Annotated in this window: 48 protein-coding genes (1 of these 48 running past the window's edge); 30 read left to right on the top strand and 18 right to left on the bottom strand. The window is 36.5% G+C overall.

Annotated elements, in window-relative coordinates:
- Positions 1–877 carry the 3' portion of a serine hydrolase domain-containing protein gene (locus IEV57_RS07965; RefSeq protein WP_188441437.1) on the top strand. The gene continues 221 nt to the left of window position 1, outside the view, so only the last 877 of its 1,098 coding nucleotides appear in the window; its start codon lies beyond the left edge, outside the window; its stop codon occupies positions 875–877.
- Positions 878–995: 118 nt separating this feature from the next.
- Positions 996–2,414 (top strand): Glu/Leu/Phe/Val family dehydrogenase, encoded by a 1,419-nt coding sequence (locus IEV57_RS07960; protein ID WP_188441435.1) that lies wholly within the window; start codon positions 996–998, stop codon positions 2,412–2,414.
- Positions 2,415–3,095: 681 nt separating this feature from the next.
- Here the strand turns inward: IEV57_RS07960 and IEV57_RS07955 are convergent.
- From IEV57_RS07955 to rsmA, 4 genes are all read right to left on the bottom strand, one after another.
- On the bottom strand, positions 3,096–5,231 hold the full coding sequence (locus IEV57_RS07955) for a S9 family peptidase (protein WP_188441434.1): 2,136 nt from the start codon (positions 5,229–5,231) through the stop codon (positions 3,096–3,098).
- 307 nt (positions 5,232–5,538) lie between these two features.
- Positions 5,539–6,114: a flavodoxin family protein gene (locus tag IEV57_RS07950; protein ID WP_188441432.1), complete on the bottom strand. Its 576-nt coding sequence runs from the start codon at positions 6,112–6,114 to the stop codon at positions 5,539–5,541.
- 120 nt (positions 6,115–6,234) lie between these two features.
- Positions 6,235–7,602: a magnesium transporter gene (gene mgtE / locus IEV57_RS07945; RefSeq protein WP_188441430.1), complete on the bottom strand. Its 1,368-nt coding sequence runs from the start codon at positions 7,600–7,602 to the stop codon at positions 6,235–6,237.
- Positions 7,590–8,372 carry a 16S rRNA (adenine(1518)-N(6)/adenine(1519)-N(6))-dimethyltransferase RsmA gene (gene rsmA, locus IEV57_RS07940; protein ID WP_188441428.1) on the bottom strand — a complete coding sequence of 261 codons (783 nt, stop codon included), beginning with the start codon at positions 8,370–8,372 and terminating at the stop codon, positions 7,590–7,592. The genes mgtE and rsmA overlap by 13 nt, the downstream gene beginning before the upstream one ends.
- A gap of 139 nt (positions 8,373–8,511) precedes the next feature.
- Between rsmA and pdxA the strand changes: the two genes are divergently transcribed.
- From pdxA to IEV57_RS07850, 18 genes are all read left to right on the top strand, one after another.
- Positions 8,512–9,537: a 4-hydroxythreonine-4-phosphate dehydrogenase PdxA gene (pdxA, locus tag IEV57_RS07935; protein WP_188441427.1), complete on the top strand. Its 1,026-nt coding sequence runs from the start codon at positions 8,512–8,514 to the stop codon at positions 9,535–9,537.
- Between the two features lie 156 nt (positions 9,538–9,693).
- Complete coding sequence (locus IEV57_RS07930; protein WP_188441425.1) at positions 9,694–10,269, top strand: YceD family protein; 576 nt, start codon at positions 9,694–9,696, stop codon at positions 10,267–10,269.
- Between the two features lie 17 nt (positions 10,270–10,286).
- Positions 10,287–10,478, top strand: a complete 192-nt coding sequence (gene rpmF / locus IEV57_RS07925; protein ID WP_188441423.1) for a 50S ribosomal protein L32 — start codon at positions 10,287–10,289, stop codon at positions 10,476–10,478.
- A gap of 286 nt (positions 10,479–10,764) precedes the next feature.
- Positions 10,765–11,763 carry a beta-ketoacyl-ACP synthase III gene (locus tag IEV57_RS07920; RefSeq protein WP_188441421.1) on the top strand — a complete coding sequence of 333 codons (999 nt, stop codon included), beginning with the start codon at positions 10,765–10,767 and terminating at the stop codon, positions 11,761–11,763.
- A gap of 27 nt (positions 11,764–11,790) precedes the next feature.
- A complete protein-coding gene (efp, locus tag IEV57_RS07915; RefSeq protein WP_188441419.1) occupies positions 11,791–12,354 on the top strand; it encodes an elongation factor P in 564 nt (187 codons plus the stop codon).
- Positions 12,355–12,457: 103 nt separating this feature from the next.
- Positions 12,458–12,931, top strand: a complete 474-nt coding sequence (accB, locus tag IEV57_RS07910; RefSeq protein ID WP_188441417.1) for an acetyl-CoA carboxylase biotin carboxyl carrier protein — start codon at positions 12,458–12,460, stop codon at positions 12,929–12,931.
- A 29-nt stretch (positions 12,932–12,960) separates the two neighbouring features.
- Entirely contained in the window at positions 12,961–14,310 is a 1,350-nt protein-coding gene (gene accC, locus IEV57_RS07905; protein ID WP_188441414.1) for an acetyl-CoA carboxylase biotin carboxylase subunit, read from the top strand.
- A 76-nt stretch (positions 14,311–14,386) separates the two neighbouring features.
- Complete coding sequence (locus IEV57_RS07900; RefSeq protein WP_188441412.1) at positions 14,387–14,758, top strand: globin domain-containing protein; 372 nt, start codon at positions 14,387–14,389, stop codon at positions 14,756–14,758.
- Between the two features lies 1 nt (position 14,759).
- Positions 14,760–15,497 carry a lysophospholipid acyltransferase family protein gene (locus tag IEV57_RS07895; protein WP_188441410.1) on the top strand — a complete coding sequence of 246 codons (738 nt, stop codon included), beginning with the start codon at positions 14,760–14,762 and terminating at the stop codon, positions 15,495–15,497.
- Positions 15,498–15,509: 12 nt separating this feature from the next.
- Complete coding sequence (gene gatC / locus IEV57_RS07890; protein WP_188441408.1) at positions 15,510–15,797, top strand: Asp-tRNA(Asn)/Glu-tRNA(Gln) amidotransferase subunit GatC; 288 nt, start codon at positions 15,510–15,512, stop codon at positions 15,795–15,797.
- Positions 15,797–18,607, top strand: coding sequence for a tetratricopeptide repeat protein (locus IEV57_RS07885; RefSeq protein WP_188441406.1), 2,811 nt, complete (start codon positions 15,797–15,799; stop codon positions 18,605–18,607). The genes gatC and IEV57_RS07885 overlap by 1 nt, the downstream gene beginning before the upstream one ends.
- Positions 18,608–18,684: 77 nt before the next feature.
- Entirely contained in the window at positions 18,685–19,407 is a 723-nt protein-coding gene (locus tag IEV57_RS07880; RefSeq protein ID WP_262916537.1) for an ABC transporter ATP-binding protein, read from the top strand.
- 82 nt (positions 19,408–19,489) lie between these two features.
- The gene (locus tag IEV57_RS07875; RefSeq protein ID WP_188441404.1) at positions 19,490–20,038 is read left to right on the top strand and encodes a cob(I)yrinic acid a,c-diamide adenosyltransferase; all 549 of its coding nucleotides are present in this window, start codon (positions 19,490–19,492) and stop codon (positions 20,036–20,038) included.
- 5 nt (positions 20,039–20,043) lie between these two features.
- Complete coding sequence (locus IEV57_RS07870; RefSeq protein WP_188441402.1) at positions 20,044–21,111, top strand: branched-chain amino acid aminotransferase; 1,068 nt, start codon at positions 20,044–20,046, stop codon at positions 21,109–21,111.
- Between the two features lie 171 nt (positions 21,112–21,282).
- Entirely contained in the window at positions 21,283–21,801 is a 519-nt protein-coding gene (locus tag IEV57_RS07865; RefSeq protein WP_188441400.1) for a hypothetical protein, read from the top strand.
- Between the two features lie 62 nt (positions 21,802–21,863).
- A protein-coding gene (gene prfB, locus IEV57_RS07860) for a peptide chain release factor 2 (protein ID WP_188441398.1) occupies positions 21,864–22,965 on the top strand; the annotation gives its coding sequence in 2 pieces (ribosomal slippage) (positions 21,864–21,923 and positions 21,925–22,965; 1,101 coding nt in all).
- 119 nt (positions 22,966–23,084) lie between these two features.
- Positions 23,085–24,278: an MFS transporter gene (locus tag IEV57_RS07855; RefSeq protein ID WP_188441396.1), complete on the top strand. Its 1,194-nt coding sequence runs from the start codon at positions 23,085–23,087 to the stop codon at positions 24,276–24,278.
- A 176-nt stretch (positions 24,279–24,454) separates the two neighbouring features.
- Positions 24,455–25,138, top strand: a complete 684-nt coding sequence (locus tag IEV57_RS07850) for a lysoplasmalogenase (RefSeq protein ID WP_188441394.1) — start codon at positions 24,455–24,457, stop codon at positions 25,136–25,138.
- A gap of 32 nt (positions 25,139–25,170) precedes the next feature.
- Here IEV57_RS07850 and IEV57_RS07845 read toward each other — a convergent pair whose 3' ends face one another.
- The 6 genes from IEV57_RS07845 to IEV57_RS07820 all read right to left on the bottom strand — a co-directional run bounded on the left by IEV57_RS07845 (position 25,171) and on the right by IEV57_RS07820 (position 31,032).
- Positions 25,171–26,523 (bottom strand): M24 family metallopeptidase, encoded by a 1,353-nt coding sequence (locus tag IEV57_RS07845; protein WP_188441392.1) that lies wholly within the window; start codon positions 26,521–26,523, stop codon positions 25,171–25,173.
- 4 nt (positions 26,524–26,527) lie between these two features.
- On the bottom strand, positions 26,528–27,079 hold the full coding sequence (locus tag IEV57_RS07840; protein ID WP_229744268.1) for an acyl-CoA thioesterase: 552 nt from the start codon (positions 27,077–27,079) through the stop codon (positions 26,528–26,530).
- A gap of 52 nt (positions 27,080–27,131) precedes the next feature.
- The gene (locus IEV57_RS07835) at positions 27,132–28,496 is read right to left on the bottom strand and encodes an MATE family efflux transporter (RefSeq protein WP_188441390.1); all 1,365 of its coding nucleotides are present in this window, start codon (positions 28,494–28,496) and stop codon (positions 27,132–27,134) included.
- Positions 28,497–28,521: 25 nt separating this feature from the next.
- Positions 28,522–29,061: an NUDIX domain-containing protein gene (locus IEV57_RS07830; protein WP_188441388.1), complete on the bottom strand. Its 540-nt coding sequence runs from the start codon at positions 29,059–29,061 to the stop codon at positions 28,522–28,524.
- A 71-nt stretch (positions 29,062–29,132) separates the two neighbouring features.
- Positions 29,133–29,615, bottom strand: coding sequence for an Lrp/AsnC family transcriptional regulator (locus IEV57_RS07825; protein ID WP_188441385.1), 483 nt, complete (start codon positions 29,613–29,615; stop codon positions 29,133–29,135).
- A 211-nt stretch (positions 29,616–29,826) separates the two neighbouring features.
- The gene (locus IEV57_RS07820; RefSeq protein WP_188441383.1) at positions 29,827–31,032 is read right to left on the bottom strand and encodes a tetratricopeptide repeat protein; all 1,206 of its coding nucleotides are present in this window, start codon (positions 31,030–31,032) and stop codon (positions 29,827–29,829) included.
- A 78-nt stretch (positions 31,033–31,110) separates the two neighbouring features.
- On the opposite strand from IEV57_RS07820, the gene IEV57_RS07815 reads away from it, so the two are divergent.
- Positions 31,111–31,758 (top strand): sulfate ABC transporter permease, encoded by a 648-nt coding sequence (locus tag IEV57_RS07815; protein ID WP_188441381.1) that lies wholly within the window; start codon positions 31,111–31,113, stop codon positions 31,756–31,758.
- 260 nt (positions 31,759–32,018) lie between these two features.
- Complete coding sequence (locus IEV57_RS07810; RefSeq protein WP_188441615.1) at positions 32,019–34,046, top strand: M3 family metallopeptidase; 2,028 nt, start codon at positions 32,019–32,021, stop codon at positions 34,044–34,046.
- Positions 34,047–34,838: 792 nt separating this feature from the next.
- Here the strand turns inward: IEV57_RS07810 and IEV57_RS07805 are convergent.
- A complete protein-coding gene (locus IEV57_RS07805; protein ID WP_188441379.1) occupies positions 34,839–35,840 on the bottom strand; it encodes a cation diffusion facilitator family transporter in 1,002 nt (333 codons plus the stop codon).
- A 111-nt stretch (positions 35,841–35,951) separates the two neighbouring features.
- Here IEV57_RS07805 and IEV57_RS07800 point away from each other — a divergent pair, with 111 nt between their 5' ends.
- A complete protein-coding gene (locus tag IEV57_RS07800) occupies positions 35,952–37,037 on the top strand; it encodes an AI-2E family transporter (RefSeq protein WP_188441377.1) in 1,086 nt (361 codons plus the stop codon).
- A gap of 25 nt (positions 37,038–37,062) precedes the next feature.
- Entirely contained in the window at positions 37,063–37,962 is a 900-nt protein-coding gene (locus IEV57_RS07795) for a tetratricopeptide repeat protein (RefSeq protein ID WP_229744267.1), read from the top strand.
- Here the strand turns inward: IEV57_RS07795 and IEV57_RS07790 are convergent.
- From IEV57_RS07790 to IEV57_RS07775, 4 genes are all read right to left on the bottom strand, one after another.
- The gene (locus tag IEV57_RS07790) at positions 37,944–40,916 is read right to left on the bottom strand and encodes a PAS domain-containing hybrid sensor histidine kinase/response regulator (RefSeq protein ID WP_188441373.1); all 2,973 of its coding nucleotides are present in this window, start codon (positions 40,914–40,916) and stop codon (positions 37,944–37,946) included. The two genes, IEV57_RS07795 and IEV57_RS07790, sit on opposite strands and share 19 nt — an antisense overlap.
- A gap of 145 nt (positions 40,917–41,061) precedes the next feature.
- Positions 41,062–42,297 (bottom strand): porin, encoded by a 1,236-nt coding sequence (locus tag IEV57_RS07785; RefSeq protein WP_229744266.1) that lies wholly within the window; start codon positions 42,295–42,297, stop codon positions 41,062–41,064.
- A gap of 87 nt (positions 42,298–42,384) precedes the next feature.
- On the bottom strand, positions 42,385–44,646 hold the full coding sequence (locus tag IEV57_RS07780) for an aconitate hydratase (protein ID WP_188441371.1): 2,262 nt from the start codon (positions 44,644–44,646) through the stop codon (positions 42,385–42,387).
- A 586-nt stretch (positions 44,647–45,232) separates the two neighbouring features.
- Positions 45,233–46,531 carry a short-chain fatty acid transporter gene (locus IEV57_RS07775; protein ID WP_188441369.1) on the bottom strand — a complete coding sequence of 433 codons (1,299 nt, stop codon included), beginning with the start codon at positions 46,529–46,531 and terminating at the stop codon, positions 45,233–45,235.
- A 134-nt stretch (positions 46,532–46,665) separates the two neighbouring features.
- Between IEV57_RS07775 and IEV57_RS07770 the strand changes: the two genes are divergently transcribed.
- Entirely contained in the window at positions 46,666–48,438 is a 1,773-nt protein-coding gene (locus IEV57_RS07770; RefSeq protein WP_188441367.1) for a sensor histidine kinase, read from the top strand.
- On the opposite strand, the gene IEV57_RS07765 is transcribed toward IEV57_RS07770, so the two are convergent.
- Positions 48,428–49,441 carry an aldehyde dehydrogenase family protein gene (locus IEV57_RS07765; RefSeq protein ID WP_188441365.1) on the bottom strand — a complete coding sequence of 338 codons (1,014 nt, stop codon included), beginning with the start codon at positions 49,439–49,441 and terminating at the stop codon, positions 48,428–48,430. The two genes, IEV57_RS07770 and IEV57_RS07765, sit on opposite strands and share 11 nt — an antisense overlap.
- A gap of 148 nt (positions 49,442–49,589) precedes the next feature.
- Here IEV57_RS07765 and IEV57_RS07760 point away from each other — a divergent pair, with 148 nt between their 5' ends.
- The gene (locus tag IEV57_RS07760; protein ID WP_188441363.1) at positions 49,590–49,937 is read left to right on the top strand and encodes a 4Fe-4S binding protein; all 348 of its coding nucleotides are present in this window, start codon (positions 49,590–49,592) and stop codon (positions 49,935–49,937) included.
- Between the two features lie 340 nt (positions 49,938–50,277).
- Here IEV57_RS07760 and tnpA read toward each other — a convergent pair whose 3' ends face one another.
- Positions 50,278–50,724 carry an IS200/IS605 family transposase gene (tnpA, locus tag IEV57_RS07755; RefSeq protein ID WP_188441361.1) on the bottom strand — a complete coding sequence of 149 codons (447 nt, stop codon included), beginning with the start codon at positions 50,722–50,724 and terminating at the stop codon, positions 50,278–50,280.
- 952 nt (positions 50,725–51,676) lie between these two features.
- Between tnpA and IEV57_RS07750 the strand changes: the two genes are divergently transcribed.
- The 4 genes from IEV57_RS07750 to cas6 all read left to right on the top strand — a co-directional run bounded on the left by IEV57_RS07750 (position 51,677) and on the right by cas6 (position 55,310).
- Positions 51,677–52,006 (top strand): DUF3276 family protein, encoded by a 330-nt coding sequence (locus IEV57_RS07750; protein WP_188441359.1) that lies wholly within the window; start codon positions 51,677–51,679, stop codon positions 52,004–52,006.
- Positions 52,007–52,129: 123 nt separating this feature from the next.
- Entirely contained in the window at positions 52,130–53,212 is a 1,083-nt protein-coding gene (locus tag IEV57_RS07745) for an AI-2E family transporter (protein WP_188441357.1), read from the top strand.
- A gap of 10 nt (positions 53,213–53,222) precedes the next feature.
- Positions 53,223–54,320, top strand: a complete 1,098-nt coding sequence (ychF, locus tag IEV57_RS07740; RefSeq protein WP_188441355.1) for a redox-regulated ATPase YchF — start codon at positions 53,223–53,225, stop codon at positions 54,318–54,320.
- A gap of 105 nt (positions 54,321–54,425) precedes the next feature.
- A complete protein-coding gene (gene cas6, locus IEV57_RS07735; RefSeq protein WP_188441353.1) occupies positions 54,426–55,310 on the top strand; it encodes a CRISPR-associated endoribonuclease Cas6 in 885 nt (294 codons plus the stop codon).
- 674 nt (positions 55,311–55,984) lie between these two features.
- Here cas6 and IEV57_RS07730 read toward each other — a convergent pair.
- A complete protein-coding gene (locus IEV57_RS07730) occupies positions 55,985–57,247 on the bottom strand; it encodes a type IX secretion system plug protein (RefSeq protein WP_188441351.1) in 1,263 nt (420 codons plus the stop codon).
- Positions 57,248–57,671: the final 424 nt, after the last annotated feature.

The following is a 57,671-nucleotide window of genomic DNA, read 5'->3' as shown; positions in this document are numbered from 1 at the left end:
GAAAGACGGAAAGATTGTTTTAGAACAGTATTTTGGAACACAGTTGATCGGGTCTCAGCCCTTTGGAGTGAGTTCCAACTGGTATTGGGCCTCTGCTGGAAAAACACTGACCGCCACCCTCACTGGAATTGCTCAGGAAGAAGGTTTACTCAATTTAGAAGAGTCTAGCTCTAAATATTTGGGAGAAGGTTGGACTTCCTTGTCTTTGGAGCAAGAACAAAAAATCACTATTTGGCATCAATTGACTATGACAACTGGCTTGGACGATATGGTAGAAAATAAGGATGATTTCACACCATCAAGCTTAATTTACAAAGCTGAGCCAGGAACAAGATGGGCTTATCATAATGCACCTTATACCATTTTGGACGAGGTAATCGCTGAAGCAAGCGGACAAACTTTTACCAGCTACTTTGATGCAAAGGTAGCTTCAAAAATAGGAATGAAAGGATCTTGGCAACGCTTAGGATTCAACAATGTATATTTCAGTACTTCAAGATCGATGGCAAGATTTGGTTTGATGATTTTGGCTAAGGGCAAATGGGGAGAAGATTCCATATTAAGTAGTCAAGAATTTTTTGATCAAATGACTCAAACTTCCCAAAGCTTAAATGAAAGCTATGGTTACTTGTGGTGGTTGAATGGCAAATCAAGTTTTATGGTACCAGGTCCTCAAGCAAAAATACCGGGACCCATTTTTACACATGCTCCGTCAGACATGGTTTGCGGTTTAGGTCGTGATGGACAATTCGTGTGTGTCGTTCCTTCCCAAAACCTTGTTTTAGTAAGAATGGGCTTAGACGCTGATAATTCCTTGGTTTCTTTCACTTTTTTGGATAGAATTTGGGAAAAATTAGCACCGATTATCAAAAATTAGAAAAATTAGAAATCTGATAATGAGACTGAAGAGGTTTAAATCAAATGATTTGAGCTGAATACTTTCAACTTCATATAAATGATTCGTAACTTAGGATAATAACCAAAAATCGATTTTTATGAGTAAGCAAAAAGATTACAGTTTATTCACTGATGTTTGTGGTTTCGTTGACGATGCTGCTAAACATATGAATCTAAACCCAGGCTTAATTGAGCAAATTAAGCAATGTAACAGTATATATAAGTTCAATTTCCCTTTGAGAAATGATGACGGAACCTACGAAACTTTAACAGGATATCGTGTTCAGCATTCTCACCATAAACTTCCTGTAAAAGGTGGTATTCGTTATAGTGAACATGTCAATGAAGACGAAGTCAAAGGACTTGCTGCCTTGATGACCTACAAGTGTGCCTTAGTCAATGTTCCATTTGGTGGTGCTAAGGGAGGAGTCAGAATTGATCCATTGAAATATAATGTCAATCAATTAGAGAAAATCACACGTCGTTACACATCAGAATTGATCAAGAAGAAGTTTATTGGTCCCGCAATCGATGTTCCTGCGCCAGATTATGGTACAAGTGCAAGAGAGATGGCGTGGATTGTAGATACTTTTGAAGCGTTTAATCCTGAATTGATCAATGCCAAAGGTTGTGTTACAGGTAAGCCTTTGTCGCAACATGGTATTGATGGAAGAACAGAAGCTACGGGTCAGGGTGTATTTTTTGGAATAAGAGAGGCTGTAAATGTCGAGGAAGATATGGAAGCTATTGGACTTAAACCAGGTATGAAAGGTAAAACTGTAATCATCCAAGGTTTAGGAAATGTGGGCTATTATTCTGCCAAATACATCCAAGAATCAGGGGCTAAAATTGTTGCTGTAGCAGAATGGAATGGTGGTATTGTAGATCCTGATGGAATTGATATCGAAGCTTTGAAATCCTATCAATTGAAAAATAAAGGTTTTAAAGGTTATCCAAAAGGAGAATTTGTAAAAAACGGTGCAGAACTTTTAACTTATGAATGTGATATTCTTGTCCCTGCAGCATTAGAAAATCAAATTACTTTAGAGAACGCGGCCAAAATCAAAGCCAAAATTATTGGAGAAGCTGCCAATGGTCCTGTAACCCAAGAAGCTGAGAAAATATTGATGGAAAAAGGTATAATGGTCATCCCTGACATGTATTTGAATGCAGGAGGTGTGACTGTTTCTTACTTTGAATGGTTGAAAAACCTTTCTCGTGTTTCATTTGGGAAACTAGAAAAACGTTATGATATGGAAAAATACAGAAAACTTCTAGGGACCATTGAAAATGCTACTGGAGAGCAGTTTACAGATCAAGAGAGAGACGGATTGATCAAAGGTGCTTCTGAAAGAGACTTGGTTTTATCAGGTTTGGAAGAAACAATGGTGGAAGCCTATCATGCTATGAACAAGACCCGAAAAGAAAAAAATATTCAAAGCTTGAGGACAGCTGCATTTATCCTAGCAATCGAGCGAATAGCCATTAGCTACACTGATTTGGGAATTTTCCCATAAAATAAAATTGAAAGATTTGGCTGAACCGTTGAAAGGTTGGTTTAAGAGTAATTGAAAAGCTGGGAAAGTTCTAAGGTTGAAAGGTTAGAGGCGTTAAACGTCAAAGGATCAATTCCACCCTAGGCGGACTTGCTGTTTATGGTTAGTGATTTACTTGGTACTTTGTATATCGTACTTAGTACACAATAGAGGGTTAATTGGATTAAGATACTTGTTTATCGAGGTATAACTTTGACTCTTTTAAATTATTAAATAATAATAGCCTCTTCGGTAGATATCGAAGGGGCTTTTTTATGGACAAAAATAAAGGGCTAAAAAATATAGCCCTTTGAAGTTTTGTTGTTTGGCTAATGCCAAAGAAAAATTGCTTAATCACCCTTGACAAAGGTAGAGATAACTTTTATTTAAAAAAATACCCTGTTATGGGTATTTTCAAGTATAAATCATTGAATTATTTTAATTTTTGTTGTAATAAATCAAGAATATAATTGTTTGAGATCATTCAGTTAAAAATTTTAGACATTTCAGTTTTCACAAATAATCGCCAACAATCATTAAAAGATAATTAGCCTTGGGTATTAGTATATATTAGATTGATCATAGTGAAGCGGGTTAATTAGAAATAAAAAAGGCCGATCAAATTTCTCGATCGGCCTTTTATAAATCACTTCTAAATAGTATCTATTCTTTAATCCCTAAGATATCGAAGACAAAGGCATATTCAAGAGCGACTTCTTTGAGCCTTTCGAATCGGCCACTGGCACCACCGTGGCCTGCATCCATATTGGTATAAAGGAATAAATTATTTTTATCTGTTTTCAACGTCCTCAATTTAGCAACCCATTTAGCTGGCTCCCAGTATTGAACTTGTGAGTCATGGAGACCTGTGGTGGCTAAGATATGTGGGTAGTCTTTGGCCTCCACATTGTCATAAGGAGAATATGAAAGCATGTATTCATATTGCTCTTGGATATTTGGGTTACCCCATTCTAACCATTCGAATGTAGTCAGAGGGATCGTTTCATCCATCATGGTGGTCACTACGTCTACAAAAGCAACTGCGGCAATCACACCTTTGTAAACTTCTGGAGCCATATTCAAAATACCACCCATAAGGAGTCCACCTGCACTTCCGCCTGAAGCAAAGAGTTTATCTTTAGCCACGTAACCATTATCCTGAAGCCATTTGGAACAATCAATGAAATCATAGAAAGAGTTTTTCTTATTCATCATCTTCCCATCTTCGTACCAATCCCCTCCCATTTCCTGTCCTCCACGAATATGAGCGATGGCATATACCATTCCCCTATCTAACAAACTCAATCTAGAAGAACTGAATGTAGCTTCCATGGAATAGCCATAAGAACCATATGCATAAATCCAACCTGGCATCGTTTCATCCTTCTTGAATTTATCTTTGCGATATACGATGGACATAGGTACTTTTTTACCATCTCTCGCAGTCACCATGACACGCTCTGTTTGGTAGTTTTCTTTATTGAAATCTCCTAAAACAGGTTGTTCTTTCATCAAGATCTTATCTCGATTTTCCATGTTATAATCATATACCGAGTTAGGCGTAGTCATGGACGTATAAGAATAACGAACTACATCAGTGTCAAAAGCAGGGTTATACGCTAAGCTAGCAGTATAAGCAGGCTCTCCAAATTCCAATTCATGAGAGGATTGATCTTCATACTTAATAATTCTGATTTTGGCTAGTCCTTCTTTGGTTTCCTGTACAGCCATATATTCTTTGAAGTAATCTACTCCTTCCAAGAATATATCAGAACGGTTTGGGATGACATCTTTCCAGTTGGCAATGGCTGTATTAGAAATTGGTGCTTCCACTAATCTGTAATTGACAGCATTCTGATTGGTATAAATCATAAAATTCTCGCCACCAGCATGATCAACATCATATTGTACATTGTCTTGAAGTGGAGCGATTAGTATAGGTTTCACTGGCTTATCAATAGGGAAATACATGGCATAAGAAGCATCTGTTCTTCCCGATCCAATGATGATATATTCCTTAGATTTAGTTTTGCCCACACCACAGCTTAATGTTTGATCTTTTTCCTCAAAAATCACTTCATCTTGACTTGCATCTTGACCGAGAATGTGTCTTTTCACCTGGAAATTTCTCAAAGTAACCGGATCAGGAATGGAGTAATAGAAAGACTTATTGTCATTTGCCCATACGGCAGAACTTCTAATATTTTCAATCCTATCCGGCAACATCTCCCCAGTTGTTAGGTCTTTAATCATTACTGTATAGAAATTCCTTCCTTGCGTATCCATGATGATTGCAGCAAGATTATGGTCTTCGCTTACAGAAGTGAAAAAATTGAGGAAAGATTTTCCTTTGCCCAATTCATTTCCATCCATCACAATTTCTTCTTCGGCATCAAGCGATCCCTTTTTCCGAGCATAGATCGGATATTCCCCACCTTCTACGTAGCGTGAATAGTAATAATAATCATCTAATTTGTAGGGTACAGAAGAATCGTCTTCTTTGATTCTACTTCTCATTTCCTTGAAAAGTTGATTTTGAAAATCCTTAGTATGTGACAGCATCGTGTCCATGTAGGTGTTTTCAGCATTGAGGTAGTCGATTACCTCTTGGTTTTCACGATCATTGAGCCAGTAGTAATTGTCAACCCTGACATGACCATGTTTGGCCGTGAGTTCAAAGGGCTTGACAGTTGCCACAGGAGGCTGAACGTCGGGATACTGAAATTCTGATTTTTCTTGCGAACATGCGATACTCATTCCTAAACTTAAGATTAAAAGGTTTTGACTTATTTTTTTCATAGCGCTAGTGGTTAAGGGAGTAAATATAGGAAAAAGTACTTCGATTTAAATTTTACTAGTATTCTAGTTTTTATGTTTTTGTGATTTACTTTTAGAGCTAGAAAAAAAGAGATTTGGATTGTATTTAGCTGGAAATTTCTCAACCTAAATACTGATTGTAGTTTGTCTCAAACTTGAAAATTTGTATTGGTTAGCTAAGCAAATAATTTTATCCAATTCAAAACTCATTTTTTTTTGATAACAAAAAGATGCATTGAAAGAAGAGAAAATAGTTTTGATAAAAATAAAATTGAAGCCTTGGTAAAGCTTATTTAACAAGTAATTCCCCTACCCTTTTACCCAAACCTTCGGCTTTTTTTAGAAAGATGTCTTGCACATCCTTATCAGCAAATTCAACTTCCCCTGTAATCGCCGAAGCGCCAAAAGCAGCTTCCAATTCATCTCCACCAACGATAATCATCCCATGGATCATCATGGCCCTGATCATACCGAACATCACTGCTTCTTCTCCAATCGAAAATCCACCTCCCGTTACGAATACTGCTCCTATTTTGTCTTTCAAGGGTCTTCCTTCAAAGGGCCAGGAATTGATAAAGGATTGTAATTCGGGCGTCATATTAGCATTGTAGACAGGAGAACCTAGAATGATGGCAGAAGCATTTAGTATTTCTACTTCAGTCACCTCAGTTATAGGCTTGAGAATATATTCAACGCCTTGGATTTCTCCTACTCCCTTTGCGACCGCTTCAGCCATTGCTTGCGTTTTACCTGTTACTGAATGGTAGGCTATAAGGATGTTTGGGGGTGATTGGCCGAACAATGCTTGTGATAAGCCCATCAGTAGAATCAAGTACAAATACACTAAAATTTTCACTAAAGACATTCGTTAAGTCGTAGTAATTTTTTGAAGTTAATTTCTTACTTAAAATCTCTTCTGTTTAAGAGATCATATTTTTAATAATCATCATAAGTAATCTTTCCTAAACCAAAGGCTAGTTTTGGATCACAAATTCAAGAGCCACATCGCTATACCAAAATAAATAGCAAGACCAAAAAGGTCATTGGCGGTAGTGATAAACGGACCAGAAGCTATAGCTGGATTAATTCCAAATTTATCAAGAATCAATGGAGTCACCGTCCCCATAAATGAGGCCATCAAAACCACGCAAAACATAGAAAAACCTATCGTAAGTCCGAATATTTTTTCATTTCCCATGATAAAAACTACGACTAAGAACACGAACAAGCCTAAGACAAGTCCGTTGAGTAAGGCGATTAGAAATCCTTTTATGAATCTTTGCCAAGGTGTATCATCAAAAACCGACTTTGAGGCCAATGTTTGTACGACCAAAGAAGAAGATTGAATCCCAACATTTCCGCCTGTTGCTGCTACTAAAGGAATAAATGCCGCTAAGGTTACATATTTCTGCAATCCTTCTTCAAAAATATCAATAATCTGAGAACCCATCAATCCTCCAATTACGCCGATCAACAACCATGGTAATCTTGCTTTTGAAATTTTAAAAATGCTATCCGATTCTTCTACATCAGATGAAATACCCGTCATCGCTTGCATATCTTCTTCTGATTGCTCACGAATCACATCCAAAATGTCATCAACAGTAATTCTGCCGACTAGTTTGTTTTTAGCATTCACCACAGGGATAGATTCCAAATCATATTTTCGCATGATTTCAGCTACTTCCTCTTCGTCCATGTGTGTCGGAACTGATATCAATTCAGGATCATAAATATCAGCAATCTTGGTGTCAGAGGAAGCTAAAATGATTTTCTTCAAAGAAACCCTACCAAGCAAATGCTGTTTATTGTCAACGACGTAAATGGAATAGATTTTCTCAACTTTCTCAGCTTGTCTTCTGATCTCCTCTATGGTTTGAATGACATTCCAGTTTTGGTTGGCTTTGATAAATTCCTTGGCCATCAATCCACCTGCACTGTCTTCATCATAGCGAAGAAGATCGAGTATATGGGCAGATTTTTCTTTCTCCTGCAAATAACTGATAATATCTTCTCTTTCCCTTACCGAAAAGAGATTCAATATATCAACGCCATCATCAGAATCCATCTGATCAATGTATAAGGCTAGTTCTGAAGGTTCCATCTCCTTCACCACCTTAATCAAAGAATCTTCGTCAAGTTCGATTAAAATATCTGCTGCGACTTCATTGTCAAGCAAACGCAAGACATAAAGGGCTTCTTCCATATTGAACTCATCTAGAAGAGCCGCAATATCTGCTTCATTTGCTCCATCAAGAGATTCCTTGATGAAGTTATTGTCTTCTATTTCGATGGCATCTCGGAGACTTTCTAGGTACTCTTTCGATAATTCAAATATTTTTATTGATTCCAAGATTTCTGAATTTTATTGGTTAACGCGACAAAAACTTCCACTCCAAGTTGTTCCGCTCTAAGATCCAACACTGGGTCTGCCTTGAGCTCTTCAGAAATACCCATGCTCTTGATGGCATTTCTTAATGTCTTTCTTCTTGTACTAAAACCCTGCTTCACTACTCTAAAAAAGAGTTTTTCATCGCATTCTAATTTATTTGTGTTGTTTCTAGTCAGCCTAATTACACCTGAATTTACCTTAGGTGGAGGATTGAAAACTCCCGGAGGTACCGTAAAAAGATATTCAATATCATAATATGCCTGAAGCAGCACAGACAATATTCCATAGCTTTTATTTCCTTTAGGTGAAGCAATCCGCTCGGCAACTTCCTTTTGCAACATACATACCACTTCTGTCACTTGATTTCTTACTTCCAATATTTTGAAAAATATTTGTGAAGAAATATTGTATGGAAAATTACCCGCTACAGCGTAAGGACCGTTCATGATTGGCTCGAAATTTTCTTTCAAATAATCTCCATCAATAATCTTATCTGATAGTTTTGGATATTTATGATTCAGATAGATAATCGATTCCTTATCAATATCTACAAGGTATAAGTCCCATTCTTGAGCAATAAGAAAATCAGTCAAAACCCCCATTCCAGGACCTATCTCTAGCACTTTTTTTACTCCTCCATGTCCTTTCACTGCCTTGGCAATATTCTCTGCTATACTCAGATCAGTGAGAAAATGCTGTCCAAGGTGTTTTTTAGGTTTGACTTTTTCCATGTGCTAACTCTAATAATTTTATATAAATTGCAGGTCAAAAATAAGACAATAATCACAAAGGTCTAAACTTATTTGAAAGCAAAACCTTTGGAGTACAAGTCGAATGTAGGAATTAATAAATAAGGTTAGCCTCGAATTGATGAATCAAAGAAAAAATAAACCAGTCATAGGAATCAGTATTGGAGATATCAACGGAATCGGTGCGGAAGTGACCATGAAAGCACTTCTTGATAATAGAATTCAGAAATTGATCACTCCTGTAATATATGCCCATGGCAAGGCTATTACTTTTTACAGAAAGCAGTTGGAGATGGAAGATTTCAATTTCATGCAGATCAAATCTATCGATGAAGTGCACCACAAAAAGATCAATTTAATCAACGTGGTGGATGAAAGTCCTGAAGTTCTTCCCGGTGTAGAAACCCAAGAAGCAGGTAAACTTGCTTTAGCTGCTTTGAATCATGCTATTCAAGATCTAAAAAACAATAAAATCGAGGCATTGGTGACAGCACCATTGAACAAAAACAACATCAACTCCGAAGAACTGAAATTTGTAGGCCATACTGAATATCTCACTGAAGCTTTTGGAGCAACAGATAGTTTAATGTTTTTGGTTGCTGAAGATATCCGAGTTGGAATAGTGACAGGACATATCCCTTTAAAAGATGTTGCCAAAAAGGTAAATGCAGAAAGCATCAAAACAAAATTGAATCTGATGATCAAATCTTTAACAGATGATTTTGGCATCACCAAACCTCGAATTGCCGTGTTGGGTCTCAATCCACACGCAGGTGAAGATGGTTTGCTAGGTGATGAAGAGATTAATGTCATTCAGCCTGTAATCAAAGATTTCAAAGATAAAGGTCATTTAGTATTTGGCCCTTACCCTGCTGATGGATTCTTTGGTATGTTGCATCAAAAGAAATTTGATGGCGTATTGGCTATGTACCATGACCAAGGTTTGATTCCGTTCAAAAGCTTGGCTTTTGAAACAGGTGTGAATTTTACAGCAGGTCTTCCCATAATTAGAACTTCTCCTGACCATGGTACTGCTTATAATATTGCTGGAAAAAACATGGCAGACGAGGGTTCTATGCGTGCAGCTATCCTTCAAGCCTACGATATTATCAAGAATAAAGGGCATTGGGAGGAAGAAGAAGATTAGGATTTTATTTAATTATCTGCCTTTTGAAAGAATAAACAACTTGATTTCGAGTAGAAAAGAACACAAATCAAAATTGCTTTAAAATAATTCATCGCCAAATTTTATTTTTCTAATAGGAATGTCTAAATTTGCGGTCTTGAAATAAGGGGAGGTCAAATGAAATTCTTGAAGAACTATAATATCGACGTCATCAAACTCAAGGAAGGTAAACATGATTTTACTTTCCCAGTTGACAGAGAGTTTTTCGAAAATTTCGAAGCTGAGGCATTTTTGCATGGAGGAAAGCTCCAAGCGATAATCCACATTAACAAGCTTACTTCCTTAATTGAAGCTACATTTGAGATCGAAGGAGATGTTACTTTGACTTGCGACAGAAGCTTGGAAACGTTTAACTTTCCGCTCTACACAAGTGAAAAGGTAATCTATAAATATGGATTAGAGGAGATGGAAGTCACCGAAGATGTATTTATGATTACTAGAGATACCCCTAATATCAATGTAGCACAATTGATATATGAATTTATTTTACTTGCTATTCCAGCAAAAAAAATTCACCCAGATTTCTTAGAAGAAATGGATGAAGAGGATTTTGAAGGTGAAGGTGAGTTGGTATATATTTCAGATGAAGAATTTGATGACAATCTTTCAGAAGATAGAGAGGATTCAAATGATTCAGAAGAAAAAACAGATCCCAGATGGGAAATATTAAAAAAATTAAAGAAAAAAGATTAATCTAAAATTACATAGAGATGGCGCATCCTAAACGGAAAATTTCGAAAACCAGAAGAGACAAGAGAAGAACTCATTACAAGTTAACTGCTCCTGCATTAGCACAGTGTCCTACCACTGGTGAGTTTCATTTACCACACAGAGCTTTTTGGCTAGATGGTAAATTATACTACAAAGGACAAGTAATCATGGAGAAGGAAGTTCTCGCATAATTAAAAATTAATAATAAAAGGCCTTTTATATTAAATCCATTTCGAGCAATCGGAATGGATTTTTTCATTTTTTAGAGGTAGTCCACATCTGATTTCAAGATAAATATTACCTTCTTGCCAAATTCTAAAATCAAAAAACTTTGGTGGTACAGCACATTTTAAATATTTTTGATGCCTTAATCTAAATGGGAAAGTTTTGAATAAACTCATATTTCAATTCAAATCCCTAAAAGTCAGCAGCTTGATTTCAATACCTAATCGATCTCCTGTCTAAACAAAACACTTAATGAAAAAAACAAGAGCAGTAATCTCAGGAGTTCATGGTTGGGTACCAGAATATATCCTAACCAATCAAGAGTTGGAAACCATGGTGGATACCAATGACGAATGGATAATTAGCCGTACAGGAATCAAAGAAAGACGTATTCTGAAGGGCGAAAATCAAGGGACTTCAGTAATCGGAACCGAAGCTGTCAAAGGGTTACTAAAAAAGACCAATACAAATCCTGAAGATATAGATTTGATTATATGTGCCACAGTCACGCCTGACATGCCTTTTCCTGCCACTGCAAATATCATTGCAGATAATGTGGGTGCTAAGAAAAGTTTCAGTTTTGATATTTCAGCTGCCTGTTCTGGCTTCTTGTATGCCTTGACAATGGGAAGTCAATTTATCGAAACAGGCATGCACAAAAAAGTAATCATCGTTGGCGCAGATAAAATGTCCTCAATCGTCGATTACACTGATAGATCCACCTGTATCATTTTTGGAGATGGCGGTGGAGCTGTTTTGTTAGAACCTACTACAGAGGACGTGGGCGTGATGGATAGTTTGCTGCATGCAGACGGTTCTGGGGCTCCATATCTTCACATGAAAGCTGGAGGAAGCAGAAAACCTGCAACTGTAGATACTGTAAATGCTAGAGAACATTTTGCTTTTCAAGAAGGAGCAACTGTTTTTAAGTTTGCTGTAACCAACATGGCAGAAGTCAGTGCGCAAATTATGGAAAGAAATGGCTTAACTTCGGAAGATGTTGCCTGGCTAGTACCTCATCAAGCGAATAAGAGAATCATCGATGCCACGGCAAACAGAATGGGTGTAGGTCCTGATAAAGTGATGATGAACATAGAAAGATTTGGAAACACCACGGCTGGTACACTTCCATTATGTCTTTGGGATTATGAATCCCAACTCAAAAAGGGTGATAATATCATCTTGGCCGCTTTTGGCGGAGGATTCACATGGGGTTCCATCTACCTCAAGTGGGGATATGACCCAAAATAACAATAGAAACCAATAAGTTAATCAATAATGGCAAGTACCGCAGATTTTAAAAATGGATTATGTCTTGAATTCAATCATGACATCTTTACCATTACAGATTTTCAGCACGTGAAACCAGGAAAAGGTGCTGCATTTGTCAGAACCAAAATGAAAAGTTTGACGAATGGAAAAGTATTGGACAAAACTTTCAACGCTGGTGAGAAAGTAACTACTGCTAGAGTAGAAAAAAGACCTCATCAATACCTTTATTCAGACGATATGGGACTCCATTTCATGGACAATGATACCTTTGAACAAATCCGTATCGATGAAAAACTGATCGAAAGAGCAAATTTGATGAAAGAAGGTCAAATAGTTGATGTTTTAATTCATGCAGAAACAGAAACTCCGCTTACTGTTGAGCTCCCTCCTTTCGTAGAATTAATGATCACCTACACAGAACCTGGAATCAAAGGTGACACAGCTACCAATGCATTGAAACCTGCCACAGTAGAAACTGGAGCAACAGTGATGGTACCTCTTTTTGTAGAACAAGACATCATGATCAAAGTAGACACTAGAGACGGTTCATATTCAGAAAGAGTAAAATAATTTCATAAAGCTTTGTGATTTCGCTAAATTACATGGCTGTATTGTTTTTAACCCAATAAATAAATGAACCAATAATATTGGTTCAGCACAAACTAAATAACTTATGAAAGCAAAAGAAATTCAAGATTTAATAGATTTTATTTCCAACTCAGGCCTAGCTGAAGTCAAAATCAAGACGGGAGAGTTCGAACTTTCTATCAAGAAAAACAGCGAGGTACAGGTAGTTTCTTCGACTCCTTCAGCTCCTGCTCCAGCAGCAGCAGCTCCTGCTCCCGTAGCAGCTCCTGCGGTAGTACCAGCATCAGCTCCAGCTGCGAAAGACGATACTTCTAAGTATTTAGAAATCAAATCTCCAATGATTGGAACATTTTATAGATCTCCAAACCCTGAATCTGATAACTTTGTCAACGTTGGCGATGATGTAAAAGCAGGACAAACAGTTTGCATCATTGAAGCGATGAAACTTTTCAATGAAATTGAATCTGAAATTTCTGGGAAAATCGTCAAAGTGTTGGTGGACAATGCTACACCAGTAGAATATGACCAACCATTATTTTTGGTAGATCCAGCAGGATAATCTCATTTGTTTCACAAAACTGATTTAATGTGTTTAAAAAAATATTAATAGCAAACAGAGGAGAAATTGCACTTCGTATCATCCGTACCTGTAAAGAAATGGGGATCAAAACAGTAGCAGTTTATTCTACAGCAGACAAAGACAGCTTGCACGTCAGATTTGCTGACGAGGCAGTTTGTATTGGCCCTGCACCAAGTAGAGATTCTTACCTCAATATACCTAGAATCATCGCCGCTGCAGAGATTACCAATGCAGATGCTATACACCCGGGATATGGTTTTCTTTCTGAAAATGCCGAGTTCTCTAGAATTTGCGAGGAATACAATATAAAATTTATTGGTGCCAGCCCTGATATGATCAATAGAATGGGAGATAAAGCTACGGCTAAGGCAACCATGAAAGAGGCTGGCGTTCCTACTATTCCAGGTTCTGAGGGTTTATTGGAATCCATAGAAGAAGGAATTAAAATCGCTCAAGAAATGGGTTATCCAGTTATCCTGAAAGCAACAGCAGGTGGCGGTGGTCGTGGAATGCGAATTGTCAAACAAGAAAGCGAATTCAAAAAGGCATGGGATGATGCAAGACAAGAATCAGGTGCTGCTTTCGGGAATGACGGTCTTTATTTAGAGAAATTTGTAGAAGAACCTCGACATATCGAAATCCAAGTGATTGGTGATAGCAGCGGAAGAGCATGTCATTTATCTGAAAGAGATTGTTCTATCCAAAGAAGACATCAGAAATTGGTTGAGGAGACTCCTTCGCCATTCATTACCGATGAATTGCGAGATGCTATGGGTAAAGCTGCGATCAAAGGAGCTGAGGCCATTGGATACGAGGGTGCTGGTACGATTGAGTTTTTGGTTGACAAAAACAGAAATTTCTATTTTATGGAAATGAATACTCGTATTCAGGTAGAGCATCCAATCACTGAAGAAGTTACCGATTTTGACTTGATCAAAGAACAAATTAAGGTTGCTGCTGGTGAAAAAATCTCTGGCAAAAACTACTACCCTAAGCTTTATGCTATGGAATGTAGAATCAATGCCGAAGATCCTGCCAATGGATTCAGACCAAGTCCAGGTAAAATCGTAAATCTTCATCTCCCAGGTGGTAGAGGCGTGAGAATTGATAGTCATGTTTATGCAGGCTATGTGATCCCTCCTAACTATGACTCTATGATTGCTAAACTTATTGTAAGCGGACAATCAAGAGAGGAAGTCATCGTGAGAATGAAAAGGGCCCTAGAGGAATTTGTGATTGATGGAATTAAAACAACTATTCCTTTCCACATTGCGCTTCTAAATGATCCTAAATTCAAAGCAGGTGAATTTACCACCAAGTTTTTGGAAGATTTTGATTTCTCAGTAATCAAGAAGTAAACACAACAATATATCCATATAAAAGACTGTCTTTCAGGCAGTCTTTTTTTATAAAAACCAATTTGTAGATTGAGTTATGCATGAGTTTCAAACAATCTATCAAGCTCTAGGCGAAGAGAAAATTAAAACCTTGGTGCATTATTTTTATCAAGGTGTAGCTGCAAATCCAGCCTTGCTTGCCCTCTATCCTGAGGAACTTCAACCTGCTGAAGAAAGACTGTTTTTGTTCTTACAGCAAGTATTTGGAGGGCCTCAAATATATTCTGAGCAGCGTGGCCATCCCATGCTTCGCAAAAGGCACTTTCAATGGGAAATTGACGGTGATTTAAGAAATTCATGGCTTAATTGTATGTTTGCGGCTATGGGAAAAATAGAAATAGATCAAAATACCAAGGAAGCTATGATGCGATATTTTGTACAAGTTGCAAATCATATGGTCAATAAATAAGATGCGATTGTTGAGAAGAATTTATACGATCTATGCATTTTTGGCATTTTGCTTCAGCTTCTTGCTACTTTTCCCTTTGCTACTCGTCTGTATTTGGATTCCTGGATTTGAAAAATACGGCAGAAAAATCAACCGATTTTGGGCTAAATTTTATTTTATCTTAATTTTCAAACCTATTCATATTAAGGGTTCTCAACTAGTCGAAAAAGGAAATTCATATATATTCGTTGCCAACCATTTTTCCTATATAGATATTGCTATGATGGGGTTTATGCCTGGAGATGTGGTTTTTGTTGGCAAAGCATCGCTTGGAAAAATTCCGCTATTTGGATACTATTTTAAGAAACTTCACATCGCTGTGAATAGGGAAAGCCCAAGAAGTCGTGGGGAAGTATTACTTAGAGCAAAACATGCAATTGATAAAGGAAGTAGTATTGTGATTTTCCCAGAAGGTGGAATTACATCATCTAACCCTCCCTTTCTTAACAGATTCAAAGATGGAGCGTTTAGTTTAGCAATTGATAAACAAATCCCTGTAATTCCTGTAACTTTATCTTATAATCATTTAATTTTACCCGATGAAAAAAATCTTCTCTTGAACTTCCAGTCAGGAAAGATCGTGTTTCATCAACCAATTTTGACTGATGGATTAGCAGCAAAAGACATCTTAGATGTCAAAGAGCAAGCATATCAAACCATCCAAAATCAATTATTTAAAGACAACGAAATAGAAGCTTAAGCTTAAAAAAATATGAAAATTGATATCAACTCTCTAAAAAAAATCGCTCATCTCGCAAGACTTGAGTTTGACGAAAAAAGTGCTGAGAAAATGACTCAGGACATGACACAAATTCTCGATTGGGTGGAGCAGCTCAATGAATTGGAAACAGATGGAGTAGAGCCGATTACCACTATGTCTTCAGAAGTGAATGTCCTGAGGGAAGACAAAGTTGGAGAGCACCTTTCACACGAAAGTGGTCTTAAAAATGCTCCGCAGCGTGATTCTGACTATTTTAGAGTTCCAAAGGTGATGGAATAATGTCGGTAAACTCATTGAGAAAACTAGAACAAATTTTATTCAAAGGCCTTCCCATCTTCTTAGCATCATTGGGAGGGCTTTTCCTCTTGCTTAGCTTACTTTTTTGGCAAGACGCCACTATGCCTCTGTTGCCAGGTGTATTTGCAGAAGAAATTCCTGTTCCCTTGCATTATTTCAAATTAGGAACCGAATTGATCAATATAGAAATAGGTAATTTTCTACTTTTTCAAAATTTCGAATCCCTCCCTCCTGTTTTAGATTCTAATTTTAGCGTTTTGTATGGCGCACTGATTGTCATTTTGCTCAGTTTTGGATTGACCTTATTGAGCACATTGAAAAAGATGTATTTCATTGGCGGTACTGCTGCAGCTATTTTCTTTTTCACTTTCACAGGCATCAACGGACTGAATATTGGAGGTCTATCAACAAATTACCCCTTGATTATTTTACTCATTGGAACTTTGTTCCCAATTGTAATCATTCATTTTTTCCAATCAAATTGGAGTTTAGGGAAAAGGTTTTTAGTAATTGCATCTTGCTTTATTTTTACTTTAATCTTGCTTATTTTCATCTCTAAAGTCGATAGTGCCAAATTACTTTTATCAGAAAACATCACACTTCCTGTTGCATTTTTGGCTGTTTTTTTCATGTTTCATACTGGACATGCTGTTGTGTCAAGCAGCAGTATTTTTCTAATCAAACTCAATCAAGGTGTCAAACTAAAAATCAGCTGGCACATTACTATCATTTCGATTTTGTACTTCTTTTTGGTGCTTTTCACGCTATTGTCCATCATGGGAGAGGTGAATCTTCCATTTCCTACTCTACCACCATCCATTTTATTTTTGGTAGCAGGAATTTTAGGTTATTATGTAATAGACTATAAAATCAAGCAAACGGAGCAAGTTTTTGATATCCCACTTATTGGTAAATCATTCTATTTGATTGGCTTTGCTTTCGCAGCTTGGACTTGGGGAAAAGCAATCTACACATTCAATGAGCCATTAATTGAGTTTTTTAATCACACCTTTCTTTATGGTCAAATTGCATTGACTTTGTTATTCTTTGCCTATCTCTTGACTAATTTTTCTAGTATCCTGAATACGGGAGGAGCTTTAGAAAAAGTAATATTTAAGCCTCAGCATTTCGCTTATTTTCACATGCGAATTGGCGCCACGATGCTTGTGGTCATTTTGATCATCTTCGCTAATGGCGTAATAGCAACTCAGCTTACTGCTGCATCAGCTAACCTCTACGCAGATTATAATTACCAAATAGGAAACTATAGAAATGCACGCATTCTATATGAAAACTCTTGGATGGAGTATTTCAAAAATGACCGAGCTAAAAATACAGTTGCCCATCTTTACCTTGAAGAAAATCAGGCAAATGCGGCATTGAGACATTTGGAAGAGAGTTTTGATTATGCTCCAAATGTCCCGAACATTATCCTGATAAGCTCAAGACTTCATCGATCTGATAAAATTCTTGAAGCAATATTCTACTTAGAAAAAGGACTAGATTACTATCCAAACAACTCTAAATTGCTGAACAATTTAGCTTTACTCTATTCTAAAATCAATAGGCCTGAGGAAGCGCTTGATGCTTTGAGCAAAGCAACAGCATCAGATAAAGTCAATATTTCAAACACTATTGCTCTTTCGATTAAACATAATCTTGCAGTTCCTTCAGGGATGAGTTTTGGAGATGACACAATTACAAAAATCAATCAACTTGCATTAGCCAACAAACTTGGAAATTTTGCTGATTTTACACTTAGCACGATAGATCTTCCTGAACAGTTTGTTATTAAATCTTCGCTTCTGAGAAATCAATGGACCAATCAGGCCTCCTTCGATTTTGAAACCGATTTGGTAATAATCGATAGCCTAGTCAGGCAGAATCAAACTCCTTATGAAGAGCGAAATTATTGGGAAACCAAGGTAGTTCGTAGCCATCAAGGGAATGAAATTGATGAGACATTAAAATATTTATCAGGATCAACCTTTTCTTTCCCCAATCATGCTGCGGCTTATCATGTGATGTCAGCAGAGATTTTGGCTAGTCAGCTAGATTTCGAAAAAGCAGGTATAGATCTGAAAATAGCAGCCGCAGATGGTTACAACAAATTCAAGCCCCATCATTTAGCCATCTTATATTTCAGTGGAAAAATAGAAGAGGCTTTGGCGCTGAAAGAAAAGCAGGGAATTAATTTTCCAAATTGGATGCAGTGGGATGAAAACGAACTATTGATTCAAAATCAACAAGTAAAGTTTTATCAAATTCTGAGCACTTTTCATCAAAGCATGACAAACAAAATCATGGATCGCCTTTCGGAGCTAAATGAACCAGAATTCAAAGCTGAATTGGCTTATTTCATTATGATTCACAAAGCACATAGCCTCAAGCAAGGTGAATATAAAATATTAGAAGATATTTTAACATCAGGCGAAAATGCTGTTTGGACGAAAGAAGAATTTGAAGAATTAAAACTCGCTTTGCTTGAAGGCAAAGTAGAAATAAAATCAGACAAAGTAAGACGTATCATCAAGCCAGAACTTTCGATGATCAGAAATTCCTATTTGACTCCGCTAATCATGCAGACACTCAATAAGGAAGATAATAACTTGAGACGCTACGAAATCTTGCAGGAAGCCATCCAATTTAACAAAGACCCTATTTTATGGATGGAATTCGTGAAAGAAAGCAGAATCAATGGCTTGGCAAACTATGGAACTAGAGCCATGGAAGAGATGGCAGGCTGGTTGACTTATGAAGAAATGGAAAAACTAATGTTAGAAAACCTCTGATTTATTTCACCGTTAATCAAATTAATTTTTCCTTTCTAAGCATTTAACTTAAATTCAAGCATTAAAATAAATTGACGATGAAAAAAATAATTGAAACTTCCGATATTCAAAGAACATATAAAATGGGAAACGAGGAGGTAAGAGCCTTGAAGTCGGTTTCTATCTCGGTGAATAAGGGCGAGTATGTCGCATTTATGGGGCCATCAGGTTCTGGTAAATCTACTCTAATGAATATTATCGGATGTTTAGACACACCTTCTGCAGGAACTTATATCTTGAATAATAAAGATGTGAGTGATATGTCAGAAAATGAATTAGCTGAGATAAGAAATAAAGAGATAGGTTTTGTTTTCCAGACTTTCAACCTACTCCCTAGGGCATCTTGCCTTGAAAATGTGGCTTTACCATTGATATATGCAGGTTTTAACAAATCAGACCGTGAGGATAAAGCTTTTTTAGCATTGAAAAATGTAGGCTTAGCAGATCGGGTTCACCACAAACCAAATGAACTATCTGGTGGTCAGAGGCAAAGAGTAGCTATAGCAAGAGCTTTGGTAAATGATCCAAGTATTATTTTAGCTGATGAACCTACAGGGAATTTGGACACCAAAACTTCCTATAGCATCATGGAGCTTTTCCATGAATTGCATCAAAAAGGGAATACCATCATCATGGTGACACACGAAGATGATATTGCTCACTATGCCCACAGAGTGATCAGACTCCGCGACGGACTAGTAGAATCCGACGAAATTAATCCAAATCCTACAAGAGCTGTTACAGTAGAATTAGAAGAGTAAAAAAGCCTCTTTTAACAAATAGATTGTTACTTTTGTGAATCGGTTTATATTGATCGAAATCAAGCTTATTTAAGGGTTTTTAATGAAGATTTATACCAAAACTGGTGACACTGGACAGACCTCATTGTTGGGCGGAAAGCGTGTATCAAAAGGTCACCTCAAAATAGACGCCTACGGAACAGTAGACGAACTTAATTCCTATATCGGATTAATCAGAGATCAGGAAGTAAACAGTTCAAGGATTGTTTTTTTGAAAGAAGTACAAGATAGACTTTTCACTATCGGTGCAACATTGGCTACTGAAGTTGGAAAAGAGAATGTCAAAAAACCTGATATTCATGAAGAGGACTTGCTTTTAATGGAGAATGAAATCGATCAAATGGAAGAAAAGTTACCTCCCCTGAAAAATTTTATTCTTCCTGGTGGGCATCAATCAGTTTCTTTTTGTCATTTGGCAAGGACAGTTTGTCGCAGAACAGAACGTTGTGTGATTGATTTGATGGAAATCGAACCAGTCAGTGAAATAATTGTAAGATATTTAAATAGACTTTCGGATTACCTTTTTGTACTTGGTCGCCTCATGGCCATAGAATTGGGAGTTGAAGAAGTTACTTGGAAACCAAGATCATAAAAATCATGAATACAACCTTAACCATCGATATTACCAAAACATCATCCTCCAAATTAGAACAAACTAATTTTGATGATTTGAAGTTTGGACAGACTATAAGCGATCACATGTTTATAGCTGATTATGAAAATGGAGAATGGGGTAATTTCCGGATTGAACCCTATGCACCTTTGCAGCTTAATCCAGCAAATGCTACCTTACACTATGGTCAGTCAGTATTTGAAGGCATGAAAGCCTATAAAAATGATGCAGGTGAGACCTTATTGTTCAGAGCAGACGCGAATCAAAAAAGATTAAATGAATCTGCCAAAAGAATGTGCATTCCTGAGGTTCCAGAAAACATTTTTATGGAAGGTCTTACCCAGCTTTTGGAAATAGATAGTGCTTGGATTCCAAATAGACCTGGTTATTCGTTGTATATCAGGCCATTTGTATTTGCTACAGATGACTACCTCGGAATCAGACCTTCTGAGAAATATAAATTTATGATCTTCACTTGTCCTGTTGGTCATTATTACTCTAAGCCAGTTTCTGTCAAAGTAGAATGTAAATATACTAGAGCAGCAGAAGGTGGTACCGGCTTTGCGAAAGCAGCGGGAAATTATGCCGGCTCGCTCTACCCTGCACTACTAGCACAAAAAGAAGGTTATGATCAGTTGCTTTGGACTGATGGAAAATCGCATCAGCATATTGAAGAAAGTGGAACTATGAACGTCATGTTCATGATCAACGATACCTTGATTACAGCTCCAACCTCAACAGGGACAATTTTAAAAGGTATCACACGTGACAGTGTTTTGGCTTTGGCGAGAGAAATGGGAATTAAAGTTGAAGAGAGATTTCTTCGTGTAGCTGAACTGGAAGATGCCTTGAGAAGCAAAACTTTAAAAGAAGCATTCGGAACAGGTACAGCTGCTACAATCGCACACATTTCTAAGATTCATATCAGTGGAAATGACTACGAATTGCCACAAAAAGACGATAGAGCCTTTAGCAATCGCGTTCTTAAGACACTTGATGATATCAAATATGGCAAAGTAGAAGATTCACACAATTGGATAACCAAACTATAAAAAAATAAAACTGTGACATGCATTAGGTTTCTACTAAGATCTCCAATGCATAATCTAAGTTAATAAAGGTGTCAAATTTGATTTTTGACACCTTTTTTTATTAAAGACTATTCCAAAACATGAAAATATAGGAATATATTGATATCTTAAAAATTCAATAAACACTGATAAATGATGAAGCTAATTTTTAAATCCTCTGGCTTAGTACTGATCTTTATGGTATTCTTTTCATCAAGTGTATTTTCCCAAAAATTCATCCTTTTACAAAAAGGAGCCAATGAAAAAAATAGATTGAAATACGAAATCGGAGAAACCTTCATTTATAAAACAAAGAAAAATGATTTTTACATTACCGATGTAATCAAGGATATACAAAAAGACATCATTGTACTTTCTGAAAATGTCCTACTACCCGAAGATATTACCTCAATTTACATTCTCAATAAAGATCCTAGAAATAGTAGCCTAAAAAACTTAACCTATTTGAGCTATGGTGCAGGTGTTGTTTTGATGTCTGCCAATGTAATTAATTCACTTTACCAAGATGGGTCAATTCGTTTTGAATCAGGAGGTTTGATTACATCCGGAATACTTTTCGCGAGTGGATTTACTTTTTCAAAAATCCGTTACAAACATTTCAAGATTCACAAACGAAACAAAATTCAGTTGATCACACTTTATGGTGATTAGAAAATGAATAGGTTTCCACCTGATTTTTTACGAATTTTGCAATTCGAAAACTAAATAAATTTATGACATCAGACCAGTTGAAAGACTTGAAAGCCCGCGTTTCGGCTTTGAGGAGGTATCTTTGACTACGATCGTAAGATTGCAGAAATAGAAGACCTAGAGGCAGTATCAGCGCAAGCTGACTTTTGGAACAATCCAGAAGAAGCCGAAAAAACAATGAAAGTAATTCAAGGAAAAAAATCTTGGACCAATGCCTACGAAAAAGTAGAAACTGGTATTCAAGACTTAGACGTGCTATATGAATTTTATTCTATGGATGAAGTTTCTGAAGAGGAATTGAAAGCCGAATACAGCAAAGTCCATAAAAATATTGAAGACCTTGAATTAAAGAAAATGCTAAGCAGTGAGGAAGATCAGCTTAGCGCCCTAATGGAAATCAATCCAGGTGCTGGAGGAACAGAAAGTAATGACTGGGCTTCTATCTTGATGAGGATGTACATTATGTGGGGCGAAAAAAATGGTTATAAAGTTCGTGAGGTTGATCTTCAAGAAGGAGAAGTTGCTGGAATCAAATCCGTGACTTTGGAATTTGATGGACCACTTGCCTATGGCTTTTTAAAGTCTGAAATTGGGGTTCACCGATTAGTTAGAATTTCACCATTTGACTCCAGTGGAAGAAGACATACTTCGTTTGCTTCCATTTACGTTTATCCTGTAATCGATGACACCATTCAGATTGAGATTAATCCTGGTGATGTTGAATTACACACTTCTCGTTCAGGTGGTGCAGGTGGGCAGAATGTCAACAAAGTAGAGACAAAAGTTCAGTTGACACACAAGCCTACAGGAATAGTGGTAGTTTGTCAGATTGAAAGATCGCAGCTAGCAAATAGAGAAAAGGCAATGCAAATGCTAAAGTCCAGACTCTATCAGCTTGAAATGGAGAAGAGAAATGCTGAGAGAGCAAAAATCGAATCTGGAAAGATGCGAATTGACTTTGGCTCTCAAATCAGAAACTATGTTCTCCACCCTTATAAATTGGTTAAGGATGCCAGAACAGGACATGAAACCTCTGATGCTGCAGCAGTTTTAGATGGTGATTTGAATGATTTCATCAAGGCATTCTTACTTGCTCAAAGCGAGGAGGAAGCCAATAAAGAGTAATCAAACACTAATTTTTGAAAAGCCTCTCGGTAATATTTATGGTATTTTAAATTATATCAAAACAATATACCTGAGAGGCTTTTTATTTATAAAGCAAAACTCATTCTACTTTAATAGGCATGCTCAGCAAATTACCCTCTTTCTATTCTGTCAACTTTTTCACGCTGTGCTTGAGTTCTTTTTTGTTTTTCGCGAGTTTCAATATGATTATTCCCGAACTTCCTTCCTACCTGAGTTCTCTGGGAGGTGAGGATTATAAGGGATTGATTATTTCACTCTTTACCTTAACAGCTGGTCTATCTAGACCTTTAAGTGGAAAATTAGCGGATAAAATTGGGAGAATCCCAGTAATGATATTTGGTGCTGTTATATGCTTCTTGGTTAGTTTACTATATCCACTTATTACTTCTGTAGCTGGATTTTTACTTTTACGATTTGTTCATGGATTTTCAACAGGGTTCACTCCTACTGGGACCTCAGCTTTTGTGGCTGATATTATTCCCTTCAATAAAAGAGGTGAGGCGATGGGAATTCAGTCACTTTTCGGTTCCCTTGGAATGGCTGCAGGCCCAGCCTTAGGTGGATATATCGCCGCAGAATGGGGAATCAACCCACTATTTTACGCTTCCGCTTTTACAGCTATCTTATCTATTGTTATTTTATTGAGACTGAAAGAAACTCTTGAAGTAAGAGAAAAATTATCCATCGAACATTTCAAGTTAAATAGACACGAGATCATTGAAAAAAGAGTTTTGACACCTTCACTGGTTTTATTTCTTACTGTTTTTTCTTTTGGTATCGTACTCACAATAATTCCAGATTACTCCGAATATTTGGGGATCAAAAACAAGGGGCTATTCTTTGCGGTATTTACGCTCGCCTCGTTAGGCATCAGAATCATAGCAGGAAAAGCATCTGATAAATATGGCAGAATTCCAGTGATGAAAGCAGCTACCTTATCTATGGCTATTTCTATGCTTATCATTGCTCTTGCCGAGACAAAAGGGATGTTACTCTTTGGTGGAGTGATATTTGGAGCATCTGTGGGAATGAATTCCCCGACAATTTCAGCATGGACCATTGATCTTTCATTGGATAAATTTAGAGGGAGAGCACTTGCTACCATGTATATCGCCCTTGAAGCTGGGATAGGAATCGGAGCATTAGCTTCAGGATTTGTCTTCAATAACAATCCAGAAAACTTCTTTTTGGTCTTTTCTTTAGGTACGATTACTTCATTTTTAGCTTTTATCTATTTATTTACTTTACGAAAACAACAAATTACTTCATTAAAAGCTACTGAAGATCTATAAATTACAATCAATTCTTTTTTTTATTTAAATTATTTAAATAACAATTACTTAAATTTAAATATACGTTTGATTAGTTATTTCAATATTTTTCTGTCAAAAATTTCGAAATAAATTGTATTCCATTTGGATTTTTTGATATAAATTAAGGCTTATTAAAATTTTATTTGGTTAAAAAAATGAGTCGATACATAAGACTAGAGCTTATTTATATCATTATTTCGCTGTTAAGCCTTTCTTTTTTAATTACTGAAAATACCCTTGGGTTTTATATCAGTAAACCGATTATTGTTCCCGTATTATTAATTTATTTGTTCTTCAAATTCAAAGAATCTCAACACAGTCTCATACCAACCTTAATGATTGCCACATTTTTTTCAATGTTGGGCGACATTTTCTTATTATTTACTGTGAATGAATCATTATTCAAATTAGTTGGTATTTGTACCTTCATTGTGGCCCAAGCAGCATATGCTTATTTGTACTACCTTTCTGTTTTGGGTCATAAAAAAAAGAATATTCCTGTTTACAAACGTTGGCCTGAAATTATCTCTGTAGGCGTTACCGTTATAGCTACTATTATAATCTATCCATCATTAGGAGATTTTGCTGCCCCTGCAATTATTTATGCATTGATTACCACAATAACTATTGTCTTTGCATTAAATAGACGGTTTTATGTTTCTAGAAAAAGTTTCTCGTTAACTATATTGGGTGTTCTTTTTTTCTTTGTGAGTGACGCCTTGATGGGCGATGACTTGTTTTTAGAAAATATCATCAATCACTTTTTTGTAATGTTCTCCTATGTAATCGGCCATTATTTGGTAATTAAAGGAATGATGATTCAAGTAGAATCAAAATAAAAAAAGACATCTCTTCAGATGCCTTTTTTTATTTAATTGCCCAAATAACTTCGATGTCTGGAGATTGGCATGATTTCTTTTTGTCTGCCATCTAAGTAGGTTACTTTCTTTCCATCAAAAAATGCTCCTTCCTCTAGCATGATTCGAACCTCCTTATTCCATTCTTTCACAAAGACTACGGCATTCAATTCTATCGCATAGGCTGTATTTGGATAAAGTGGGTAATCTCCAGCACCCTTAGTATCTCCTTGATTGTCCCACATCCCGATGGTTGGGCCAGAAGCATGGCCATGATAACCCATAGGGTGAGAGTAAATACTTCCTTTGATTCCTTCTTTGTCCATTTGAGTTCGAGTGGCTTTCAATATTTCATTTCCTGTTCGACCAGTTATAAATTGAGACGTTAAAATATCTTGTAGCCTGTTACCGACTTTAAAAGCTTCAGAAAGGTACTTTGGAACTTCTTTTTCATCTGCTTTGAGGACATAGGCAAGTTGTTGGGTATCTGTATTCAATCTCAAATACGTAATTCCAAAATCAATATGAAGCAAATCGCCAGGCATGATAACTTGCGAATCTGGACGCACAGCAAAAGACCTCAAATGCTCTTGAGAATCTGGATCTGGCCTTTGTATGTCTACAGTCGGGTGAAACCATGTATCCAATTTCATCTCGGCAATGCGCTCTCTATACCACCAAACCACATCATCAGTAGTAGTCACACCAGGCGTAATGACTTTCTCAGACAGTCCATCGGAAATAATACTATTTGCAATGGTTTGTAAATGCTTGTAAGTAGCCATTTCTGAGGGAGTTCTTGTTTCAAACCAACCCACTGCAAGGTTTTGACCTGATACAATTTTCGCTTTAGAGGATTCATCAAGATATTCTAAGAGTGTATTGTATTCAGTAATATTCAATCCATCTGCATGTCCGTAGTCTTTGCTGAAGTTCACAGCTATTTTTTTAGGGTTTCTTTCCTGAATTAATTCCACCAACTTTTTCCATTGATCTGGTTGCACTTCTGGATCCCAAGCTTTTTTAAAGGCTTTCCCCACATCATATCGAGCTACCGCCATTGCTTCTACTTTCTCAGTTCCTTGAGGCTTATACATCAATAACATCGTTCTTCGTCGAGCGGCAAACCAAGTAGCAGGCAAAAATGTTCTGATAACTGGATCTTCATTATATTCCCTAGACATGACCAACCACATGTCTATTCCCTCTCTTTCCATAATAGCTGGAAGTACAGTTTGAATTCTCTCTTCAAGCCATTGATCCACTACATTAGCTTGAGCTCTTTGAGAAAGAACAGCTGGACTTTGTGCTTCTGAAATCTGAATTAGTACTCCTATTGCAAGAAGTGTGAGTATAAGTTTTTTCATTATATTATTTCAATTGAGTGATACATCTTTCATTTTCGAGCAAGGTGGCAATTTCCTGTTTATCCCAAGACTTTTTTATTTCATTAAGATTTACTTCGTAATCCCTTTTAAATTTTTTTCTATAAATAGCCTCAACAAACCGCCTCACATCAGTTTTATTTTCCAAGATCAGTTGCGGTACAGTTGTGGGTTTATCATCTTCTCCTTTGGCTACCATAGTAAAATAGCAAGTATTGGTATGCTTAACATTTCCCGTTTTTACATTTTCTGAAATAATTTTGATACCAATAATCATGGAACTATTCCCCACATAATTGACTGATGCCATCAAAGAAACCAACTCACCTACTTCAACCGGCTCTAAAAAATCTACTGTGTCAACAGAAACTGTAACGCAGTACGCACCACTGTGCTTTGAGGCGGTCGCATAAGCAACCTTATCCATTAAAGACAATAAGATTCCTCCGTGTATTTTACCTCCAAAATTGGCATAAGAAGGAATCATTAATTCTGTGATGGTCACTCTAGAAAAACTCGCCGGTCTTGCTGATATCATATTCAATTTTTCTCTTAAAATAGGAATTAAAGCAAGAATAAAAAAGCAGCAATTATACGGAATGTATTTCTTTTTCCTTTTGGAGCAATCGAGCGCTGAGTGAATGGAATCTATAGAGAAGCATAAGGCCTGTAACTGTCAGTCCAATAAGCAATCCATACCAAATTCCTTTCTCCTGCATATCCAACACAAAAGCAAAAACATATCCCAATGGCAAGCCGATCACCCAATAAGCAATCAAAGTGACAACGGTGGGTACACGGACATCGGCCATACCTCTTAGTGCTCCTAGCCCAACCACTTGTATGCCATCTGATAATTGGAATAACCCTGCAATGATCAATAAACTAGCACTCATCTGAATTACAGTTTCGTCATCGATATAGAGCGAAGGTAGAAATTCTCTAAAAACGATAAATAATACAGCTGAAACGAACATGAATATCGCAGCCATCGCAAATACAGTAAAGCCTGCTTCCCTAAGTGTCTTAATATCTTTTCTACCCAATTGATTGCCAACTCTTACCATCGCAGCAGCAGAAAGGCCTGAAGCCATCATATAGCTTATTGATGCGAGATTGATCGCGATCTGATGTGCAGCCAAGGCCGAAACACCAATCCAACCCATCATAATCGCTGCGGTACTGAATGCTCCAACCTCAAAAATAAACTGAAATCCAGTTGGGACACCGATTTTGAGCATTTTGGAAATCATAGGAAATGAAAATCTCTTGATGCGAAATCCCAAATCAAAAGATTTGTATCTGCTAGATTTAAAAACATAATAGGCAATCACAATACCCATCAGCACTCTTGAAATCAAGGTTGCCCAACCTGCTCCGTTTAAACCTAAAGCGGGGAAACCTAAGTTTCCATAAATCATTACCCAATTGAGGAACACATTCAAGCCATTGCAAATTATGGTGATGTACATCGCCTGTTTAGTCTGAGAAAGACCTTCAGCAAATTGCTTGAAAGTTTGGAAAAACATGAATGGAACAATAGAAAGCGTAATGATCGCCAAATATGGAATCGCCAGTTCAACTACTTGTTCTGGTTGATTCATATAATTCAGCATGGGAGAAAATAAAATAATCACCAAAAATAAAATTACTCCCGTAATCATATTGATTGTAAATCCATGTCGGAAAAGTCTTCCAATCCTGCTACTTTTATTTTTTCCATCAGCCATTGCCACCAATGGGGTGATGGCCATGGAAACTCCAATACCAAACATCAACAAAACAAAAAATATACTGTTCGCTAAAGAGGCTGCGGCAAGAGGCTCAGCTCCTAGTCTACCCACCATCATACTATCAGCCACACCAACTAATACCTGTCCGAGTTGACTTAACATCACTGGATAAGCTAAGATAAATGTCTTAGAAAAATGATCTTTGAAATTAATACGCGTCATTTTAAAAATTACTTTTAATCGAAGATCAAAGATTGAACATTTTTGCAACTTTAAGAAGGCCGGCAATGGAAATTGCATCAGTAATTTCGCCATCCATGACTTTTTGTACTGCCTCCATGAGAGGAAGTTTTAAAATCTCAATCTGCTCTGTTTCTTCAAAAGCTGTTTCACCTGCCGTCAAATCTTCCGCCAAATAAACAAAGCCTTCTTCATCAGTCACGGAATTTGAAGTGTGAATCGTCATGATATTAGTCCATTTTCCGGCCGTCATACCAGTTTCTTCTTTCAACTCCCTTTTGGCACTTTCTAAAAAATCTTCATTTATGGGACCACCTCCCATGGGGATTTCCCAAGAATAAGCATTTAAAGTATAGCGAAATTGACCTACTAACCAAGTATTTCCATCCCGATCGATCGGAATTATTCCAATCGCTTTGTTTTTGAAGCAAACTTTACCGTAAACACCGTCTTTTCCAGATGGGATCACTACGTCATGATGCTCAAGTTTGATCCATGCGTTTTCATAAATGGTTTTGGTGTTTTTGGTGGTCCAGGGATTTTTCATTTTGAAGATTTTAAAACAATAAAAAAGGGAGGCTATTGCTAGGCTCCCTTCATTATGATTTGAGACAATATTTACATCGGTATAGGAAGTACTTTACTATCTTTAAAAGTAGATAAGATAACCATAGATTGCATAGAATCCACTTCTCTAATCTCACTAACTTTCTCAAGCATTAGCTTTTGGTATGCAGTAATGTCTTTTGCAATAATTTTTAAAATAAAATCGCCTGTTCCAGTAATGTGGTGACACTCAATTACCTCTTGGATATCATTGATTTCCTTCATGAAAGCATCAATGTTACTTTTGTTGTGACCGATTAAGCTCACCAAAACAAAAGTACTAACTCCTAAACCTATTCTTTCAGGATCTAGTTTAGCATGGTAACTTTTAATAATTCCAGATTGCTCTAGTTTCTTTACCCTTTCCAATGTCGGGGCAGGAGAAAGTCCTATATCTTTTGAAAGCTGCGCATTAGTAATTTTAGCGTTAGCCTGAAGAATTTCTAATATCTTTCTATCTATTTTGTCAAATTTTATTCTTACGCTGTTATCCATGTTATAAAGAATTTACAGAATTTTATGTTGTACAAAGTTAATATAATTTGAATTTATTTTCTAACCCTTTTCAATAAAAAACGACCACTCTTACAAAATATTGTTATTTGTTATTGCAGAAATCGGTTAGAATTCAACTGATTTATATTAGGTTCTTTAATTTATTCAAATTATCTATTGATTTTAACACTCTTTAAACGTCAATTCTAAATTAAAGTTTATTCTTTTTTATATAATCTCTAGCTTCTTTGTGAGCAGGATGTTTTCGCTTGGCATACTTCTTTACTTGATTAAAATAAGCCTTTGCTTTTTTCTTGTCTTTTTGCTCATTTGCTATTTTACCAAGTGCAATGAGGGAATATAAATAATAACCACTTTCTTGGCTTTCTGATTCTTCTCCATAAGAGAGTGTTTTTTCGTAATATTTCTTTGCTTCCGCTTTATTTTTTATTCTGTCGTTGTATTGTGCAATATAAAAAGCTGCGTATCTCCCACTATTTGATTCGTATCCAGTCCATTTTTCATCCAATCTCCTTAAGATTTCCATAGACATATCCTTGGATTCATTGATTCGACCTACTGCGTATAAATGTCTTGCATGCGACCTGTGGAAATAGGGATTATTAGGGTATTTATCATGCAAATATTGGGTGATTGCCAATGCTTTGTAAGGTTGTTTTTCTTCTGATGCATATAGTCTAAATAAAAAATATTGAGCCTCTACTCGTGCATAAAAAGCATTTTGAGCCACGTCTTCAAGTTGTGATAAACCAAGGTTTTTATCCCCTTTAGGAAAAAAAGCTACTACAGGCTTCAACAGGGGATAATTCTCCGGAATCCAAACAGAGAAATAATTAAACAGTGCATCTCCCAAAAGTAATTCAGGATTTAATTCATCCTCACCTTTACTCAAATTGAGGTATTTCATCGCATTCTTTCCCGCAAAAGTGGCTTTTGCCCAACTTCGTCTTTCACTAAATAACCTTCCTTGAAAACCATAAGCCCCCGAGAGAAAAAAAGCTGCCTCCTTATTGGTCGGATCTTTCTTATAAATAGCTTCTGCCTTTTCTATCGTTACATCCATCTGTCTAATAAACAGATCATCATAACGCTTATTTTCTAAATCTGGCGTGATTTTCCACCAAGTACTCAATCCCATCAAAAAATAGGGCAATGGATGATCAGGATACTGGAGTTGAATCACTCTAAACCCACGTTCTGCTACTTCAAAATCAAAATTATAGAGACTATTAACAGCTTCTGTTATTCTAAACTGAAGACCTTTGTCCAGCAATAAATATTCTGACGAAGGAGAATTAATTTCCGATCTATTATTATTATTATTGTTTTGAACTGCATGTGCATTTTCTGTAAAACAGATCAATAAAATACAGCCTATTAAAATTCTTAATTTCATGGTTATCATAAATTATGACTCAAAATTATCAGGTATTCCAAACAAAAATTTACTTTTGATAATAATTAATTTTATTTGATGGCAAAACCTGCTTCACAACTTGCACAACGTATTGAAGACTCAATTAATTTCGACAAGAGATTATTTTTTGCAGTCATTGTACTTTTTTACTTAGTTATAAGATATATTACCAATGATATTATTTTAGAATCAATTCCTGGTTATGAAAAATTAGTACAAGATGGCTCCTTGACATTCTTTTTCATATTTAATGCCTTACACTATATTTGGACACCATTCGAATTACTTTGGAAGTTTACACTTACCAGTTTTGTTATTTGGACAGGCATATTTATACTTGGATATAAAGTTTCTTTCAGAGCAATGTGGAAGTTTGTGCTTGTAGCTGAGTTTATATTTATTTTTCCAGAACTTCTAAAGTTATTGATCTTCATCGCACCATCTGATTCTGTGACTGCACAAGAAATCAAAGACTACTATCCCCTATCTTTATTGAGCTTGCTTGACACTACAGAAATACATAGAAAATTCTTTTACCCATTGAAAACGCTCAATATTTTTGAACTTATATACTGTGGGATTTTGACACTAGGCGTACATACTTACAGCAGAAGGAGTCTGAAGACATCAGTTCTGATGGTACTTTTTGGTTATGTGCTTCCATTAGCTGGCTGGTTGGTCTTTTACATCTTGGTTTACAAATAAATAGTTAGAGAAATCCTCAAAACATCCCTTGCATGCATCTATTATTTTTAACTTTGTGACTTTAGAACCGTTTCATTTTTATAATCACTTATTTTATTATCCGTCGTATCAGAAGCATTTCCTATGAACAAATAGATTCTGTCGGATAATTGTCATCAGATAGATTTCAATCAACTGATGATTCATGTAAATTGAAAACATGATCTTAAGTAATTAAAGTTAAATAAGCGGATAAACAATACAACTTAAATTAAACAATGATGAATCCACTATTGGAAAAATTCAAATCCCCATTCGAAACAGCACCATTTGACAGTATAAAAACAGAACATTTTTTACCTGCGATAAAAGAGGCAATTCAACTTGCTAAATCAGATATTGAACAAATTAAGAGTCAACCCCTACCTGATTTCCAAAATACCATTGAGGCACTTGACCACGCCGGTGACAAATTGAACTTCATTTCTTCGATATTTTTCAACCTTAACGCAGCCGAAACAAAAGAGGAAATTCAAGTATTAGCGAGAGAAATCTCCCCTCTTTTGACAGCTCATGGGAATGATATTCTACTCGATGCGACGCTTTTTGATAGAATCAATCAAGTTTATTCTCAAAAAGAACAACTCCATTTATCAGAAGAACAGGCGACACTTCTAGATAAAACCTATAAATCTTTTGTAAGAAATGGAGCCAAACTCAATGAAGAGGAAAAACTTAAATTGAGAGGTATAGACAGTGAATTGTCACAATTGAGCTTAAAGTTTGGTGAAAATGTCCTAGAAGAAACCAATAAATATCAGCTTGTCGTAGAGAATGAGAATCAATTAGAGGGATTACCTGATTCCATCAAGGAAGCTGCCGCTCAAACGGCAGAGGAAAAAAACCTGAGTGGGAAATGGGTATTCACATTGGCTTTTCCAAGTTATCTACCCTTTATGACTTATGCTGCCAACCGAGACCTTCGGAAGGAGCTGTTTATCGCTTACAACACGAAGGCGTCCAAAGGAGACAGTTTGGACAATAAGCAATATATTCTTGATATGCTTAAGCTAAAATCAGAAAGAGCTAAATTATTAGGGTATCAAACACATGCGGATTTTGTCTTGGAAGAAAGAATGGCCAAGAGCGGTCCTGCTGTGCTTTCATTTTTGAATAATCTTTTGGAAAAAGCCAAACCAAAAGCAATTGAAGATGTAGCTGAAGTCGAAGCTTTCGCAAAAGCATTAGATGGGATTGACAGGTTAGAAAAATGGGATTTCGCCTATTATTCTGAAAAACTTAAAAAGCAGAAATACGAAGTTGATGATGAATTGCTTAGGCCTTATTTCAAATTAGAAAATGCAATTGAAGGTGTATTTACAACTGCGGAAAAACTATATGGCTTAAAATTTAAAGAAAATAAAGATATTCCTGTTTATCATCCTGAGGTAACAGCTTATGAAGTTAATGATTTGCTCGGCAATCATGTAGCCGTATTCTATGCAGACTTTTTCCCTCGAGCTGGAAAGCGAAATGGCGCTTGGATGACGAGTTACCGCGGACAAAAATTAATTGATGGAAAGGATCAAAGACCTCACATATCTATTGTTTGCAATTTCACCAAACCAACCAAAACCAAGCCTTCCCTCTTGACTTTTAATGAAGTCACAACACTATTTCACGAGTTTGGACACGCTTTACATGGAATGCTTGCAAATGGCACCTACGAATCCTTATCCGGAACTAGTGTTTATTGGGACTTTGTAGAATTACCTTCACAGATATTTGAAAACTGGTGTTACGAGAAAGCTTGTTTAGATTTATTTGCAAAACATTACGAAACAGGAGAAAACATACCATCAGACTTAATCGAAAAAATCAAAAATGCTGCTAACTTCCAACAAGGCTATCAAACTGTAAGGCAAATTAGTTTGGGTTTATTAGATATGGCTTTTCATAGCACTGATCCAAACTTAATTAAGGACGTAACAGCATTCGAAAAAAATCAAATGAAAGCAACCTCCTTGCTACCCGAGGTTGAAGGGACGATGATGAGTACTTCTTTTTCTCATATTTTTCAAGGAGGATATGCAGCTGGCTATTATAGTTACAAATGGGCTGAAGTATTGGATGCGGATGCCTTTGAGCTTTTCTTAGAAAAAGGGATTTTTGATCAGGAGACTGCCCAATCATTCAAAGAAAATATTCTTTCTGCAGGTGGGAAAGCTCATCCATCTATACTTTACAAGAGATTTCGTGGAAGAGAACCCAAACCTGATGCATTACTTAAGAGAGCTGGTTTGGTATGATTGAGCTTAAAATAAAAATATGATTATCCTCCATGACAACCTATGTGATTTTATCACAAATAATCTTACCGATAATCGTTATCGGTTATCAGTGGATTAGTTTTCAGTTACACTATTAATCTAAATAACAGTGTTTTACTAGGGTACTGATGCAAAAGCGGATGTGTATATATAAAAATATGAAAAAAATTAACCTCCTCGCAGATTTAGAAAATCTGCGAGTTTTTTTTTAAGACTGGATTTTGAAAGTTTACACAAAAAAAGGATGCATAAAAACACATCCCTTTTAAAATTATCTAATCCATTTGAAAAGCAAACTGTTGTTAACAGACCTTAACGCTTTTAGTCTTAAATATCTTACATCACTATTATAAACCCTACTAAGACTAACCAAACTATTGACGAGATGGCCAATAGTAGTCTGAATTGTTTATCCTCGTTCATAGCTGTTTTTTTGTTGAATATACATTATAATCTGTTGAACTTCAACAAAAATGGGCAATTTTCTGTAAAAAATCTAACCTTAGCACAATAATTTTTAAGGCAATATGTTAAAAGTCGAATCCATTAAAAATCACACTTAAAACCGATTTAAAAGCTGTTTTCTATCTTAAGATAGTGGTTTGTAATATGTGAATACTCACTAATTTAAATTTATGTCAATCAAAAAAATGAAAATATGGGATTTAATTTTCATCACGCAACAAGTTTCAGTCAACTGCTACTGAATACAAACCTAATTCTACATTTGTTTTATTCTTGTTATAATGTGGACAATTTTCCAGAATACGTTCAATCATTATCATCTGCTAAGTCATGATAATGCTTTTGATTTTTAGTCATATTGTTTGCCGTCCACCTTATTTTTGATTTTTGATCAAACTTTCTGACTTGGCAAGATTTTAATTGACAATAGTGGCAACATTTTTCAGGGATACATGGGTCAGCATGAACAAAAACTTCTATAGCACCATCAAATTGGTTCTCTAGCGCATTTTCTACGATTTCAACCTCATCATGAACCTGTTGCAGTTCGAAATAATAGGGAAGAGTAAGATGTAAATCAATATGTCTGTCACCACCATATTGTTGAACTCGCATATTATGGATATCAATCCAAGCGTCTTTTCTTTCCTTATTTAGGATCTCCACAGTTTGCTTCAATGCCTCAGGATTTGTCTCGTCCATTAATCCTGCAACTGATTTTCTTACTAAGAAATATCCCGAATAAATGATATAACACGAAAACAAAATAGAGAGAATGGAGTCTAGGACATTTAATCCGGTAAAATAAATAATAGCTACACCTATGATCAATACGAAACTAGTAATGGTATCCGTCATCAAATGTTTTCCACTGGCCTCCAGGGTAAGGCTGTTTAGTCTTTTTCCTTCACTTTTAAGCTTCAGGCCAAGCACTCCGTTTACCAATCCTGCGAAACCAATCAAGGCCATACCCTCCAATAACATTTCCAATTCATTTGGTACAAAAAAATTGTATATAGCTTGATAGATGATAAAGAATCCCGCAACCATAATCAGTGCTCCTTCTATTCCTGCACTAAAAAACTCAATTTTCCCATGGCCATAAGGATGATTATCATCCTTGGGGAGAGAACTCAAATAAATGCTATATGAAGCAAAACTTGCCGCCACCACGTTGACAATACTTTCTAAAGCATCTGTTAAAATTGAAGTGGCATTTGTTAAATAAAAAGAATAAAATTTCACAAAAAGTAAAACTATACTCAGTATAAAAGAAATTTTAATCCACTTGGCTTTATTGTTGCTCACTCCTGATTAGATTTTTCAATATCAAAAATAGAATTTATTTTATTGATAAGTCATGTTTAATTATAATATTGAATTGATTTTCCAGTTTAAACAACCCTAGTACCTATTTCCATGAATGATTCCAAGATTGAAATTCCAGCATTTGTCAAGGCTTTGTTGGTATTGCTATTAATTAGTTTGATTATTTTTATTATGATCATTGGAAAGAGTCTTCTAATTCCTCTTTTTCTTGCAGGATTTATTTCGATTCTACTTACTCCCATAGGAGATTGGTTAGAAAAGCATGGTCTATCCAGAATATTAAGTGCTTTGATCTCTCTAATTTCAGCACTTTTAATCCTTATTGGATTTTTAACATTTGTAGTGATGCAAGTAGCCAGTTTTAGCAAGGATCTTGGAAATGTAGGAGATAAATTAAATAATTATCTAAGTGATATTGACAATTGGATTGCTTCAACTTTTCAAATAGAAACAGGTATTGGAAAAGGCATAGACCAAGAATATTTGATAGAACTCTTGCAGTCTAATAGTTCTAGTTTGGCAGAATTTATACTCAATACAGTTGGTTCCTTGTCAGGAATCATTCTATTACCTGTATTTATTTTCTTCTTTTTAATTTACAGAGATCACCTTACGGAATTTATAGTACATCTTTTTAAAGAGAAAAAACAAGAACATATTAAATCTGAAATCAAAGAATTAAGGAAACTTGTTCAGAATTACATTATTGGAATTCTAAAAGTAATGGCAATTCTTGCCATCTTGAACGCATGTGTTTTATTTGGTTTAGGCATAAAACATGCTATTTTCTTTGCTGTTTTCTCCGCGATTTTGAGTATAATCCCATATTTAGGACCATTTCTTGGAGCTGTTTTACCCACAATATTTGCTTTTCTTACCACAGATAGTTTATTCTATCCAATAGGAGTAGTTATTGGATTTCAAGTTATCCAACTGATTGAGAGCAACATTTTGACTCCGAAGATTGTTGGTAGCAATGTAAACTTAAATGCCTTTGTAACTTTCCTAGGACTCCTTGTAGGAGCGTCGATCTGGGGAGTCATTGGGATGATTCTAATCATTCCAACACTGGCAGTCTTGAGAAAAATATTTGAATTAAGTGAATCTACGCAACCCTATGCCCTACTCTTTGGAGAAGAAAAACCAAAAGAAAAACATGAACCTGAATCAAATTAAAAATTCAACCTTTCTTTTATTAATCATGTTAATATCCTTCAGCTGTGACTCTACTGAGGACAAAAAAGGCAGATTTCTTCTAAAAGGAAATGAAAAATTAAAGGAAAATGACCTCAATGGAGCGATAGATTATTATACAGAAGCATTAAAAATTGACTCTGAGTTCAATGACGCTTTACTAAATAGAGCAATCGTTTATGAGAGGTTGAATAACCTTGATTTGGCTATTGCTGATTATTCTAAAATATTAGAAAAAGGAAGCAATCAAGATACTTTAGTCTATTTTCAAAGAGGTCTAGCATATTTAGATAATGGGGAATATTATAAAGGCTTGAATGATGCTGAACAATTGCTTCAAATGGATGATAGCAATTGGAAGCCCTATTTTTTGATGGGTTTAGTAAAGGAACAATTGGCTGATTTAGATGGTGCGTTGGAAGCTTTCGGAAAAGGATTAGTTCTCAATCCAAATAATAATGATCTTTTAGTAAATAAAGCGACGATTCACTATTATCAAAAAGATTATATAGATGCTGAAAACCTGCTTGATCAAGCTGAAAAAAACAATCCCAATGAAGCCAATATTTACAATCTGAGATCCATGATTGCTTTTGAAAAAGAGAATTATCAAGTCGCCTATGATTGGGTTGAAAAAGCAATAACACTCAACATCAATGAAGCATACTATTATAATAATCGTGGCTTATATCGGTTATTTTTAGATGATTTAGAAAAAGGATTGGATGACATCAATTTCAGTTTGAAGAAAAATCCAAAAAACCCTTTTGCTTGGAGAAATAAAGGGATTTACTACTATATGAAGGGCGATAAGAGTCTCGCTTTGAAATACCTAGGAGATGCCTTGAAAAGTGATCCAGAAATGGATCTTGCCAAAACCTATTATAATCAATCCTTAGATTTATAAGTACTTGTAGTGAGTACTTCCTTGATTTTCTTCAGTAATTCAGCTGCATCAATAGGTTTTGCAACAAAACCATCAAAGCCACTTTTCTCTATATTTTCCATGACTTCTAACTTAGCAGCAGCAGTCAGTGCAATGACTGGTATAGAAGAAAAAGATTTGATCTTTTCCGTAGCTTCGAAACCATTCATTACCGGCATTTGGATATCCATCAATACGATATCATAATCTCCTTCTTCAACAGCCTCCACGGCTTCCTTACCATTCATTACCCGAACATGCTGAAAACCCCACTTTTTGATAATTTTACCTAAAACAAGAGAGTTAACATCATTATCTTCAGCCATTAGAATTTTTAGAGAAGAGAAGTCCAAGGCAGGTTTACTTGGGTTTTTGATCCCATTTTCAATCACCGCTTCTAGCTTATCAAATTCTATCTCGAAGTAAAAACTAGATCCCTGACCCACTTCTGATTCTACATTGATATCGCTATCCATTCTCTTCAAAAGCTTCTTTGTAATCGAAAGACCTAGTCCAGTACCTCCATACTTTTTACTAAAAGAATGCTGAATTTGATCGAAATCTTGGAATATTCTATCTTGGTGTTCTTTAGCAATTCCAATTCCGGTATCCTTAACTTCAAAGTAAACTTTTGCTTTATTGCTCGCTGATGGTTTAAGTTTAACGATAACATCAACTTTACCTTTTTTAGTAAACTTGAGGGCATTGGTAATCAAATTATTCAATACTTGAGCAAGTCTAACCTTATCCCCTAAAACACGGATGTTCACTTCATCTTCCATGTGCAAGTTGAGTTGGTTTTGACTGTCCTTAGCATGAAATTCTAATCCATTTAAAACTTGCTGAATTACCTCGTTGAGTTTCATTGGATTCATCTCCAAGTTCAACTTTCCTGCTTCAATTTTTTGGAAATCCAGTAGGTCATTGATCATGATAATCAAATTATCTACTGCAAAATTGATGGTATTCAGCGCCGAAGCCTGAACAGGTGTATGTTCGTCTTGAAGTAAAGTATAAACAGATCCAGAGATTGCATTTAAAGGTGTTCTCAATTCATGACTAATCATGGATAAGAATTCAGACTTGATCTTATTGGCTTTTTCGGCTGTTTCTCTAGCATTCTTGAGTGTCTCCTCAAAGACTTTTTGCTCTGTAATATCTGACAAGTAACCATACCAAACTACATCACCTGAATCCAACATCTCTGGTTTGGCTGCGCCCATTACCCATTTATAATTTTCAGAGCCTACTTCTTTAACTCTGAATTGGCAGGACCATGGACTTAATCGTTTAGCGGAAGCTACAGAAGTCATTAGCACTTGCGCTATATCTTGTGGGTGAATTTTAGAAATAGCTAGGCCAATATCACTCATGCTATTGATCTCGTTTTCACCAATATCAAGGATCGACCTGATACCCGGACTGAGATAAGAGAATTTCATCTCCCCTTCTTTGTCCAAGACAAACTGGTATAGTGCACCTGGGACTTGTTCGGTGAGGTGTAATAAGAAGTCCGAAGAATCCTGTAAAGACTTTTCAAGTTGAATTCTTTCGGTTATATCTCTTGAGAAAGAAATAACATATTTTTCACCTTGTAAGGTGATCATGTTACAACTCACTTCAACTGGAAACTCTTTCCCATCGGTGTGAATTAGTTTACTGCGGTAACGTACACTTTTCTCTTTCTCCAGTGTTTCGATGTGCGAATTCCACTCTCTATCTACCACGAATTTTTGATCGTAAGAGCTTATTAAGTGCTGAGACTGACTGCCATCAAATATTCCTAAACGTTTGTGAGCTTCTTGGTTCGTAAAGATAATTTCACCAACAACATCCATTATTAAAATGGCTTCTGGAGACAAGTCAAACAATTCCTTAAAGAGTCCCAGTTCATCAACCAACCTTCTTTCTTCTGAAACATCCTGAAAAGTTCCAAAAACACGAACTACTTGGTTGTCGCTAAATTTAGCCTTACCAAGTACGCGCACCCACTTTTCATTTCCTTTAATCGTTTTGATTTTAACAGTATGATCAAAATCTTTCCCCTCATCAATACAGTTTTTGACCGCTTGGGCCATTGTTGGTTTGAAAGGAGGAAGATAAAAATCTAGGGCTGTATCGATGTTAAAATCATCTCTATTCTCTTCAATTTCATGAATGGCATATACTTCGTCGCTCCAATACACGGAGTTTTTTATAAGGTTGATTTCCCATACTCCAACCTGTGCAACCTCCTCGCCTAAACGATAAAGTTCATTTTGTTTATTTTGCTCAATTAGGGTAATGTACTGATCTGAAACATCTCTACCTATGGTATAGAATTTTCCTTCTCTGAATTGAATCTGTAGGTCAATCCATTTGTAATCTCCGCTTTTTGTTAGAATTCGCGATGTAAAGCGACTATTCTCGATACCTTTTTTGACATCTAACAAAAACTCCTTGGCTATCGGTAGATCTTCCTCGTGGAAATATTGACACAAATCCATGTTGATCACTTCTTCAGGAGCATAGCCAAGCATTGGTCTGATTGATTCACTCACCCAAGTGAGGAAGTTTTCTTGGCCAATGCCAATAAGATCTAAACTAGTTTTGAAAAATTGTTGCGCATCTGTTTTGGGAGGCAGGCCAATTCCCCGAATTTCTTTTCCTTTATAGAAAAGGAAATAGTTTGAGCCATTTTCTTGAGGTAATTCTAATTGAAATGAATACTCTTTATTAGAAAAACTAATAATCAATTCTTCTTTAAAAATGTAAGAGTTGATATCTAGGCCTAAGCCAACTAGATTTTTTTTCGTTAAATTTTCACCTATAAGTTGATCAAAAAGCACATTACTATAAAAAATATTATAGGGGAATGAATCATCCGCGAGAAAGACCATCTCGGAAGATTCATATATAATCTTTTTAAATGTACTATTTATACCCCTTTCCTTCATAGATTTAAAACAGAAAAAGAATAGGTGCTCTTGTGGGTGATTTATTGAGAGTCCCTAAATTTCTCTGATGCGTAAACATACAACAAATTGTTTTTCACAACAAATTTTTTGTTGTATAAATAAGGAAAAATGTTTTTAAGACCTATTAGATACCAAACTCTACCTGAAATAAGCCCGTCCATGAATTGCTCGCATTTTCGATTTGTGAGAGTCCTTCGAGCCATCTATAACCAATATTTGCTTGCACTTTTATTCTATGTCCATTGAGGTAGTGTGTGTATCCTAAAATTGTTTCATCAATTCTATCTTGAAAAGTTTCAATAGCTTCATCTGGAACTACAAATGCATAGCGTAATGCCAGTTCAGATTTAGTACTTATCATTTTACTCAAATGTGTGTTAACTCCTCTCCCTACCACTGCAAAACGAACATCACCCTGATCATTTCTAGTGACAGGATCTACTGCTGACCGACTCATGTATTCTGACATCAGCGCCCAGCCTTGATATTTGAACATTGCATCGGCGATGAAACTATTTAAGGTTCTTGCTTCATACAATTCAGCGCCAAGCTGCCCTCCTGCTCGGAATGCTTTTTGGTTTTCGGAAAGTGTGATGCCAATTGACAGTTTTGGTTTGGTTTCAAACTCCAGGTCTCCTTCTGAATAATCTCCACTGTTTGTAAATGCGCCAAAAGGTAAAAACTCTACTCTACCAGTGTATGAAAGCCCATTGTTAAAGGCAGAGGCATTTCTACCATCTCCTGTAGAAATCGCCCCCTTGAGTAAGAATAGACTGCTCCTTTTTGTTCGAAGTGTATAATACCCAAAAAGCCCAAAGTCACGATCCAAGGTAAATAAGCCATTCACAATTGACCTATCTGCGAATTGCAAATTTCCTGAACTGATTACCCTTTCTCTATTGCCAGGCAATTTGGATTGTCCAAATCCAAAATATAAATTCTGATTTACAGTATAATAAAGGATAGCATCTCGAACAGGTTGTGCAATGTCGCCTGTTTCCAAATCTAAATCAGCTTTTGAAAATGCCAATTGAATGTAATACTGGAACTTTGGGCTCATAACATAGCCATCAAACCTTAGTCTTAATCTTCTAACTCGCATTTCAAACTGCTCTATAGACAAATTATCTCCATCGTAAATGCTATTGAAGCCCGCTCTATTTTGCATTCTGAAACGGAAATTCATTAAAAACAATGAATCTTTAGAAAACCTAATCCCTTCATTCACATTGAGAAGTGCCCTTTCATCTGACTCAACTGTTTGTGCTTGTACCAAAACCGAGGTTTTAAAAAATAATATACTCAACAATGCGATGGTCTGAATTCTTGCCTTCAACATATTAAAACCAAATAGATTCATAAGAAGAATGTTTATCCAAAATTAAAACTAAAAAAGAAAAAAGCTGTGGTTTCCCACAGCTTTTCGATCTCTACAAAGAATTATAATTTATGCATCACCTTTGATCAAGTTCAGTGCAGAACCTGCTTTGAACCAACCAATCTGACCTGCATTGTAAGTATGATTCACTTTGATTTCATGTTTGCTTCCATCAGCGTGGTTTAAGACCACAGTTAGCTGCTTGCCTGAAGCAAATGAATCCAATCCAACGATATCGATACTATCATCTTCTTGAATCAATTGGTAGTCTTCAGTATTAGCAAAAGTAAGTGCCAACATCCCTTGTTTTTTCAAGTTAGTTTCGTGAATTCTAGCAAATGACTTCACCAAAATAGCTCTAACCCCCAAGAACCTTGGTTCCATGGCAGCATGCTCTCTTGAGGAACCCTCTCCATAGTTTTCATCACCTACTACAACAGAACCAGTACCATGTAATTTATATTGACGCTGAACAGCAGGAACTTCACCATACTCTCCTGTCAATTGGTTCTTTACTTTATTTGTTTCCTCATTGAAGTAGTTTACCGCTCCGATCAACATGTTGTTAGAGATGTTATCTAAATGACCTCTGAATCTCAACCAAGGACCTGCCATAGAGATGTGGTCAGTTGTACATTTCCCTTTTGCCTTGATCAAAAGTTTCAAACCTTTAAGGTCTGTACCTTCCCAAGGAAGGAATGGCTCTAACAATTGAAGTCTTTCAGATTGAGGGTCCACGATCACATTCACACCTGAACCGTCTTCTGCTGGAGCCTGATATCCTGCATCTTCCACTGCAAATCCAATTGTAGGAAGTTCCAAACCTTTTGGTTCTTCTAACTTCACTTGTTGACCTTCTTCATTGGTCAAAGTGTCTGTCATTGGATTGAAAGTCAGGTCACCTGCGATGGCCATTGCTGTCACGATCTCTGGAGAAGCGACAAAAGAGTGCGTATTTGGATTGCCATCCGCTCTTTTTGCAAAATTTCTGTTAAAAGAAGTAATGATCGAGTTTTTCTCTTGTTTTTCGGCACCATGTCTTGCCCACTGACCAATACAAGGTCCACAAGCATTGGCTAGAACAACACCTCCCATTTTATCAAAAATACTTAAGAAACCATCTCTTTCTACAGTGAATCTCACTTGTTCCGAGCCTGGGGTGATTGTATATTCTGATTTTGCTACTAATTTTTTATCAACTGCTTGCTGCGCAAGAGAAGCTGCACGAGAAATATCTTCATAGGAAGAGTTTGTACAAGAACCGATTAGTCCCACTTCCAATTTTGCTGGCCAGCCATTTTCTTTAACAGCAGCAGCAAATTTAGATAAAGGCCAAGCCAAATCAGGAGTAAAAGGACCGTTGACATGTGGCTCCAATTCTGAAAGGTTGATTTCGATTACTTGATCGAAATATTTCTCAGGACTTGCATAAACCTCAGCATCTCCATTCAAATGTTCTTTGATCTCATCGGCTAAGGCAACAATATCAGCACGATCTGTACCATTAAGGTAGGCTGCGGTCTTTTCGTCATATCCAAAAATAGACGTAGTCGCTCCGATTTCAGCACCCATGTTACAAATCGTTCCTTTACCTGTTGCAGAAAGTGAGTTAGCACCTTCGCCGAAGTATTCTACTACAGCACCGGTTCCACCTTTTACAGTAAGAATACCAGCTACTTTTAGGATTACATCTTTAGCAGAAGTCCAGCCCGAAAGCTTTCCTGTCAACTTCACACCGATCAATTTTGGGAATTTAAGTTCCCAAGGAAGACCCGCCATTACATCACATGCATCAGCTCCACCAACACCAATCGCAATCATACCAAGACCACCTGCATTTGGAGTATGAGAATCAGTCCCGATCATCATTCCACCTGGGAAAGCATAATTTTCTAATACCACTTGGTGAATAATACCTGCTCCCGGTTTCCAGAAACCAATACCATATTTATTTGATACAGAAGCCAAAAAATCATAGACCTCTCTATTTTTATCTTTCGCTTTAGTTAAATCAGCTACAGCGCCAACTTCAGCTTGGATCAAGTGATCACAATGAACTGTGGAAGGAACTGCTACCTGATTTCTACCTGCCTGCATAAATTGCAAAAGTGCCATTTGGGCTGTTGCATCTTGCATAGCAACTCTATCAGGCTGAAAATCCACATAGGAATTTCCTCTTTCGTATGCTGCTTTCGCTTCCCCTTCAGAAAGGTGAGCGTATAATATTTTTTCTGTCAATGTAAGAGGTCTTCCTACTGCTTTTCTTGCAGCTGCTATCCTCGAAGGGTATTTAGCATAGACCGCCTTTATCATTTCTATATCAAATGCCATTGGAAATGTATGGTTTAGAGTGTTGATAAGGTTTATTTAAATCGACCGCAAAGATAAGAAAATAGGGATAAAATAGAAGTAAAATAAAAGATGTGTTGGTAATTTATATAGACCGCGTATTTGGCATAAGGAGTTTATTGGAACGTGGGTGAAAGGTTAATTGGTCAAAGGGTTGATTGGGTTAACTGGGCTAACTGTGTAATTGGTTAACTGGTTATTTGAGAAGGAGAAGGATTTAAATGAACAAGTTGGGGTAAGAAGTTTAAAAGGTTAATTGGTTAATTGCTTATTTGAAGAAGAGTAGGAATTGAATGGACAAGTTGAGTTAAAAAGTTTAAAGGTTTAAGGTTTGGGAGATTAAGGGATTGGATGGAGAAGAAGATAATCTGTTTTCGCTAAAAATAAAGGTTTGGTGATTAGCTAATTTGCTTATTGGAGGAGTACACTTCAATTATCCGTGACCATCAGTCTAATCAGCGTCTTCTGTGTTCTATACAAACATTCTTGGGTTAAAAGGTCAATCAGTCAAAATCAGGAGTTGCCAAGTCTAGCGTCTCGTGTCTCTTCTCTGTTTTAGGTGAAATATTTAAAACAGAAAGTAGATTCCAAAACCAAAGACTAGGAGGCCGACAAAAAAGAAGTATGCGGTGTATTTCAAAATATCTTTGGCGGGGACGCCTGTGATTGCTAAAAGCGGAAGTGCCCAAAATGGTTGAAGCATATTGCTGAGTTGGTCGCCGTAAGAAAACACCATCACCATATTCGCTTGATCTAAACCTAGTTTTGTAGCTGCATCCATGATGATTGGGCCTTGGATTGCCCATTGTCCCCCACCCGATGGAATGAAGAAATTCACCAAAGCAGCACTCAGAAATGCCAATAAAGGAAAGGTGTTTGTCGAAGAAAGAGCAACCATTCCTTCCGAAAAAATCAAAAGCAATCCAGAATACTTCATGATTCCCAAAATACCTGCATAAAACGGGAATTGAAGGATGATTTCTACAGCACCTGTTAATGCAATGGTTACCGCTTTGATAAAAGAACTTAGACTTTGAAAAGCCAATAGGCCTGCACCGAGCAACATGAAATTCACATAATTCAAGTCAATAAATCCAAGAGATTGGGGCGAATGGAAAAAGTCAGCAATCCCTAAAATCATGATCAATAAGCCCAAAACTAGTCCTAATTTATCTTTTCCTTGGACAATTCCTTTTGTATTAGATTGGGTAGGGAAAGAGGTTTTAAAACTCTTCTTTCTGGCCAAAAACATCAATGTCCCAATCAAAGCAAGTACTAAAAGAACATTGATATAAAGATTAAAATCGGAGAATATGGTTTTATTGATAGCAATAAGGCCTATTTGATCGCTTAGGAAATGTCCTTCTTCTGCTACTTTGAGCGGTGCTGATCCAGAAAATCCACCATGCCAAACCATCATCCCTAAATAACCTGAAGCCGCAATCAATGGGTAGTTGAAATGGTGCCCTTCTTCTCTACCTCGCAAACCAATTTCCCTTGCTAAAACAGCGCCTAGAATCAATCCAAAACCCCAGTTGATATATCCTGCGGCAATTGCCGTCATTCCCGTGACCAAAACAGCAGCCGTATTCGATTTTATTTGCTTGGATAATTTGACTAGTAGGCTATTTACCGGATTAGAAATAGCCAAAGCATGTCCAAAAATCAATATCAAGACCATTTGGAGTGTAAATTCCAAAAGTTCCCAAAACCCTTTTTGCCAGAATTTTAGCACTTCCAATGCATAAAATAAATCCAAAGTACTGTTTGGTTGCGTAAGAAATAAGGCTGATACATAAACTATCAGGCTCAGTATTAAAGCAACAACAAAAGTGGGTGAAAGGCTGACCTGCTGGGATTTATCCAATTTCCTAAAGTTTTGATTTTCTGATTTGTGAAAATAGGACTTTAATTCAAATTTTTGAATGCGATTATAGTTAATCGGTCAAAAATTCAATTAATTTTAAGCCAAGAAAGGATTTAACTATTCTAACCGAAAACATGAACCTCGATTTTAACATTTTTTCTTTGACACTCCTGATTTCAGGTATCATCGTGACTGCCCTTTCCGCAATTATCATCATCAGATTAAGCGATTATGTCAGGTGGTTTGCTTTTACTATGCTTTTGGTTTCACTTTGGTCGGTGGCTTATGGTTTTGAATTGGCAAGCTCCACTTTGGAAGCTATGCTTTTTTGGATCAAAATCGAGTATATCGGTATTTCATTTGCTCCTGCGGTATGGTTGTGGTTTTGCTTGAAATATGTGGGGTATGAAAAATGGCAGAATAGATCCACTTTCTTAGCAGTATTCCTGATTCCTATTATTACTTATGCCCTAGTTTTGACCAATGAGTTTCACTTTTTTTATTACAGCGATACAGAGGTGGTCCTTTCTGGTCCTTTTCCATTATTGAAATTCACCAAAGGCATTTGGTATTATGTTCACACTGCCTATTTCTACATTACCTTATTGATCGGTAATATTCTTCTTTTTACCCGATTCAAGAATACAGAGAGCATTTACAAAAAGCAAACTTACACGATTATCGCTGGGGGTGTCATCCCTTGGCTCGTGAATATCATGTATATTTTTGGAGTTAGGCCATTTGAATATATTGACTTAACCCCTTACTCCTTTTTGATTTTATACATCATTATTGGAATTGGCTTATTGAAATTTGATCTTTTTGATATCAAACCAATCGCAAGAGATAAAGTCATCCGTGCGATGACAAAAGGAATTATTGTTGTGGATCCACAGAATCGCGTGATTGATTTCAATCCATCCATGTTGAAAATATTAGGGAGACTCAATGAAAACTTAATTGGGAAAAGTATAGGTGAAATATTCGAAGACTATCAAGAAATAATCAACGCGGCTGTTCAACAGCAAAATGGTGTTCTGGACTTAAAAATATCCTTTTCGGACGAAGTCCGGGATTTTCATATAGAGCTTATCCCCCTTTTGGATAAGCAGAGTATTTTTAGCGGGCTGCTTTTGCAGTTTGACGATGTCACTGAAGAAATAGAAATCAGGGAAAAATTAATTTTACAAACCGAAGAACTTCAGAAACTAAATAACCTTAAAGACAAGCTTTTTTCCATCATTTCGCATGATTTGAAAGGGCCGATTTTAGGGATCCGAGAATTGGTCAAGCTCACTGCTGATGGCACGATCAGCAAAGAAGAATTTATTGATATTTTACCGGAGGTTTCCAAAAATATGGATTCAGTATCCCTGCTGTTGGAAAATCTACTGGCATGGACGTCTAGGCAATTGAGGGGTGAATTTGTCGATAAAAATAGATTTGATCTGTCGAATTTATTGAAGCAGCAATACGCTTTATTTGAAAAGCTAGCGAAGGAAAAAGACATTCACCTTGAAGTGAAAACAGAAGAAGATCTTTATGCTTTTGCTGATAAAAACATGATTGATTTAGTTATCAGGAATTTAATTAGCAACGCTTTGAAATTTTCAAGTTGTGGAGATCAAGTATCAGTGATTGCAAAAAAGAGAAACAATCAACTTCTTGTGAAAATTGCAGATTCTGGAGCAGGAATATCTCAAGAGAACTTAGATAAGTTAAACAACGGTGAAAGTTTCACCACTGCGGGTGCTCGAAATGAAACTGGTACAGGTCTTGGGCTAATTTTGGTCAAAGATTACATTGCAAAAAATGGTGGCGAACTCCTTATCAAAAGTGAAGTGAATATAGGAAGTGAATTTGAGTTTTCACTTCCTATCTATAAAGACGAGTTGATTATAAATTGATAAGAAAATCTATGGTATCTACTCCGTCGGCATAATCTTCCAAAGCAGGACATTGTGCTTGCCCAAAACTGAAACTATGTTCAAACCAAGCGTCTTTGCTAACGACACATTGGATTTTCTCGTTGATTTCATTGAGTTCTAATTTCAACGAATCCACATTTTCATATACCTCATAAAAGAGTACTGAAATAGGTGATACAAGATCCTTACTTTCTCTTAGCAATAAAAAACCGTTATCAAGATGGTCTTCGCCATTGACTAGGTAGATGGATTTGTTGTAATCGTAATTGTTGATGTATTTATGATTACTTGATAAAATTTGGAATCCCTCAATTGCATCAAAAAACTTGATTAGCACCTCTTTATTTGGGACATATATCTTGGAGACATTTCTACATCCCAAGCCGAAGTATTGAAAGATATCATTTCCTAGCGCTACAAAATCCTCTTCCTTTTCTGATCCATTCAAAACTCCGATGGAAGTTCTGTTTTTTCTGATGATACTTGGGTATTTTCCAAAGTAATACTCAAAATAGCGAGCTGAGTTGTCACTTCCTGTGGCGATGTAGGCATCTTTGGCTTTGAGCATTTCCTCAAAACTGATCATTTTCTCAAACTCAGGTTCTATTTCTATCAATTCCTTTACTAACCATTTCATCAAGTAGGTATCCGAAGAACTGAGTTTCACTGCTGCTTGATGTCCTGTGATCAATACACAGAGCAAGTCATGAAATCCTACTGCGGGAATATTTCCAGCCATCAAGATCCCCACTTCTTTTGCTTTTGAAGGCTCTTTGAAGGAATAATTAGCGATCCACTTCTCCAAGTTGGCTTTATTTAAAAATTCGGTTAGCCCATTCAATGCTGACTTGGTATGGTCGGCTGTAAACCAGCTGTTGTTGTTTTCGACTCTCCAAGCTAAATCTTCGAAATCCACCTGTGAGAGACTTTTTATTTTTTTTCCGAGTTGATCGAAGGCTAAAATTCTTTGTTCTAATGTCATTTCACTATCTTTGGCTTGCAATTTATTCAATTTAGAAGTTAAAAGGCTTCTTAGATTGAATATAAATTAATTAGCATGACAACTTTTTTTTGGTGGTTATGTTATTTGCTTATTAATTTTGAATCGAATTAAAAAATTGAATTGAGCCATGGCAATAATGATTACGGATGAGTGCATCAACTGTGGTGCATGCGAACCAGAATGTCCAAATACAGCAATATATGAAGGTGGAATTGAGTGGACTTGGGCTGGAGGGACTGCTTTAAAAGAAGTTACACTTCCTGATGGGTCGGTAGTAGATGCTACAGAGAAGCAGGAACCTGTTTCCGATGAGTTTTACTATATCGTAACAGATAAATGTACTGAGTGTACTGGTTTCCACGAAGAACCACAATGTGCGGCTGTATGTCCTGTAGATTGCTGTGTGGATGATCCTGACCACAGAGAAACCGAAGAGGCCTTGCTTGCGAAGAAAGTTTATATGCATGGAGAATAGGACTTTAAAGAAAAAGGGTTGAAATATTGTAGATATATAATAGATATATGCCTACGGCGAAATATGCTTGAAATAAAGTAGAAATACAATTGATATAAGCCCTTGGCGAGATATGGTAGAATGAAACCTAGGTTGAATTCAAGGGGGAGTTTCAATTGATATATTTACGTTCGATTAATAATAAAAAAATTGAGAGGAGTTTGTCTCCTCTCAATTTTTTATGTTTTATGATCATCCAAAATAATTAAGAAATTATATATCAAAGGTTATTTACCTTTCTTATATTCTCGGATTAGTAAAGTCAACGTATCTTGACACTCCAATCTTCTCACGGTTGAATTTATATGAAGTATTTAGGGTCAAAGGGAATATTATTTTCTTTTAGAAGCCTTATATATTCCTCTAAAAAACTTACTTTTTTATGATGTTCTTCTTGATTTTTAATATAATTGACCAATGTATCTAGGGAAGAATAACCATGAGTAAATGCCGCATATCCATCTTGCCAGCCTTCAAATCCTTCATAGATTTTTTTGGATTTAATCATCATTCCACAAGCAATTTTAAGATCTTTTATCAGTGAAGACAAAGAGACGGAAGGGTGTAAAGCAATAGCAATATGTATATGATCATCAAGACCATTTATCCTATAAACATGACAGTTTTTATTTTTAAGAATCCCGAAGATGTAATTAAATAAATCTCTTCTACCTTCTTTTTTCATGACTGGCTTTCTTCCTCGTGTTGTCCAAATGATGTGATAAAGAATTGATGTGTGATTACCCATAGCTTAAAAGTTATGTTGAAAGTTTGGAATAGTAGGTTTAAAAATAAAAAACGTAAGTAGGAGTTGTTTGATTTTAAACGGTTAAGTTCAGGTATTTTTTTAATCTAAAGAGAGGTAATTCAACCCTTGTCAGGGTTGGTAGTGGTTGCGTGATGTTTTTTGTCCCTAGGTTTTACCTAGGGTTAATACCCTAAAAAGGGAGTCAACCCTGGTCAGGGTTGGATGGTAGAATTTGTGTTTTTTCGTAAATAATTAGAATTCATATTTCATTTCTAAGCTTAAGAGAATTCAACCCCTTCAGGGTTGGTGGTGATAGTGGGTGCTTTTGGTAGCTCCCTAGGTTACACCTAGGGTTAATACCCTGAATGGGATTCAACCCTTGTCAGGGTTGGTGGTGGGTGCGTGATGTTTTTTGTCCCTAGGTTTTACCTAGGGTTAATACCCCAAAAAGGAGTCAACCTTGGTCAGGGTTGGATGGTAGGATTTATGTTTTATGGTAAATAATTAGAATTCATGTTTCATTTCTAAGCTTAAGAGAATTCAACCCCTTCAGGGTTGGTGGTGATAGTGGGTGCTTTTGGTAGCTCCCTAGGTTACACCTAGGGTTAATACCCTGAATGGGATTCAACCCTGGTCAGGGTTGGTAGTGGTTGCGTGATGTTTCTTGTCCCTAGGTTTTACCTAGGGTTAATACCCTAAAAAAGGGAGTCAACCCTGGTCAGGGTTGGATGGTAGGATTTGTGTTTTATGGTGACTGTTTCAGCTTTGTATAGGTTTGAAGTTTAACTCCTCTCTTTTGTTTTTATACAAACACACCTGATTTTTAGCTGTTTAACTCTTTTATTTGACAAGCCATTTAAAAAAATCTGATTGAGCACTTGAATTTCTTTGTTGAATTCATTTATCTTGTCTCGGAATTAAAACCTAACACGTACAACAAAAACTTAGGGCTGTGGAAGACAACAGAGGAAATGACAGAGAAGAGATCTTCTCCAAAAGAGTAAAAGCTGGCAAGAGGACTTACTTCTTTGATGTAAAATCAACCAGATCAAACGATTACTATTTAACAATCACAGAGAGCAAAAGAAGAATTAATGGTGATTCTTTTTCTTATGAAAAGCACAAGATTTTTCTTTACAAAGAGGATTTCGGTAAATTTATTGAAGCTTTGCAAGGAGCAGTGGATCATGTAAAGACAGATTTACTCCCTGATTTCGACTTTTCTCAATTTGATCAAGAAGAGACAGAGTCAGAGTATGATGATGAATTGAAGTGGGATTAATTTCCACCACATTATAGATTTTAAAGTCGAGAAAGAAACAACATTTAGACAATTATTTTTGTCTATCTTAGGAAGTATTTAACTTCCTTCTGTATTGTTTCTTTCTCTTTTTTGTTGGTGTTCATGAAAAAGGTAATCATTTACGTTTCTATTTTCACCATCCTATTGTTTGTCGTAGGGTGGTACTTTTCAACTATTGCCTTTTATATCATATTTTCTATCATTTTATCTGCCGTATTGCGGCCTCTGACCAATAGAATTAATTCCATTCATTTGGTCGGCAGGCATATCCCAAGGTGGTTTGCTATACTGGTATCATTTGTAGCCGTCGTCAGTGTATTTGTTGTAATTGGTTTGCTCTTTATTCCCTTGATCAGTGCTCAACTACAAGTAATTACCTCTTATGACTTGGATTTTCTCTACGAGCAGATACAAAATCCTGCGGGCAAATTCGAAGATCTTCTTCTCCGCTTTAAGCTTATCCAAAGTGAGCCAGGATTTTTGATCAAGCAGGTTCGGGAAAACCTAATTTCCAGTTTCAATATTTTGAACATTCAAGGTTTTGTCAATACGGTAGTCAATACAACGAGCAGCATCTTGATTGGAACCATGGCAGTGACATTTATTACTTTTTTTCTTTTGTTAGAAAATGGTTTGTTAAGAAGAAATATCATCAATCTGGTTCCCAATGCTTATTTTGAGTTGTATGTATCTACCTTCAATAAAGTAGAAAAGCTTCTCTCCTATTATTTAATTGGTCTTTTGATACAGATGTCTGCGATATTTGCCATTGCATCTATTGGGTTGACGATATTGGGAATTGAGTATGCATTGACTATTGCCTTCTTTGCGGCGGTAGCCAATTTAATTCCTTATGCAGGGCCTATTTTGGGAGCTACTTTTGGAGTTATCGTAGGTTTGACGACTTCCAGTTATGGGGATTCTGGAGAGATGACCTTCTTTATTTTAAAGATTCTATCCGTATTTTCCGTTGTACAATTGTCTGATAATATCATATTGCAGCCACTGATTTTCTCTAAATCTGTAAAAGCGCATCCACTTGAAATTTTTGTTGTTATCTTTGCGGGTGCAAAAATCGCAGGTATCCCTGGGATGATCTTTGCAATTCCAGTTTACACCGTTTTTAGAGTTTCAATTATGGAATTTTACAAAGGTTACAAAGCGTATAAAATATTCAAATTATAAAAAATCAATAATGGCTTTACAGTGTGGCATCGTTGGATTACCCAATGTAGGAAAATCTACTTTATTTAATGCTTTATCAAGTGCAAAAGCAGAAGCAGCAAACTTCCCGTTTTGTACGATTGAACCTAATGTTGGTGTAGTGACTGTACCGGATAAAAGGCTTCAAATTCTTGAGGAGTTGGTTTCACCGCAACGTGTGCTTCCGACAGTTATTGAGTTTGTAGATATTGCAGGCTTGGTCAAAGGTGCAAGTAAAGGTGAAGGTTTGGGAAATAAATTCTTGGCCAATATCAGAGAGGTGGATGCGATCATCCACGTAATCAGATGCTTTGATGATGATAATATTGTCCATGTAGCAGGTGGTGTTGATCCGATATTTGACAAAGAAGTGATCGATACCGAGTTGCAGTTGAAGGATTTGGAATCGATTGATAAGAAAATCCTGAAAGTTGAAAAGATTGCCAAGTCAGGAGATGCCAAAGCCCGTAAGGAGCTTGAAACTTTGATGACTTTTAAAAATGCCTTGGTAGCAGGAAAAAATGCAAGAGCTGTTGATGTAGAAAAAGAAGATTTGGAAGCAGTAAGAGATCTACATTTGTTGACCATAAAGCCTGTGCTTTATGTTGCCAATGTTGATGAAGACAGCATTCATACTGGCAATGCGTTTGTGGAGAAGTTGAAGGAAAATGTGAAGGAAGAAAATGCTGAGGTCATAATTCTTTGTGCCGCTTTAGAAGCACAGATAGCAGAATTTGAAGACGTTGAAGAGAAGGCAATGTTTTTAGGAGAATACGGTTTGGAAGAAAGTGGTTTGAACAGATTGATAGCTGGAGCTTATACCTTATTGAATTTAATCACCTATTTCACTGCGGGGGTTCAGGAAGTAAGAGCTTGGACGATCAAGCGTGGATGGAAGGCACCACAAGCAGCAGGAGTAATTCATACTGACTTTGAAAGAGGCTTTATCAAAGCTGAGGTGATTAAATTACCATCCTACGAAAAGTTCAAAACAGAAGCAGCTTGCCGAGAAAATGGAAAAATTGCAATAGAAGGTAAAGAATATGTCGTCCAAGACGGTGATATTATGCATTTTAGATTCAATGTTTGATAATTCTTAGAAAAAAATTTGTACTTTTGCAGGAACTTGCACGCAAAAGTGTAACATAAAAGTCAACAAAGTTTAATAATTGTTTCAATTTTATTTTTAAAAACCGTGAGAATAAGATTAATATTTTCCTTAAAAAACAAAGGTGCCTATTTACCATTTCACCATCAGTACATTTTGGCACAATTCCTCAAAGGGCTTATCGTAAAAGGTGGTCGTGAGGAGTTTTTCAATTACAATTACTTCAACTTCTCTGGTCTAAAAGGTCAGACCAAGGTAAGTAGAAGTGGATTACACTATTACTCGAGTTTAGTCACTCTAGTGCTTTCATCACCCAATGAAGAATTTATCGACTATCTCTTGGAGCAAGTGTTTGCAACTCCTAAAATTGAATTGGGAAATCTAGTTATCTCTCCAGAATACACGGAGCAGGAAACAGAGCCAGAATTGGAGACTTCAAACAAGTTCGTTTGTATCTCGCCATTGGTGCTATTGACCCCATCTTTCAATGATGAGTCGGGCAAGAGATTTATCAATCCAGATTCAGATGAATTTTCTGATCTGTTGTATGAATCTACGCTGACTAGAATGGAAAGATCAGGTTGGTATAGCCAAGAGCAGATGGAATCGTTCTACAAGTTCCAAGTTGTGCCTGACATGAATTATGTAAATAAGCTCAGAGAGCAGCAAAAGAAATTTGCTAGAATCTATTCCGTGTATGACATGGATGTGAAGTATGAAGTAAGAGGATATACACTTCCTTTCACCTTGTATGCAGCACCTGAAGTACAGGATTTCGTGTTCAAATGTGGCTTGGGTGCATTCACCCACAAAGGTTTTGGTATGCTAGACCTTGCAAATCATGGCCAAGCTCAGCGAACTGAACCATACAAATTCAAGAGAGAAGGATTTATTCCTTACAAGCCTCACGAGAGGCAGAAACCTCAGGAACTTGAAGGTGGTGAAGAAAACCCAAGAACAGAAGAAGCTTAATTGCTTCTCAAAAGAATTAAAGCCCAGCTGAAAAGTTGGGCTTTTTTATTTTTTTACCACAGATGAACACAGGTGGACACGGATTATTGGGTGATTAGTTGATTGGTTGATTAGGTGTTTGTATGATTAGGGGATTGGGGGATTAGTTGATTGGGGGATTGGGTGACTTGGGGATTAGGAGATTGGGTGAGTAGTTTATTGGGGGATTGGGGGATTAGTTGATTGGGTGATTAGGGGAATAGTTGAATGGGTTAATTGGGGGATTGGTTATTTGGTTAACTGGATATTCGGTGATAATTTTAATTGTAGAGGGTTAAAGGGTTAAAAAAATGATGAATGATGAACTCTAAATTTTGAATTATGAAGGGAAAGATAAACTGTGGGATGAATACTTTTGAACTTTAATCAGACTAGTCGTAGCTTACATCTACGACTTCGTATCAGAATTGGGGAATATTTTAATAGACGGAGAATACTTTGTTTTTTGTTAGATTAATATTTCAACATTTGATTGTAGTTGCAAAAACAATCAGGTAGGCTAGTCAGACTAGTTGTAGCTTGCATCTACGACTTCATATGATTGATTTAGAATAATATTATAAGTGGGGATTACTTGATTTTCTATAAAATTGATATTTGAGTGTAGTTAAAAACTACACTCAGGTCACAAACTATTATAATCTCCTTTTGTTAGGGTTGATGTTGATGTAGCCTACGAGTTCGTCGTAGCGGGATCCTGCATCTCGGAAATAGACGAGGACTTCGTATTCATTTTCTGTTTCAAAATGATCGCCTTCAATAGGTGACATATTCCAGCCATCTGAGGTGAGGTAAGCAAACTGATAATCATACCATCCTTGCTTGAGCAATAAAGTGGTTTGGTAGGTTTTCGTCTTATTATTTAATGTCATTTTAGAATCTGGATGGTTTCCCCAATTGGTCAAGGCACCAATTAAATAGGGTGTTTCACTGATTCCTTCAGCACTTAGATTGAATGTGGCGAGGATATACTCTCCTTCCAAGTCATGATTTTGGCGTTCAAAATTGAATACAGCATACTGCCCATTCATGTCAAGGTATTGAGAATAGGCGGCATTTGGTCGCGCTTTTTCTACCATCGTCTCTGCAAAGACCACATCTTCTTGCATTTCTACTTTGGCGACATTATTCCCCCTTGCACGAACATATCGGAGGTCGACAAAGCGAAATTCATTCCCAGCGAAAAAAGCATTTGAGCCATCAAAGAGTTGGTACTCCATGGTCTTCAGATCTTCTCTGACCATGGTTGGCGTGAGGTCATATTTTATATTATCCCAACGTTGATTCTGTCTGATTAGCACCTTTATGCTATTTCTAGGATCAATGACCTCTCTTGCTTTGTAGTTGATATTGAGGTTTAGTTGCTGCTGTTTTCTGCGAAATTCTGTTTGACTTGGTGGGACTATCCTTGCCCCTACTTGGACAGCGTTGTCAAAAACCATAAAGCGTCTGGTGATGATTGTTTGTTCCTTGTCTCTATTTCTATAAACTTGAACTACATAGTTGCCGCTTTTGGTAACACGAGGAAGGATGAAATTGAAGTGGATGTATGGAACCCGTGTATCAATGGCATAATTGTAATCATTGACGTTAAATTCATTGAATTGATCTAGGTAGTCATTTTCCTTGAGGTCAGAAGGGGTCCAATCCATGTTGCAATGAATCAACCTTGCTGAATACATATCGGGATCAAAGGCAATGTCATCAAAAGAAAGTAATAAAGGAGAAGCCGCTTGCAGCGAAATCGCTGGTGAGGTCATTTGACTGCTAAATTCCTGTGTTTTGGGAAAAAGTCTCACTGATTGTATATTTTCTTCATAGACTTTATCTACCAAAGCCTGTTGTGCATTAACCGAAATGGAAAAGGTTATCAATAGAAAAATATAAATGTATTTCATAGGTTGAATATACGGGGAATTTGTTGAATGGTTGATTGAGTTAGATAAGTTAATGGGTAATTGGGTTGATAAGGAAATGGGATGACCACAAATTGTGCGAATTCAACGAATTTGAAGTTTGGAAGGTGGTTAAGGTTTGATGTTATTGATTTGGTTAGGTAGATTTTTCAATTAAATGGCGCTGAAGCTCTGAGATTGACACGAATTTGGGATAAAACTCTGGAATTGTTTTTTACCACAGATGAACACTGGTGGACACAGATTTGAATTATTACCAGCAGATGGATAACCACGCCTGACTACTGCAGGTAAAAATTGAACGAATTTGAAGTTTGGAAGATGGTTAAGGTTTGATGTTATTGATTTGGTTAGGTAGATTTTTCAATTAAATGGCGCTGAAGCTCTGAGATTGACACGAATTTGG

The sequence above is a fragment of the Belliella aquatica genome, from assembly GCF_014637795.1.
Lineage (GTDB): Bacteria > Bacteroidota > Bacteroidia > Cytophagales > Cyclobacteriaceae > Belliella > Belliella aquatica.
The sequence above is the reverse complement of the archived record's forward strand: the minus strand, read 5'-3'. Positions and strand labels throughout refer to the sequence as shown.

What these genes read in the sequence shown, in the direction of transcription:
- IEV57_RS07960 (WP_188441435.1), top strand. Translation starts at nt 996, where the DNA reads ATGAGTAAGCAAAAAGATTACAGTTTATTCACTGATGTTTGTGGTTTC.
- IEV57_RS07955 (WP_188441434.1), bottom strand. Translation starts at nt 5,231, where the DNA reads ATGAAAAAAATAAGTCAAAACCTTTTAATCTTAAGTTTAGGAATGAGT.
- IEV57_RS07950 (WP_188441432.1), bottom strand. Translation starts at nt 6,114, where the DNA reads ATGTCTTTAGTGAAAATTTTAGTGTATTTGTACTTGATTCTACTGATG.
- rsmA (WP_188441428.1), bottom strand. Translation starts at nt 8,372, where the DNA reads ATGGAAAAAGTCAAACCTAAAAAACACCTTGGACAGCATTTTCTCACT.
- pdxA (WP_188441427.1), top strand. Translation starts at nt 8,512, where the DNA reads ATGAATCAAAGAAAAAATAAACCAGTCATAGGAATCAGTATTGGAGAT.
- IEV57_RS07930 (WP_188441425.1), top strand. Translation starts at nt 9,694, where the DNA reads ATGAAATTCTTGAAGAACTATAATATCGACGTCATCAAACTCAAGGAA.
- rpmF (WP_188441423.1), top strand. Translation starts at nt 10,287, where the DNA reads ATGGCGCATCCTAAACGGAAAATTTCGAAAACCAGAAGAGACAAGAGA.
- IEV57_RS07920 (WP_188441421.1), top strand. Translation starts at nt 10,765, where the DNA reads ATGAAAAAAACAAGAGCAGTAATCTCAGGAGTTCATGGTTGGGTACCA.
- efp (WP_188441419.1), top strand. Translation starts at nt 11,791, where the DNA reads ATGGCAAGTACCGCAGATTTTAAAAATGGATTATGTCTTGAATTCAAT.
- accB (WP_188441417.1), top strand. Translation starts at nt 12,458, where the DNA reads ATGAAAGCAAAAGAAATTCAAGATTTAATAGATTTTATTTCCAACTCA.
- IEV57_RS07900 (WP_188441412.1), top strand. Translation starts at nt 14,387, where the DNA reads ATGCATGAGTTTCAAACAATCTATCAAGCTCTAGGCGAAGAGAAAATT.
- IEV57_RS07895 (WP_188441410.1), top strand. Translation starts at nt 14,760, where the DNA reads ATGCGATTGTTGAGAAGAATTTATACGATCTATGCATTTTTGGCATTT.
- gatC (WP_188441408.1), top strand. Translation starts at nt 15,510, where the DNA reads ATGAAAATTGATATCAACTCTCTAAAAAAAATCGCTCATCTCGCAAGA.
- IEV57_RS07885 (WP_188441406.1), top strand. Translation starts at nt 15,797, where the DNA reads ATGTCGGTAAACTCATTGAGAAAACTAGAACAAATTTTATTCAAAGGC.
- IEV57_RS07880 (WP_262916537.1), top strand. Translation starts at nt 18,685, where the DNA reads ATGAAAAAAATAATTGAAACTTCCGATATTCAAAGAACATATAAAATG.
- IEV57_RS07875 (WP_188441404.1), top strand. Translation starts at nt 19,490, where the DNA reads ATGAAGATTTATACCAAAACTGGTGACACTGGACAGACCTCATTGTTG.
- IEV57_RS07870 (WP_188441402.1), top strand. Translation starts at nt 20,044, where the DNA reads ATGAATACAACCTTAACCATCGATATTACCAAAACATCATCCTCCAAA.
- IEV57_RS07865 (WP_188441400.1), top strand. Translation starts at nt 21,283, where the DNA reads ATGATGAAGCTAATTTTTAAATCCTCTGGCTTAGTACTGATCTTTATG.
- IEV57_RS07855 (WP_188441396.1), top strand. Translation starts at nt 23,085, where the DNA reads ATGCTCAGCAAATTACCCTCTTTCTATTCTGTCAACTTTTTCACGCTG.
- IEV57_RS07850 (WP_188441394.1), top strand. Translation starts at nt 24,455, where the DNA reads ATGAGTCGATACATAAGACTAGAGCTTATTTATATCATTATTTCGCTG.
- IEV57_RS07845 (WP_188441392.1), bottom strand. Translation starts at nt 26,523, where the DNA reads ATGAAAAAACTTATACTCACACTTCTTGCAATAGGAGTACTAATTCAG.
- IEV57_RS07840 (WP_229744268.1), bottom strand. Translation starts at nt 27,079, where the DNA reads ATGATATCAGCAAGACCGGCGAGTTTTTCTAGAGTGACCATCACAGAA.
- IEV57_RS07835 (WP_188441390.1), bottom strand. Translation starts at nt 28,496, where the DNA reads ATGACGCGTATTAATTTCAAAGATCATTTTTCTAAGACATTTATCTTA.
- IEV57_RS07830 (WP_188441388.1), bottom strand. Translation starts at nt 29,061, where the DNA reads ATGAAAAATCCCTGGACCACCAAAAACACCAAAACCATTTATGAAAAC.
- IEV57_RS07825 (WP_188441385.1), bottom strand. Translation starts at nt 29,615, where the DNA reads ATGGATAACAGCGTAAGAATAAAATTTGACAAAATAGATAGAAAGATA.
- IEV57_RS07820 (WP_188441383.1), bottom strand. Translation starts at nt 31,032, where the DNA reads ATGAAATTAAGAATTTTAATAGGCTGTATTTTATTGATCTGTTTTACA.
- IEV57_RS07815 (WP_188441381.1), top strand. Translation starts at nt 31,111, where the DNA reads ATGGCAAAACCTGCTTCACAACTTGCACAACGTATTGAAGACTCAATT.
- IEV57_RS07810 (WP_188441615.1), top strand. Translation starts at nt 32,019, where the DNA reads ATGAATCCACTATTGGAAAAATTCAAATCCCCATTCGAAACAGCACCA.
- IEV57_RS07800 (WP_188441377.1), top strand. Translation starts at nt 35,952, where the DNA reads ATGAATGATTCCAAGATTGAAATTCCAGCATTTGTCAAGGCTTTGTTG.
- IEV57_RS07795 (WP_229744267.1), top strand. Translation starts at nt 37,063, where the DNA reads ATGTTAATATCCTTCAGCTGTGACTCTACTGAGGACAAAAAAGGCAGA.
- IEV57_RS07790 (WP_188441373.1), bottom strand. Translation starts at nt 40,916, where the DNA reads ATGAAGGAAAGGGGTATAAATAGTACATTTAAAAAGATTATATATGAA.
- IEV57_RS07785 (WP_229744266.1), bottom strand. Translation starts at nt 42,297, where the DNA reads ATGAATCTATTTGGTTTTAATATGTTGAAGGCAAGAATTCAGACCATC.
- IEV57_RS07780 (WP_188441371.1), bottom strand. Translation starts at nt 44,646, where the DNA reads ATGGCATTTGATATAGAAATGATAAAGGCGGTCTATGCTAAATACCCT.
- IEV57_RS07770 (WP_188441367.1), top strand. Translation starts at nt 46,666, where the DNA reads ATGAACCTCGATTTTAACATTTTTTCTTTGACACTCCTGATTTCAGGT.
- IEV57_RS07765 (WP_188441365.1), bottom strand. Translation starts at nt 49,441, where the DNA reads ATGACATTAGAACAAAGAATTTTAGCCTTCGATCAACTCGGAAAAAAA.
- IEV57_RS07760 (WP_188441363.1), top strand. Translation starts at nt 49,590, where the DNA reads ATGGCAATAATGATTACGGATGAGTGCATCAACTGTGGTGCATGCGAA.
- tnpA (WP_188441361.1), bottom strand. Translation starts at nt 50,724, where the DNA reads ATGGGTAATCACACATCAATTCTTTATCACATCATTTGGACAACACGA.
- IEV57_RS07745 (WP_188441357.1), top strand. Translation starts at nt 52,130, where the DNA reads ATGAAAAAGGTAATCATTTACGTTTCTATTTTCACCATCCTATTGTTT.
- ychF (WP_188441355.1), top strand. Translation starts at nt 53,223, where the DNA reads ATGGCTTTACAGTGTGGCATCGTTGGATTACCCAATGTAGGAAAATCT.
- IEV57_RS07730 (WP_188441351.1), bottom strand. Translation starts at nt 57,247, where the DNA reads ATGAAATACATTTATATTTTTCTATTGATAACCTTTTCCATTTCGGTT.